This is a genomic window from Clostridium sp. 2218st1_F5_2218SCRN_220325 (genome assembly GCF_039062665.1).
Lineage (GTDB): Bacteria > Bacillota > Clostridia > Peptostreptococcales > Peptostreptococcaceae > Intestinibacter.
The window spans coordinates 1-57,671 of the sequence record NZ_JBCLNH010000018.1 but is presented as its reverse complement, the minus strand read 5'-3'; the positions used below and the strand labels follow the sequence as shown (position 1 = coordinate 57,671).

Genomic DNA, 57,671 nt, shown 5'->3' with positions numbered 1-57,671 from the left:
CTAGATATGATATCAAATCTTATCTGTAGAGAATTAATTAATGCAACTTATAATCAAGATATCAATCTATTTAAGGAAAAACAAAGTTATCAAAAAGGAATTTATTTAGTTGCAGATTTTATAAATCATAATTATAATAAAGAAATAAAAATAGAAGAAATGGCACAGTTAGCAGGGTTATCTAAAAATTACTTTGGCTCTGCTTTTAAAAAGGCGCTCGGAGAAACGCCACATTCTTACTTAATAAAGATAAGAATATCAAAGGCCAAAGTACTACTAGAAACAACAGACTATTCTTTAAGAGATATAGCTAAAGAAATTGGATTTAAAAAAGCAAGCTCATTTACATCTCAATTTAAAGCATCAACAGGTATAATACCTTCTAAATATAGAGAAAAAAGCAAAAAACACTATTAAATTCTATTCACTTGACAGAAGTTTAAATAAGCAAAATTAGTTAGGGAGGTAAGTATGGCATATGGACAGAAATTATTTTTTAGATATGTACGGTTTGGATGCACAAGATTTAATAGATTTAAATATAAATTGGGTTGATTTATATAACATACTACAAGATTATAAAAAATCTATTGATATTTGTGATGCTAGATTAACTTATGTTGCAAATGTGTTGAGGCAACATCCAAAGGTGCATTCTGTAAAAACGAGGGTTAAAGATCCAAAAAGGTTATTACAAAAATTAGTCAGAAAAACTCCTGACAGAAGAGAAAAATACGGTGATAATTTTAATTTTAGTATCCAAAACTATAAAGATGAAATTACCGATTTAATGGGAATACGTGTTATACATCTTTTTAAAGAAGACTGGGAAGAAATCCATAAATTTATAACAGAAAGATGGGAAGTAATAGAGATAGTAGCGAATATAAGAGAGGGTGACAATGTAGCCCCATTTGAAGAAAAATCTATTCCTGTAAGGTCTAGAATATCAGGATATAGGTCAGTTCACTATTTAATTAAATACGGTACAAAATACGATTCATCTATAATCGAAATACAAGTAAGAACTATTTTTGAAGAAGGATATGGAGAAATAGATCATCAACTCAGATATAGCCATGACTATGATATTCCCGACCTTTTAGCACAAAACTTAATGTTGCTCAACAGGATAGCCGGGAGTTCAGACGAGATGGCATCTCTTATAAATAAGTTGAATCAAAGTTTTAGTGAAATAGAAGCTAAATACAATAAAAAACTAAAGCATAAAAATGATATGCTCAGAGATTTGCGTAAAAAAATATATGAAAATGACTCTTTAAAACAAGAAGAAAGAGAAACAATAGTAAATGATATAGATAATGTAATTTTAGGGGACAGAGGAAAACACTTAAGGAGGAAATAAATGAGTAATAGAAAAATATTGTTCTTTGATATTGATGGAACATTAATTTCAGAGTCTAGTGGGGAGATACCAGAAAGTACAAAAACTGCTCTAAAGAGAGCTCAAGAAAATGGCCATATAACAATTATAAATACAGGGAGAACAAGAGCCTTAATTGAGCCAAGACTTCAAGATATGGGCTTTGATGGATATATTTGTGGATGTGGAACTTATATAGAAATCGGTGGAAAAGTTTTATATTATAAAACTATCGATAAAAATAAATACACTGATATTTTAAATATCTTAAAAGATAATGAAGCAGATGTCATTATTGAAGGAACAGAAAATATATATATGGATTTGGAAACAGAAAATCCAGAAAAACAAAATAAAATTAAATTATTTATGGATAGAGGATTTCCAATAAAATCTTTAAAAAGTGAAGATATGTCTTTTGATAAATTTTGCTTTACATTAGAAAATGAAGACAAGAGAGATAATATTGTAGAATACTTAGAAAATGAGGACTTCGACTATATAGATAGAGGAGCCAATTTCTTTGAAGTTGTTCCAAAAGGTCATTCAAAAGCAAGTGGAATGCAGTTTTTATTAGATTATTTTAATTTAGAAAAAGAAGATAGCTATGCTTTTGGAGATAGCTATAACGATACTGCTATGTTTGAATATTGTCCAAATGGAGTTTTGATGGCAAATGGAAAACAGGATTTATCAAAAATCGTGAGCTTTATAACAAAAGATGTAGATGAAGATGGAATAGAATATGCTCTACAACATTTTAATATAGTTTAGATGAAGATACCGCAAATACAAGGTTTGATTTTGCGGTATTTTTTAATTTAAATAAAAAATTAGATATAAAGGTTAGAAAATAAGATTAATATATAAATACTTATTTATATTAAGGATAAAAATATGTCATATGATACAATTTAAATTAAGAGGTTTTCTGCAAAGGAGGGGTTTTTGTGGATAATATTAGTACAGGGATAAAAGGTTTTGACGATATAATGGGAGGATTGTATCCTGGAGATAATGTTGTATGGCAAGTCGAGGATATAAATAACTATAAATATGTCGCAAATGCTTTTGCTAAAAAGGCAATAGATGACGGTAAAAAAGTAAACTATATAAAGTTTGGAAAGATGGAGCCGATAATAGACGATATAGATTCTATAAATTTATTTGAACTTGATTTAGATAAGGGGTTTGAAGAATTTACAATGTCGGTTAGAAATATAATAAAAACTCAAAGTGAAAATGCAGTATATGTATTTGACAGTCTTACATATATTCAAAGAGGATGGTATTCTGATTTGATGACAGTTAACTTTTTTAAAGTTACATGTCCATATCTATATAAAATAGGAGCAGTTGCATATTTTTCTATAAAAAGAAATTCATATACTTATGACACAATAGCTAAAATAAGAGAGACAACGCAAGTTTTAATGGATATATATAATGTAGAAGGAAATTTCTATATACATCCTTTAAAAGTAGAAGATAGATATACTCCAATTTTATTCTTTCCACATAAAGTGGAAGGAGACAAGGTTACAACAATAACATCAAGCGGTGAAGCATCAAAATTATTTTCTCATTTTGACTGGAGAAATAAAAGATTAGGTTATTGGAGAATAAACTTCAACAAAGCAAAAGCAGCTCTAACACAAGATAAATTAACTCAAGATAAAATGAAACAAAATTTAATAGATATATTAGTAGGAAAAGATGCAAAGATAAATAAAATGTGCAATCAATATTTTACTTTAGCCGATATGGTCCAAATTGCATCTAGGGAAATAGGTACGGGATTTATAGGTGGAAAGAGCATAGGAATGCTTATGGCAACTGCTATTATATCTAAATCAGAAGAAACAAAAGACGAATTTAAAGATATATTAGAGCCACATGATTCATTTTATATTGGAACAGATGTATTTTATTCTTATATAGTTGAAAATGGATTATGGGATTTGAGAATGAAACAAAAGACAGATGAAGGGTATTTTAAATACGCAAAAGAATTACAAGATGGAATGAAAAGTGGAAAGTTTTCAGAGATGATAAGAGAACAATTTATGCATTTATTAGAATATTACGGTCAATGTCCTATAATTGTAAGATCAAGTTCTCTATTAGAAGACAATTTTGGAAATGCATTTGCAGGAAAATACGATAGCGTATTTTGCATAAACCAAGGAAATCCAAGTGAGAGATTAAAAGCATTTGAAGATGCTATAAGAACTGTATATGCGAGCACTATGAATGATGATGCACTTAATTATAGAAAAAATCGAGGTTTAGATAAACGAGATGAACAGATGGCTATACTTGTTCAGAGGGTTTCTGGAGATTATTATGGAGAGTACTTCTTCCCTCATATAGCAGGTGTTGCAAATTCATCAAATTTATATGTTTGGAACAAGAAAATTGATATGGATGCAGGAATGTTAAGATTAGTATTCGGTCTTGGGACTAGAGCAGTAGATAGAGTAAACAACGACTATGTAAGAATAGTTGCCCTAGATGACCCTACAAGACTTCCTGCTATGACTATGAAAGACCCACGAAAATTTTCACAACATTATGTAGATGTCTTAAATTTAAATAAAAATAAATTAGAGACAATAAAGATAAATGATGCAGTAAAAAGCAATTTAAAAACACAAAGCAATTTATTTGGTTCAAAAGACAAAGAAACAGAAGAAAGACTTCAAAGAGTTGGAGTAGATACATCTAACATACCATTTATATTGAATTTTGAAAGATTATTGAGAAGTACAAAGTTTCCAGAAGCTATGAAAAAAATATTAAAAGTTGTATCTTCAAAATACAATTATCCAGTCGATATTGAATATACAGCCAACTTTGACAGACAAGGTAATTTTAAAATTAATATTGTTCAATGTAGACCGCTCCAAACAAGAGGACTTGGAAAGACTGTCGAATTACCTAAATTAGAAGATAAAAATTCTTGTTTATTTTCATCAAAAGGAAACTTTATGGGTGGAAATGTGAGACTTGCAATAGATTATATAGTATTTATATCATCTGAAGAATATATAAAATTGCCAGAAGTAGAGAAATATAATATTGCTAGACAAGTCGGTATAATAAACAAAAAGCTAAAAGGAAAAAATGCAATGCTTATGGGGCCAGGTAGATGGGGAAGTAGCAATCCAGCACTTGGCGTTCCTGTTAAATTCACAGAATTATGTAATATGTCTGTTATGTGTGAAATAGCGTACAGCAATAAAGATTTAATGCCAGAGTTGTCGTATGGAAGTCACTTTTTCCAAGACTTAGTTGAGACAGGTATATTTTATGTTGCGTTATTTGATAATAAGAGTGATGTAGTATTTAATGAAAGTAAACTTAAAAATAAAGAAAATATAGTAAAACAAATAGTACAAGATTCAAATATAAATCAAGAAGTGATAAAAGTATATGACACGAAAGGTCTTCAAATCTATTCAGATATAAAAGAGCAAATCGTGACTTGTTCATAAATATTAAACACAAAGGACCCCCTAAGTTACACAAAACTTAGGGGGTGAAACTTTATTATAAGGATATGGTATTTTATTTAATACTAGTTTATGCACATAAACTAAATATAAGTTAAATTAATCAATAGTATGACTTATCTATAATTATATACTAATAAATAATATAAATATGTTGTTGTGCCAACGATGTATAAATTAAATATCAATATGGAGCAATTTATACTAATATTTATATATTCATAGAAAGTATTTCAAATTTATTTTTATTGTATTTTATAAGACCTTCTTTTTGCATATTGCTGAGTTCGTGAGAAAGAGCACTTCTATTTACACATAAAAATTTTGCAAGCTCTTCGCGATTATAAGGTATGGTAAATCTATCACTATTGTGTTTTTGCTTTTCTAATAATAAATATGCAATAATTTTTTGTCTTAGTTTATAATGAGATATTATCTTTATCTTATGATATTTTCTCATATTTTCATTAGCAATAAACTTAAGTACATCTTCTAATATTAAAAATCGATATTCCTCTGATATAAACCCCTTTTGAAAAATTACATCTTGATTAAATATAAATACTTCAGAATCAGTCAATGCATAGATTGAAAATGGGCTAATTTTTTCATATGTACAAGTAATTTCGAGTCCAAAAGAATAAGATGGTTCAAGTTTATTTACTAAACTTTCATCTCCAGTAGAGTAGAAATTAGATACTGCTAATTTCCCACTTAGAATTATCCCGATATAATCTATGTATTCGCCTTCATCTATCAGTAAAGCACCTTTCTCAAAAAACTTTACACTACCTCTTAGTAAAGGTATTATTTCTCTTAAAGTCTCTTCACTTAAATTGTGAAAAGGTCTTGACTGAGCTAAAGCCTTTAAAATCTTATCCATAAAAAATCCCCCCAAATTTAAATAGATATTTATATGTATTAAATAAATTATAATTTAAATACATATAGAAAATCAATTGAAGTAAATAACAATAATAAGTTTAATTAAGTAGTATTTTGATATAATATGTAGATGAAAAAGAATTAGTTTAAGGAGAATAAAATGAAAAAATTTGATGAATTTAATTTAGATAAGGAGATTTTAAAATCATTAAATATCTTAAATTACAATACACCTACAGAAGTGCAAGATAAAGTAATACCTAAATTAATAGATAAAAATAATATTTTAGTTAAATCTAAAACAGGAACAGGAAAGAGTGCATCATTTGCAATACCTATATGTAATCAAATAAAATCACTAGAAAAAGATTTAAAAGCATTAGTAATTGTACCTACTAGAGAATTAGCTCTACAAGTAAAAGAAGAAATTGAAAATATAGGACGAATAAAAAGAATAAAATGCAGTGCAATTTTAGGAAAAGACTCATTTAATAATCAAGTATTAGAATTAAAACAAGGTGTTAATGTTATAGTAGCGACACCCGGGAGAATGATAGATCATATAACAAAGGGCAGTGTAGACTTAAGTAAATTAGAGTATTTTGTTATAGATGAAGTAGATAAAATGTTTACAAAAGGATTCAAAACAGATATCGATACAATTATGAAAAATATAGACAAAAATGTATGTAAAGCATTTTTCTCAGCAACAGTAGAAGATGACTTAAAAAATATATGTGATGAATATATGAAAGAATATGATTATATCGAAATAAAAGAATCTATAAATAAACTACAAAATAAAATACTTCAACAATATATACAAGTTGATATAAAAAACAGCTCAAAATATAAATATTTAGAATCGTTATTATATAAATTTAAGCCAGATACTGCGATTATATTTGCAAATACAAAAAAACAAGCCCAAAATCTATATGAAAAAATGAAAGAAAGTGGATTTTTAGTAGAACATATTAGTGGAGATATATCACAAGAGAGAAGATTTTACATAATAGATTCTTTCAAAAAACATGAATTTAATATATTAATAAGTAGTGATATTATATCTAGAGGTATTCATATAGATGATGTATCTTTAGTTGTAAATTACGATATTCCAGTAGATAAAGAAGTTTATGTCCATAGAATTGGAAGAACAGGAAGGGCTGGAAAAGACGGAGTAGCAGTTAGTTTAGTATCAGAGCAAGATTATAAATACTTCGAAGAAATTAAAGATTATATAAAACAAGAAATTGACTTAATAGAAGTTGAGCATGATGAAAAAGATAAAGCAGATTATAAAATAAAAGTAAACGAATTAAAAGAAGGTAGTAGTTTAAGTACTAATTCTGATGAAGATAAGTTTGGTGGAGAAATTACAAAAATTCATATAAACATAGGAAAGAAGAAAAAAATAAGAATTGGCGATATAGTAGGAGCTTTAAACAATATAGAAAATATAGAAAATAGCGACTTAGGCGTTATAAAAATATATGATAATTACTCAACAGTAGATATATTAAATAAAAAAGGCAAAGATTTCTTAAATAACAATAGTGAAATAATAGTTAAAAATAAAAAAGCTAAAATAAGAGAAGAAAAATAATAAAAAGGTGTTTTAAATAACACCTTTTTATGCTAAAAGAGAACCTTTAATATAAGCATATTTTAATGTTTTTTGTTTTGGAGTATCATAAAGAGCCATAATTTTTACTTGGCTTTGAGGAAAATCATCTTCAAAAATTGTAAATAATGAATTTAAGTTATTATACATTTTATAGATATCATTTTTGTTTATTTTCATTTTTATAGATGAAATCATATCTTCGGTAGATATTTTAGTAGAGGACTCAAGTTTGCTTTTTATTTTATAAATTGAATCTTCGTATTCGATATAATAAGTATTATCTATAAATAAATATGGGAAAATAGATTTTTCAAATTCATCAAATTTATTTTCTTTTATATTTGTTATCTTATATAAGATAGTTAGTTTATTTGGATCTAAATTAAATTTTTTAGTCAATGAATTTATTAGTATAGGGTTTATTTCTTGAAAATTTATATACATAAAAACCTCCAGAGTAATTAATATATTGAAATATATTTATTATTTTTTACAAGTAGAGGTAAGTTATTCATAAATTTATTTAAATTAAAAAGAGCTGGTATGGTTTCTCATATCAGCTCTTATAATTTAGGTATTTGGTATTTATTATTAAATAATTATTTATTAGTATTAGAGCATTTTTCTTCCCAGAAAGTAGCACCTTTTATTCCTAAATTTATAGGATCAAATGTTATCTCTGTAGTTGGAATTCCTGCTTTAAGTTGTCGTTCATAATCTTTGAAGCATTTCATAACTGGGTTAGATAGTATTAATATAGCTATTATATTTAACCAAGCCATCATACCAACTCCAATATCACCCATTGTCCAAGCTAATTCGGCAGATTTAACAGCACCAAATGCTATCATACCTAAGAAAACAAAGACCAATAAATATTGAGCGATTTTAGAACTTTTACCGCCAGTAATCTTCTTAATTATATAAGTTAAATTAACTTCTGCAATATAATAATAAGCCATTAATGTAGTGAATACAAAGAAGAATAGGGCTATAGTTACAAATGCACCACCGAATCCAGGAATTAAAGTATTTATACCAGCGATAGTATATTGAGGTCCTATTTGCTCTGTTGTAAATGATTGACCTGCATTATATACAACTTGTTTTGTAGTTTCATTAAAAGTTGTATAACAGTTTGTCATAAGAATCATAAAGCCAGTTGCTGAGCAAACAAATAATGTATCTACATATACTGAAAATGCTTGTACAAATCCTTGGACTGCTGGATGGTTGACTTCAGCTGCGGAAGATGCTTGTGGACCAGTACCTTGACCAGCTTCATTTGAATAAACTCCACGTTTAACTCCCCACGCTACAGTAGAACCTACTATAGCTCCAAAAGGCGCTTGTAAACCAAATGCCCCCTTAAATATTTGAGCTAAAACATGTGGTAGTTGATTGATATTAACTATTATAATTATCAATGCCATCAAAATATATAGACCTCCCATAAAAGGAACTATAAACTCAGCAGCAGAACCGATTCTTTTTATACCACCAAGGACAACTATTCCTGTTAAAACAACTAATATAACTGCAGTAACAGTTGTATTTATATTAAATGAGCTTTTGACTGCATCAGCTATAGAGTTTGATTGAACTCCTGGCAATAATACACCTATCGCTATTACTGTAACTATTGCAAATAATAGACCATATGCCTTTGCAAATGTTGTTTCACCAAAGCCTTTTTCTATGTAATATGCGGGACCTCCACGGTATTGCCCTTCGTGCTGTTCTTTATAAAGTTGTCCTAGTGTAGACTCTGCAAATGCTGAACCTGCACCTAAAAATGCAATTGCCCACATCCAAAATAGAGCACCGGGACCACCCCAAGCTATTGCAGTTGCAACACCGGCAATATTACCAGTACCTATACGACCTGCTAATGCAGTACAAAAACCTTGAAAAGAAGAAATCCCTTCATCAGATTTTTCTCCACTAAGAAGCAATTTTACCATAACCTTGATATTTCTAACCTGAGAGAATCTTGTTCTTAGAGAAAAATATATTCCTGATAGCAAACATAAATATACTAACCACTGACTCCAGACAACATTGTAAATAGATGTTACTAAGTCTTTCATAAAAACCCCTCCTAAATATAATTTTTGAAATTAGAAAAAAGAAAATAAGTAAACTTACCATTTAAAACTAAAAAATAAATACCTTCTAATATACCTAAATTTAAAAATATATAAGAAGAGAAAAAGAGATATACTATTTTAAATAAAATAGAAAACATGGTGTACAAACTTATATACTTTTGAAGAAAAATTCGTTTTGAAATGATAAATAAACTTGAAAAATAATATACCTATAAATAAATAGTAGCTAAAATTATATAATATGTCTAAATATAAAAGTTTTTTGATATAAAAAATAATTTATATTAAAGACGTAAAAAAGAAATAATTTTTGTTAAACATATTAAGTGTGATTAGGAAAGCGCTATGTATATAATTTTGAATTACATTTAATTAAAAATTATAAATTGTATTATTTTAAGTAAATGATATAATAATAATCTAGTAACTTAATATGGAGAATTAAAAATAAATACATAAAATGAATGTAAAATAGGAGGAACAAATGGAAGATTTAATAAAATCTATAGATAAAATAGTAGAAGGACAAGTTTTTAAAATAGTTATAAGTAATAAGAAAAATAAGGAAGAAAAGTATAATAAAATAAATATAAATCTAAAAGAAAATAAAACGAAACAATATTATCAAGTTGAAAAATACACTGATAAACAGGTTTTTCATGAAAATATAGAAATCGAAGACTTAAACGACTATCTTTTAGATTATATGGAAAATAGCTACAAACAATTGACTGCTTGGAGTGAAAATAATACTTTTGATTTAAAGATATCTAAAAAGGGTAAAGTATTCTTAGGCAAGAAAAACGCCAACAATTCTAACTTAGTAAATAAAGATCACAACAAAAAGAAAAATTATATATTAGAAGAAGGTATGATAATAGAACCTTTAATAGATTTAGGTGTCTTTACAAAAGAAGGTAAAGTTGTTAAATCTAAATATGATAAATATAAACAAATAAATAGATTTGTAGAAATTATAGATGATGAAATAAAGAAAAACGACTATAAAGAACTTACTATATTAGATTTTGGATGTGGTAAATCTTACTTAACATTTATACTTTACTATTATTTTGTTGAAATTAAAAAAATAAATGTTAAAATGATAGGTCTAGACTTAAAAGAAGATGTAATTAAAAAATGTAATGAAGTAGCTAAATGTTATAAATACGATAATTTACATTTTGAATTAGGTGATATAAACGGATACAAATATAACAATAAAGTGGACATGGTTATAACTTTACATGCATGTGATACAGCTACAGATTATGCACTTTACAATGCAATAAAATGGAATGCTAAAATGATATTCTCAGTACCATGTTGTCAACATGAATTAAATCATCAAATGAAACCAGAAAATTTAAATATACTTACTAGATATGGAATAGTTCAAGAAAGAGTAGCAGCATTAATGACAGATGCAGTTAGAGGAAATTTACTTGAGGCAGTAGGATATAAAACACAGCTTTTAGAGTTTATAGATATATCTCATTCGCCCAAAAATATCTTAATAAGAGCAAGTAAAGGAAATGTTTCAAAACAAAAAATAGAGAAATCTTTAGACGAAGTAAATAAATTGATGAATGAATTTAATTTTAATCCAACTTTATACAATTTATTAAAAAATGATGAACTTATATAGAACTGATAGTCAATTACTTAATATCTTATAAATTTGTAATAATTTAAGTGTTATAATAAATCAATATAGCGTAAAAACTAACTGAAATTAGATAAGTTTTAACGAAAAACTTATTGAAAGGGGGAACATAATGAAGTATTTAAAACTAATATTCAATAGAGTTTTTGTATTTGGTCTTATGATTTTAATACAGGTCGTATATATGTTGCTTATGTTAAATAAATTTAGCCACTATTCACAAGTGTGGAGCGTTATATGTATGATACTTAGTATATTAGTAGTTCTTTTTATAGTAAATAAAGAAGATAACCCAGCATACAAAATAGCATGGATTATTCCGATTTTATTGTTTCCTATCTTTGGAGGATTATTATATCTATTTTTAGGTAATAAAAAACCTACAAGAAAGATGAGAGGAAAATTAGAAAAAGAACACGATAGAAATCATTGTATAAGAGTTCAAGATAAAAATGTAATAAAAGAAATTGAAGAACAAGATTTAAGAGTAGCTGGTCAAGTAAGGTATTTATCAAATCATATGGGATTTCCTATATATGAAAATACCAGTGCAGTTTACTATAAAAGTGGAGAAGAAAACTTTAAAGATATAGTAAAAGAATTAAAAGCTGCAAAACACTACATCTTCATGGAATACTTTATAATCGATGAAGGCGAAATGTGGAATACAATATTAGATATTTTAGAAGAAAAGGCAAAGGAAGGCTTAGATGTAAGATTAATTTACGATGATATGGGATGTGTATCTAACCTACCTTATAAATACGATAAAATACTAGAAGCTAGAGGGATTAAATGTATGGCCTTTAATCCATTTATTCCGTTTATTTCTCTTGCTATGAATAACAGAGACCATAGAAAGATAATGGTTATTGATGGTCATACTGGATTTACAGGAGGAATAAATTTAGCAGATGAATATATAAACAAAAAAGAGAGATTTGGTTATTGGAAAGACACTGGAATAATGTTAAAAGGTGAAGGTGTTTGGAATTTAACTACAATGTTCTTATATATGTGGAATTCATTTAGACCTACTGATGACGATTATAATAAATTTAGACCACATGTTCATCTAAATCAATTAGTAAAACATGATGGATATATTCAGCCATATGGTGATTCACCATTAGATGAAGAAGTCGTAGGAGAAAATGTATATTTAAACCTTATAAATAATGCGAAAAAATACGTATATATATTTACTCCATACCTTATAATCGACAACGAGATGATGACGGCACTTTGCTTAGCATCTAAAAGAGGAATTGATGTTAAGATTGTGACACCTGGTATACCGGACAAAAAGACAGTATTTAAACTTACTAGATCTTATTATCATCAACTAATCGAAAATGGAGTAGAGATTTACGAATATACACCAGGATTTTTACATGCAAAAGTAGTAGTATCTGATGATGAAGTAGCGACTGTCGGTACTATAAACTTCGACTATAGAAGTTTATATCTTCATTTTGAATGTGGAGTATTTTTATATAAATCAAAATGTATTCAAGATATAAAAGAAGATGCATTAGAAACAATTGCAAAAAGTAGAAAAATAGAAAATACAAATGTATTTGCAAGTGGAAAAATAGATACTTTATTTAGAGCTGTTCTTAGAGTATTTGCACCATTATTATAAATATTATAAAAATTTTAATTACCATCACATTTATCTGTGGTGGTAATTTTTTTGTGATAATGCTATTATTTTCATATATCATAAATTTATTGTGGACAAATAGTAGGTGGATTTGTTGCATAAAAAACTCAAGGGGTGAAATATATGAATGAAAAATTAGTTCAAATATTAAAAGAAGCTAGACATGACCCAAAATTAAAGCAAAAATTAATTGATACTAAATCTGCTAAAGACCCAATGCAGGCATTTTGTGAAGTTGCGACAGAAGCTGGATATGAAATGACAGTTGGAGAGTTGTTTCAAATAGGAGAAGAGTATGCATCAAATTTATTAAAAAGTTGCAATGGGGGAGCTGTTTACCCAATTGACGATTGGGGAGATTGGTATGAAGATTTTTTTGCATCATTGAAATAAATTTAAGAATAAACCGCCTTGTTCAAGGTGGTTTATTTAGTTTATATATCTGATATAATAAATGTAAAATATAGGGGATGTAATTTAAAAATATTTAATATAAAGGGGTATATATTATGTATGGAAAAAATAAATACAGTATAGTACTAGCTAATCCAGCAAATAATATAACAGTTTTTGTCTTAGATAATATAAAGTCAAAAGACTATAAAAACGTTGCAAAAGATATATTAGAAAATACTGATTATAAAGCAGAACAAGTTGGATTTGTAAAACAACCTACAATAGGCGGAGATATAAAACTCGAGATGATGGGGGGAGAGTTTTGTGGAAATGCGTCTAGAAGTATAGGGATGATATTTGCAAGAAATAATAAAATAAAAAGGGGTAATGTTCTTGTTGAAATAAATAGCGACAAAATACTAAATGTATATGTTGATTTAGATAAAGAAACAGCAGAAATAGAGATGCCTATACCAAAGAATATAGAGAAAATATATGTAGACGAAATGGGCGAATTTCCTATAGTGATAATTGAAGGAATAAATCATATCATAGCAGAAAATATAGATGCGACAGAAGAAAATTTTTTAAAATTTAAAAATGCTGTCTATAATAATTATGATGTTGAGGCATTTGGGGTTATGTTTTTAGACAAATTAAAAAATTATATAACTCCAGTTGTATATGTAAAAGCTACAGAAACGACTTTTTTTGAAAGTAGTTGTGGAAGTGGGACATTGGCGACAGTAGCTTATTTAGAACAAAATTTACAAAATGGAAGTCGTAAATACAGTATAAATCAACCAGGTGGGATAATAGAATCTGAGATAAATAAAGAAAATGGAATTATAAAAAAGATAACAATAGGTGGAGTTGTAAAATTAAGTCAAGTAATAAATCTAGAACTATAGCCCAAATGACCATTAATGTATATAATAAAAATACTATGATATACTTAAAATAAATAGTAAATAAATTTAAGGAGGTTTACAATGGCTGGAATTTTAAATAGATTTAAAGATATAATGTCTTCAAATATTAATGCATTATTAGATAAGGTTGAAGACCCAAATAAAATGATAGATCAATACCTTAGAAATTTAGAAAGTGACTTAGGAAAAGTAAAAGCAGAAACAGCAGCAGTAATGGCTGAAGAAACTAGAGCAAAAAGAGAATTAAATGAATGTAATGAATCTATAGATAAAATGCAAAATTATGCACAAAAGGCTTTATTAGCAGGTAATGAAGCTGATGCAAGAACATTTTTAGAAAAGAAAGAAGAATTAAATACAAAATTGACTTCACTTCAACAAACTTATGATATAGCTAGAGAAAATGCGACAAAAATGAGAGAGATGCATGATAAACTAGTAAAAGATATAGCATCATTAAATGCAAAAAGAGATGAGTTAAAAGCCAAAATGGCAATAGCACAGACACAAGAAAAATTAAATAAATTGGGTTCAAGTGTAAATGGAGCTATGGGGAATATGTCTAAATTTGATGAGATGGAAGCTAAGATAAATAAAAAATTAGATACTGCAAATGCAATGGCAGAACTAAATTCATCTAAAAAAGAAGAAAATATAGACGATTTAATGGCTAAGTATGATGAGCCAACAAGTAGCTCAAATTCAGCAATAGATGACGAGCTTGCTAAATTAAAAACTAAATTAGGATTAGATAAATAATAAAAGTTAATTAACTATACTGGAAAGGGAATATGATGGATACTGCAAAAACATATTATTGCCAAAACTGTGGGGCAGTTATGGAATTTGATGCATCTTCGCAAAATTTGAAATGCCCAAGTTGTGGCAATGAAGTTAAAATAGAACATGATGACAGTAAAATTGTAGAGCATAAACTAACTCGACATGCGATGGATTCAATAAAAGCAGAGGAAAAACAATCTACTAGTATGCAGTGTGAAGGATGTGGAGCCCTTGTAGAAGTTGATGCAACGAGTACAGCTACGACATGTCCTTATTGCGGTGCTAATTATGTTTTGGCAAAAAAACAACTTGATGCACTAATTCCAGATGGAGTTGTACCGTTTAGAATTAATAAATTACAGACGGGAGAGATATACCACAAGTGGATAAAAAGTAGGTGGCTTGCTCCAAATACATTAAAAACTCTATATCAATCAGATAAAGTTCAAGGTATATATATACCATTTTGGACATTTGATGCAGATGTAAAAGCACATTATCACGCTATGGGTGGAAAAAACTATGAAGTTACATACAAAGACGATAATGGAGAAACACATACAGAAATTAGAACGAGATGGTATCCTACTTCGGGTTATGTGCATAATTTTTTTGACGATGTACTTGTAAGAGCATCCGATAAATTAAAACTGAGTTTAGTAAACTCACTTGTATATAATACTCAAAACATATCTTCATTTTCTCCAGATTATATGTCTGGATATTGTTCAGAAATATATACAATAGATTTAGAAGATGCACATATACAAGCAAAGAAAAAAATGCAAAATGAAATGCGACATTTGTGTGAGAGAGATGTACTTAGAAAATTTGATAGAGTAAGTAGTTTGAATATGAGTTCAAACTATGATAGAGAAACGTATAAACATATTTTAGTGCCGATATATTCATCTGCATATTACTATAAAGGAAAAGAATATCATATTTTAATAAATGGTCAATCTGGGGTAATATCAGGGGAATATCCAAAGAGTGTATTTAAAATAACTGCAATAGTTGTAGTAATAATTATTATATTAATATTAGCTTTATATTATGTAAATTCATAAAAAATAGGAGGAACGATATGGGTTTTTTCAGCAATCAACTGTCAAACGTAGTAGAGTGGGAACAGTTTAGAGATGATATGATTTTTTGGAAATGGGATAATAAAGAAATCAAAAAAGGAAGTAAATTAATTATTAGACCAGGCCAAGATGCAATATTTATGTTTAATGGGAAAATAGAAGGTATATTCAAAGACGAAGGAAGCTTTGATATTGAATCACAAATAGTACCTTTTTTATCTACATTAAAAGGATTTAAATTTGGATTTAATAGTGGGATGAGAGCAGAAGTATTATTTGTAAATACTAAAGAATTAACTGTTAAATGGGGAACAAAAAATGCAATAAATATACCAGCTCCAAATCTACCAGGTGGTATGCCTATTAAATCATTTGGTACGTTTTGCTGTAAAGTAGAAGATTATGGACTGCTTATAGATAAAATAGCAGGGATTAAAAAACAATTTACAATAGATGACGTAAAAGAGCGTATAATGTCTATGTTAGATCAAACTCTTATGAGATGGATAGTAAGAGAAGGAAAAGATATATTCAATCTTCAAGCTAATGCTTATGAAATATCAAAAGGAATACAAAGTGATTTAGATATGGAAATGCAAAAGATAGGAATTGGAATAACTAATTTTGCAATATCTAGCGTATCTTATCCAAAAGAAATACAAGAAATGGCTACAAAAGCAGCATCACAAAGTATGGTAAACGATATGGATAAATACACTAAGATTGCAATGGCAGATTCAATTGGTAAAAACTCAGGAGGGCATGGCTCAAATATAGCAGCAGATATGGCTGGTATGCAAGTTGGAATGATGATGGGACAACAAATGGCTAATCAAATGGCGCAAAATCAACAACAAAACAATCAACAATCATATAATCAGCCACAACAGCCATCTCAACCACAACAAAATGCAAATCCTCAAGGAGGCAATGTAGCTAAATTCTGTCCAAACTGTGGAACTCCAAATAGTGCTGGGTCTAATTTCTGTCCAAATTGTGGAACAAAGTTAATATTATAAATTATATAACTTTGGACCGTATAAATAAAATAAATTAAGGGGCTGTCGCACTTTTTCTTAATGTGACATCCCCTTCTTTATAAAAAAAATCATATTTATCTTTCAGTAACATTGATAGCGCCTATAGCAGCAGGCAAACCAAAGCCCATTGTTCCAAGCCCACCAGATGTTATTAATTGTTTATTTTTATTCATTTCTAAAAATTGTGTAGTCCACATTTGATGTTGACCAACATCTGTTACAAATATTCCATCAGTAAACACTTTGTTTAGATTTTCAAATATAGATTGAGGAGAGATAAATCCTTCTACAGAGCTTGGAGCAGTTACTGGATGTTTTTTGTCCCAAGTTTTTATCTCATCAACCCATTGTTTTGTATTAAGCTATATGTATTATTTTTGCATTTGGCGCAAATTCGGAAATCTTTCCTGTAACTCTATCGTTAAATCTTGTACCAATTGAAAATAATACATCACATTCATTGACAGCTCTATTAGCGGCATAACTACCATGCATACCTACATTACCTATGAAAAGTGGGTGAGAAGTAGGTATTGCACCCTTACCCATTATAGTTGTGATAACTGGTACATTTGTTATATCCACAAGCTTTTCTAATTCTTCATTAGCACGAGATATATTTACACCACCGCCAATTAAAAATAAAGGTTTTTTAGCGCCTTTTAGCATTTCTAATGCTTTTTTAATTTGACCAATATGAACACCAGTGCTCGGTTTGTAGCCTCTTATATCTACTGATTTTGGATATTCAGAAGGACCAAATTCACTTACGATATTACTAGGTAAATCAACTACAACAGGACCTGGTTTTCCTGTTCTTGCTATATAAAATGCCTCTTTTATAACTCTACCCAAATCTTCTCTTTTTCTAATTGTTGTAGAGTATTTACATATAGTTCTTGTAATTCCTACTATGTCAACTTCTTGGAATGCATCATTTCCTATTACTGAAGTTGCAACTTGTCCTGTAAAACATACTAGAGGTATTCCGTCATAATTTGCATCAGCTATGCCTGTAACTAGATTAGTTGCCCCTGGTCCGCTTGTAACTAAGCAAATGCCTACTTTTCCAGTTGAACGTGCATATCCCTCTGCAGCATGTATAAGACCTTGTTCGTGTCTCGGTAATATTAGCTCTATATCTTTTTCATGATATAATGCGTCAAAAATATCCTTATCATATCCTCCTGGATAAGCAAATATTTTATCAACGCCTTCTTCGATTAAAGAATTAATTATTAATTGTGATCCTGTAATTTCCATATTGCCCCCCTATGATTTAAATGTATTAAAAAATTATATTTAAAAAGCCCCAAGCTAATAAATTAGCTTAGGGCGAATTAGTTAATCCGTGTTACCACCTAAATTCAAAGAAATTTCTTTGCACTTACTCGATACAAAATATATCGTTTCATTTTAACGGTTGAAAACCGGTGAAGCCTACTTAAAAAGTTGTTCAGTTCACAGCTCAAAGGCTACTTCAATTTTAGACGCATGAAAGTTTACACCAGCCACTTTCTCTCTGTGTTTTATCTAAAATCTACTACTCATTATCACAGCTTTTTATATTGTTTTATGTATGTTATATAATATAGTACAATTATTTTACTATTTATTTATATAAAATGTCAATTAAGCTCTTGCCAAAAATTACAAGTATTCAAAAAACACAGAAAAATAACGTTTCATACATAATATTTATCCACTAATTGTTAAAATTTCTAAATATTATATAAATATATATTAATAAAGATATAAACAAAATATAAATATGTATTATAATAGAGGTTGAAATTATTTTTTTAGGTTTAAAATTTTAACAGGAGGAAATAAATGGAAATAGTTGTAATAGGATGTGGTAAGGTTGGTAAAACTTTAGTCGAACATCTAGCTATGGAAGGTCATAACGTCGTCGTTATAGATACGAATCAAAAAAATGTTGAGGAAATAGTAAACAGTTATGACGTTATGGGAATATGCGGAAATGGGGCTATTCATGATATCCAAATGGAAGCTGGTGTAAATAAGGCAGATCTATTTATATCGGTTACATCATCTGATGAAGTTAACTTAATTTCATGTTTAATTGCAAGAAAAATAGGAGCGAAGAATCTAATTGCAAGGGTTAGAAATCCTGATTATGCTTCACAAATATCATTTATGAGAGATGGATTAGGAATTAGTTTAATGATTAATCCAGAAAAAGCAGCAGCAGATGAAATTGCTCGTATATTAAGATTCCCATCTGCACTTAAAGTTGATACTTTTGCGAAAGGTCTTGTCGATTTGGCAGAAATAAAAGTAAGACCAGGTAGTAAATTAGTAGGAGTATCTTTAAGTGATTTAAATAGAAAATTTAAGACAAGCGTCTTAGTTTGTGCGCTTCAAAGACAACAAAATGTCTATATACCAGATGGTAGATTTTCTTTAGAAGAAGGAGATAAGATACACATAACAGCATCTCATAAAGATTTAGAAAAATTTATGATTTCAGCTGGTATTTATGAAAGAAAAATTAAATCTGCAATGATAATCGGTGGTAGTAGAATAGCATTTTACCTTGCTAAACAATTAGCCGAGATAGGTATAAAAGTAAAAATCATAGATAATGATGAAAAAATCTGTGAAAAATTAAGTGCACTTTTACCGAAAGCAGAAGTTGTATATGCAGATGGTACAGACCAAGATATTTTATTAGAAGAAGGAATTCAACATATGGATGCATGTGTATCTATGACTGGTATAGATGAAGAGAATGTAATAATATCTCTATATGCATCAAAATGTAACGTGCCAAAAGTAATTACTAAGGTAAATAGATTATCTATAATAAATATGTTGGAATCAATCGGTATAGAAAGTGTTATTTCTCCAAAAGATATAACAGCCAATCAAATTGTTAGATATGTTAGAGCAAAGGCTAATAAAGGCGATTGTGGAATAGAGACACTTTACAAAATCGTAGACAAAAAGGTCGAAGCTATAGAATTTATAGCAAAAGAAGGAGTTAGTTTCTTAGGTGTACCGCTTAAAAACTTAAAAACAAAAGATAATCTACTTGTTGCAGGTATAATGAGAGGAAATAAACTTATTGTGCCAAGTGGTGATGATTTTATTCAAGCCGGAGATAGCGTAATAATAGTAACAACAAAATCTTTCTTAACTAGCCTTGAAGACATATTGGCATAGGAGGTTGTAGTTTATGAATAGAAAGATGATTTGTAGGATTTTAGGAAATATACTTATATTTGAAGCAATTATATTATTATTGCCTTTTTTAGTATCTATTATTTATAAAGAAAATGATACAGCAATTTATTTTGTTATAACTAGTATGATCTCATTAGCAATTGGATATATTTTAGCCAATTTAAAAACTGATAATAAACATATATATGCTAAAGAAGGATTTATAATAGTAGCACTTAGTTGGATTATTGTTTCATTAATAGGTGCATTACCTTTTTATATAAGTGGTGAAATACCAAATTATGTTGATGCATTTTTTGAAACTGTTTCAGGATTTACAACAACAGGTTCGAGTATACTAAATAATATTGAAGGATTATCAAAAGGTATGCTATTTTGGAGATGTTTCACACACTGGATAGGTGGAATGGGAGTACTTGTATTTGTATTAGCATTTTTACCAAAGTCAGAAGGACAAAATATGTTCCTTATGAAAGCTGAGGTACCAGGTCCAGTAGTAGGTAAATTAGTTTCTAAAGTACAGATGACAGCCAGAATACTATACGGTATATATGCATTTTTAACATTATTAGAAGTTATATTCTTATTATTAGGACATATGCCTTTATTTGATAGTATAGTTCATGCATTTTCGACAGCAGGTACAGGTGGATATGCTATAAAAAATACGAGTATAGCGTATTACAATAGTTATTATATCGATATGGTAATAACAGTATTTATGCTGTTATTTGGTATAAACTTTAACTTATATTATTTATTAATATTGAAAAATATAAAACAAGCATTTAAAAGTGAAGAACTTAGATGGTATATATTAATAATAGTAGTATTTACAGGAATAATTACAATCAATACATTAGGTGTGTATGGAAGTGTAGCTCAATCATTTAGATACTCAATATTCCAAGTTGCATCTATAATAACTACTACTGGTTTTGCAACTACTGATTTTGGAATGTGGCCTATGTTATCACAAATTTTAATATTACTTCTAATGGTAGTTGGAGCTTGTGCAGGTTCTACAGGTGGAGGTATGAAGATATCTCGTATTATGATACTTATAAAATCTGCGAAGTCGAGCGTTAAAAAGATGGTCAGCCTAAGAAGTGTAAGTACAATAAATGTTGAAGGAAAACCAGTAGATAAGCAAGTACTTGACTTTGCTTACTCATACTTTGTTGTATATGCATTGATATTCTTTGCATCAGTATTATTATTATCATTTGAAAACTTAGATATAGTTACGACACTTACTGCACCACTTACTTGTCTAGGTAATGTTGGACCAGGATTTGGTGATTTGATAGGGCCTGTTGGAAACTTTGCATTACTATCTAATTTTTCTAAGATAGTATTGAGCTTTGACATGTTAGCGGGACGTTTAGAATTATTCCCAATGATATTACTTTGCTATAGTATAAAAGATTTTATAAGCAACTCAATTAAAGAAACTGTAAAAAGATAATATAAATTTTAAAATGCTATTCTCTAAATTATAGATGATAAAACAGAGAATAGCATTTTTATTATAAAAAATAATGAAAAATTTCTTATAAAATGTGCAAAAAAGTAAGAATTAATACAAAGTTTTACATAAAATGAAAAAAAATAAAAAAATAATACAATAAATAAATGATATATATGACAAAAAATATTATAATTAAAGTAGTATAAACTTTATGAAACATAATTATTGTTTCGTGTTATCTATGAGGGGAGTAATTAGTATGAAAAATGAAAATAATGTTGAACTTGTTTCACCTATAGGGGAAACTTGTAAAAGGGTTGATTTAAGAAAGGCTATGGTGCCTATTTGTGATGAGAAATTATCACCATTTGCATCATATGTAGGGGATACACATAAATTAAATAAACCTAAAAAAAATACAACAAAGGTGGAGGCAGACTTTTTACTAGAGAAAGGACATATTGGGGAAATTGAAAAGGCAATTTTATTTACAATAAATCGTCTAGTATTTGCAACATCATTACAGATTACTTATTATCTGAAAAAAAGTGGTTATCAAATAGAGTCAAAAACAGTGGCTAGAAAGCTGACAAGGCTAAAAGAAAAGAGCTTTGTAAGACAGATAGAGTTTGTGTCTGAAAATAGTATTAGTTCGTATAAAGCGTATTATTTAGGATATCATGGGACTGGTCTATTAAGAGCGTTAGACGTAAAAACGTATTCTCAAGGATATGTAAGTGAAATAAAGACATTTAAAATTAAATCTATCTTGGCATCTAATCAATTATTGACTCAAGTTATGAATGATGATTTAGAGTTTGAAGTATCTAAGGTTATAGTAAATGATAATATTAGAGGATGCATAGTTAGACCTCAGTCAATTTTAAAATTTAAGGATCATACTTTTTTAGTTGAAGTAGTTAGAAAGACTCCAGATTGGAAGGAGAAACTAAATCAAAAACTATCGAGATATGATGTAGTCTTAGAAAACTACCAAAATCTAAATGTAGAATTTAAAACAAAACCAACACTTATAATACAAGGTGAGTCTTATGAGCATATGTTTGAAATAATGAAACTATATGAAGAAAATAATTATGAACATATAGATATAATATTTACTTTTGATAGAATATTATTATATCAATTGGAAAATGCATTCTTTGTTATAAGTAAAGACACACATAAAAAAGGTATTTTATCGTTTTTATTTAGAGGGAGAAAGAAGTAGAAAAAAGTAGAAATAGGTAGAAATAAGTAAAAAAATGAATTTTTTTATCTAAAAATCGGGGAAATTGTTATAAATACAAAAATTCAAATATAGTTCATGTAAAATTTACATTAAATTCATATTGGAACTGTATTATTTAAGTATAGAAAGACTAGCTTAATAATTTACTTAAATACCCAGATAATGATAGATTCCCTCACACTCTTTTATCTATCATTATCAATTTGAGCCCTGTACCCTCGTTAATCAGGGCTTTTTTTTTTTACAGATTTTTAATTAAATAAATTTCTCATTTTTTTCAAATAACTTTAAAAAGGTAAAAAATTCTTATATAATATAAGTATTAATGAGAATTTTATATTTTTTTGTAGATTCATGTATATTTTTAGTATATATTAAAATAATTTGATTTGGAGAGGTGAGATTGTGGAAAGAACATTGATATGTGGAATTTTACTATTTGGAGTATTATTTTTATTAAATACAAAACTTGCTAAAATTTCAAGTAAAAAAATGCCTTTTAAGCTAGGTGTTTTCTTTTCTATTTTAACTCTGCTGTTCTTGGCAGTTGGGGGGATAAATGACCAATTTGGAACTATGTCATTTGTAACTTTTGTTCTTACAATAGGATGCTTTTTCTTAAGTTTTATTCAAGGTATGATAAAAATGTTTAATGGAAAAGGCGATGTAGTTTTAATGTTTTGTCTTTTAGTAATAATATTATGTGAATGCTATATTAAAGTGGATCCATATGGTTCCATTTTATATACAATATTTAAAAAGAACATAGATATACAACAGATAGAAATATACGCTATTATAGGATTTATAATATTTTTATCAACAAAAATATTCGCTGGTATTTTCTTTAAAAAGGACTTAGCTTTTTTAAATAAAAAGAAATTCCAAGTGAAAGATGGAAAAGGGAAATAACTTTATTAAAAGTTTTATACATAAACTAAAAAAGCACTAGTCTAAAAAAGACAGTGCTTTTTATATATTACAATATATTTTATTTAAGAGAAAATACAATAATTATACTTTTTACGTTAATTTAAGCGATATTAAGAATATCATACTTGAATATTATTGGTTTACAAGTATTATATATCTTGTTATTCCAGCCAAATTGAAGAAAAAAGTTAACTTCTAAATCCTTTTCTGTTTTTGATGAATCTATTGCAATTAATGCTTTTGTTATGGTTTTATTAGTATATCCTAGATTCTTTAATGCTTCTGTAATCTCGTTGTCCATATTTTGCATTATAGCCAAAGTATCATCATAATTCTCATCAAATAATGATTTTAAATTAGATATTAAGTGTATAGAACATTGGGTTTGTTCATATAAGAAGTTTATTGAATGAAGGTAGCCCTTATCTCTACTTATTATATAATACTCAATATTTTTTTTAGTATTAGATCCGATTAATAGTCCTAAACAACTTACCAATTGAAAATCAAGACAATTTTTGCCACCAGATTCTATATGTATATTTTTTATAGTGGCTTTTGTTTCTATAGTTTTTATTAAATTGTTATGAAAATTGTGGACAATAGTCTTATCTGTTGTAAAAAGTATTATTAAATCATTTTCATCTAAATAATTAGCTCCTTTTAGTGAACGTATATTTACGTTCTCTGTATCTACTAAAAAAATCTTTTGCATTTTTAATCTCCCTTATTAATTTTTAAAATAATGAGCTCATCTATTTAGAATTATTTACAAAAAAAATTTTTATATACCATATTTTAAAATCTATAGAAAAATTTATTTCTTAAATTTAGAATAATATTAAGAAATAATTTTTATTAAGATGAAGGGGGCAAAGGGTCAAAATTAAAAGTAATTTTGACTTTATAGAATTATGAATGAAAATAAAGATAAGGCGATAGATTTTGATAAAAAATTAAAAGAAAAATTAGGGAGAGACTTAAAACAAGAAATAGATAATGGTGAGTATGATAAACTAATAGACTATATTCTAAAGACTTATAATGAAGGGCTAAATGTGTTTTATGAGGAGGGTATTAAAGAATTTTTTGATAAATTTGCTAAAACAAATGATAAAAATTTAAGCTCTATAATAGGAATACTAGATTCACAAAGAGAAACAATAACAAATTTAAATAAAAAAATACAAAATCAAGAAAAGCGAATTGCTAAATTAGAAAAAGAAATAGAATTAATTAAAAAGAAATAAAATTAATTTTGAAAAAAATAGATAATAAATTGCAAATTATTTCAAAATGTGCTACATTACAGATATAAGTTAATAAAGATGAATTTAAAATATTCTTCAGGGCAGGGTGCAATTCCCGACCGGCGGTATAGCCCGCGAGCTACGATTGTAGTTGATTTGGTGAGATTCCAAAGCCGACAGTAAAGTCTGGATGAGAGAAGATAAAAAATGATAAAAACAAATTTAAGTTAGTTTTAGTATCATTTTAATTATTGAACGTATAGCCCTGATTATATCAGGGCTTTTTTGATTGTAAAAAAATGGTTATAAAATATGCTGATGTAAATTCATTATAGAGAAAGAAGGAATTCTTATGAAATTTGACTCAAAATCTCAAGAAGATAATTACTATATGAAAAAGGCTTTAGAGCTTGCGAAATTGGGAATTGGTGCAGTAAATCCAAATCCATTAGTAGGATGCATTATAGTTAAAAATAATAAAATAATTGGACAAGGATATCATATGGAATATGGTCAAGCACATGCGGAAGTAAATGCAATAAATAGTGCTAAGGAAGATATAAAAGATTCTACAGTGTATGTTACATTAGAACCTTGTTCACATTTTGGCAAAACACCTCCATGTGCAGATAATTTAATAAGGCATAAGGTTAAAAGAGTTGTAATTTGTAATACAGATCCCAATCCACTAGTAGCAGGAGGCGGAATAAAAAAATTACGAGAATCTGGAATTGAAGTTACAACAGGGATTTTAAAAGAAGAAGGTCTAAAGTTAAATGAGGTATTTTTTCACTACATAAAAAACAATAAACCATTAGTTATTTCAAAAACTGCTGTTAGTATGGATGGAAAAATAGCGACTAAACATATGGAATCTAAGTGGATTTCAAACGAAAAATCTAGACAAATGACGCATGAATTTAGAAATAAATATATGGCTATTATGGTAGGTATAAATACAGTTTTAAAAGATAACCCGAGTTTGACAACTAGGATAGAAAATCAAAAAACTAGAAATCCGATAAGAATAGTAATCGATACTAATTTAAAAATTCCTATGGACTTAAACTTAGTAAAAGATAAAAAAGCAAAAACAATAATTTTTACATGCAAAAACGACTTAAGCAAGATAGACTTACTCAAAGAAAACAATGTAGATGTATATATTTCACCAAAAGATGAATCAGGAGTAGATTTAAATTTTGTAATAAAAAAATTGGGTGAATTAAAAATAGATTCAGTATTAGTCGAAGGTGGAGCGACTTTAAATGACAGTTTATTTAGAAAAAATTTAGTTGATAAAGTTAAAATATTTATGGCTCCGAAGATAATAGGAGGAAAGGATGCACCTAGTTTTGTATCTGGAATGGGAATTGAGAGTTTGAGTGATGCAACAAACTTACATATTACAAATACAACAATGATAGATAATGATATTTTGATAGAGGCAGATGTAATTAAATAAATTTGATTACAGAGAGGAGGTATTATGTTTACTGGAATTGTCGAAGAAGTCGGAATAGTTAAAAATATTACGGCGAGTGGTAAAAGTGGGAAGATAAGAATTTGTGCAAATAAAGTTTTAGAAGATGTAAATCTAGGTGATTCTATAGCGGTTAATGGAGTATGCTTAACAGTTTGTGAAGTATTTCAAAATGAATTTGTAGCAGATGTGATGATGGAAACTGTAAGAGCGACAAATTTAAGCACATTAACAAGAAATTCAAAAGTAAATCTGGAAAGAGCTATGAGCTTATCATCGAGATTTGGAGGACATATAGTTACAGGTCACGTGGATACAACAGGAACAATAATAGATTTTAAAAAAGAAGAAAATGCAGTTTGGATTAGTATAAAATCTGATGAAAGCTTTTTAGATTATGTCGTTTATAAAGGCTCAATAACTATAGATGGCGTAAGTCTTACGGTAGCTTTTGTAGATAAAAAAATCCTAAAAGTATCAATAATACCTCACACAAAAGAAAGTACAACGCTTTTAGAAAAAAAGGTAGGAGACTTAGTAAATTTAGAAAGTGATATTATTGGTAAGTATGTAAAGAGATTTATGATAAATTTTAATGAAGGTGAAAAAGAAAAAAATAAAAGTAATATAGATTTAGATTTTCTAATGAAAAATGGATTTTAATAATATAGGGGTGATTTTATGAGAAGATTTAATACAGTATTAGAAGCGATAGAAGATTTAAAGCAAGGAAAAATGATAATTGTTGTAGATGATGAAGACAGAGAAAATGAAGGCGATTTACTTATGGCTGCTGATAAAGTTACACCAGAGGCGATAAACTTTATGACTAAATACGGTAGAGGGCTTATATGTATGCCTGCCTTAAAAGAAAAATTTGATCAAATAAATCTACCACTTATGGTCAGAAATAACACAGATTCTTTTAAAACAGCATTTACTATTTCTATAGATGGAACAAATACAACAACAGGAATCTCAGCATTTGATAGATGCGAGACAATAAGACAGTTTGTAAATAAAGATGCAAAAGAATCAGATTTTAATACACCTGGTCATATGTTTCCATTAGTAGCAAAAGACGGTGGTGTTCTTGTTAGAAATGGACATACAGAGGCTGCAGTAGACTTAGCAAAAATTGCAGGATTTTCACCAGTAGGCGTTATATGTGAAATTTTAAAAGAAGATGGAACAATGGCTAGAGTAGATGATTTAATGAAATTTAAAGACGAGCATGATTTAAAAATAATAACTATAGCTGATTTAATCAAATATAGAAAAATTACAGAGATAACAGCAGAGAGAGTTAGTAGCGCAAAATTACCGACAAGTTATGGAATATTTGAAATAATCGGATATAGAGATAAATACAACGGTGAAGAACATGTAGCCCTTAAATATGGAGATTTAGACAGTGAAGATGTATTAGTTAGAGTACATTCAGAGTGTTTAACTGGGGATGCTTTTCACTCAATAAAATGTGATTGTGGAAAACAACTAAACTCTGCTATGGAGGCAATTGCTAAAAATGGAAGCGGACTTGTAATCTACCTTAGACAAGAGGGACGAGGAATCGGTCTTATAAATAAAATTAGAGCTTATCATATGCAAGATAAGGGATACGATACAATAGAGGCAAATTTAGTTTTAGGATTTGAAAATGATTTGAGAGATTTTAATATGGCTGCTCAAATATTAAAAGATTTAGGAATACATAGTGTAAGACTTTTAAGTAATAACCCAGATAAACTAGGTCAACTAGAGGAATATGGAATAAAAATAAATGAAAGAGTCTCAACAGAAGAAGAAATAACAAAATACAATATAGATTATTTAAGAACAAAACGAGATAAAATGGGGCATATGCTAGATATAGGATAAGAATATATGCTTATTATTAATATAAATTCAATTTAAATATCTCAGAATATGAAATATAGATTTAGATTAAATAGAGTATGTAATTATAAAGTAAAAATAATTTTAAAATATATAAATCAGTAAAATTGGGAGGAAAATAATATGATATATGAAGGAAAATTAAATGGAAGTGGATTAAAAATAGGTATAGTAGCAGCTCGTTTCAATGAGTTTATAGTATCTAAATTAGTATCAGGAGCACAAGATTGCCTATATCGCCACAATGTAGCAAAAGAAGATATCGAATTAGCATGGGTTCCAGGTGCATTTGAAATACCACTTGTTGCACAAGCAATGGCGAGAACTAAAAAATACGATGCAGTCATATGCTTAGGTTGTGTTATAAGAGGGGCAACTTCTCACTATGATTATGTTTGTAATGAAGTATCAAAAGGAATAGCAAAGGTGTCTTTAGATGAAAATATGCCAGTAATGTTTGGTGTAGTTACAACAGAAAACATAGAACAAGCTATTGAAAGAGCAGGAACAAAAGCAGGAAACAAGGGATATGATTGTGCTATGGGAGCATTAGAAATGGTATCTCTATTAAAAGGAATAAAATAAACAAATTTTTATAATATATTATAAAATTTATAAATTAAAACTAGCCTAATGAGATTAATAAAATTTCTCGTTAGGTTATTTTTTTAAAAATAAGAATATTGTTCTTTTTATATATTAGTATTAAAATATAATTATAAAATGGGGGAAAAACCTTAATATGAGAGGCGAATAATATATGGATTCAAAAAAAATAAATTGTTTAAAGGGTGATGATGAAATAGATAATATAGAATTTATTGTTGCTACAGATTTGCACTATATCTCTCCAAAGGCAGACCCTGAAGGAGAATTAATAGAAATCTGTAAAACAAAAGGCGATTTAAAGCAAATGAGATATGCCTCTGAAATAATAGATGTACTTATAGACGAAGTTATCAAGTATAAGCCAAACGGGGGGCTAATTATATGTGGAGATTTAACATATAATGGTGAAATGGTAAGTCATATCGATCTTATGAAAAAAATACAAAAAATAATAGATAATAAAATAAACATATATGTTATACCTGGTAATCACGACATAAAAAATTATAATGCATATAAATATAAAGCATCACAAAAAGTACCGATAAAATCTGTTTTTCCAGAAATGTTTAAACAAATATATTTTAACTGTGGTTATGAAAACGCAAAAGATTTAGATGAAAATTCTCTTAGTTATGTAACTGAAATATCAGAAGATTTATGGCTTGTAATGCTTGATACTAATTTCTATCAAAATAACAATTGGAAAAACCCAGTTGCGATAAAAGGTATATTGAGTGATAGTACATATGAGTGGCTAGAGAAAAATTTAAAAGAAGCTAAAGAAAAGAATAAAAAAGTAATAACAGTTACACATCACAGCTTAGTAGACCATAATGATTTAATGAATAAAGGATATACATTAGAAAATAATCAGAGGCTTATAGAATTATATGCTAAATATGATGTTATCTTAAATTTAAGTGGACATCTTCATATACAACATATAAAACCAGGTTATAGCAAAACTACTAAGAAGAGAAAAATATACGATGTAGCTACAAGTTCATTAGTTGTATGTAGAAATCAATATGCCACTTTAAAATACAAGCCCAAAAAAGAAATATATTATAAAACAAGAGTAGTTGATGTTTCTAGATGGGCATTTAAAAAAGGTATCTTAGATAATAATCTGCTTCATTTCAATTATTATTCCTATAATTACGCATATACTCAAACGTATAAAAAAATATATTTTGAATTATTGAGAAGAAATTTAAGTGAATATGAAGCTAAAATGATGTCTAGCACATTGTCAAAACTAAATCCAGCCTTTTTCAGCGGTACAGTAGTTGAAATTTATAGAATAATTGAAGTAAGCGATAATTATAAAATCTGGTCTTTAGTCAGTGATATTTTTTATCATAAATATATAGATAGTATTATGAAAGAGAAAAAATATGACCATAATACACTTAGGCTATCTCTTAGAGAAGATGATGGGTCTTTTGGAGAAGTTATTTGGAATAAAGATAAAGGATGAGGATATGGATAATAGCTTAATACTTACGATTATTGATTTAATAGGAAAAAGTAAAACAAATACATTAATAGAAAAGGGATTTTTGAATGAATCACTAAATTTATCACAAGAAGATATACAAAAATGTATATCTAAATATAAAGAAATAGATGAAAACTTTGAAGTACCTAGCTTAGACAAAATAAAAACAACAATCGAAAATTCTATAAATACTTTATCTGAATCGTATAAGCTTGGTATAAAGTCGACTAATATTTTTAATGATGATTTTCCAACCAAATTAAAAAATATAAAAGATAGATCACTATTGATTTTTTATAAAGGAAATTTAGAATGTCTTTATGAAAAAAACTCAATAGCCATAATAGGCACGAGAAATCCAACAGAACAGGGAAAACAAGTAGCAGAAGATTTAGCAAAGTCTTATGCTAAAGAAGGTTTTGTAATTGTATCTGGGCTTGCAAGTGGATGTGATACTTTTGCACATATAGGCTGCTTAAAGTCAAAAGGCAAGACTATTGCTACATTGCCATGTGGACTAGATAAATGCTATCCAAATGAAAATAAAGATTTAGCAGATGAAATAATAAAAACAGGTGGATGTTTAATTAGTGAATACAAGATAAACACAAATCCTTCAAAAAATAAATTTATACAGAGAGATAGGCTACAAGCTGCACTTAGTTTAGGGATTGTAGTTGTAGAGTGTGCTGTAGAATGTGGAACTATGCATACTGTCAATTTTGCTAAAAAATACAACAAACAAATTGCTGTTTCAACTCACAAAGAGATAAAAAACGATATCGAAACAGTTAAGGGAAACTTATATCTTCTAGAAAATAAAGATGTAATTGACCTTAAAAATAAAAAAGACTATAAAAAATATAAAGATATATTATTAAAATAAAAGATAGATATAAAGAGAGACAGAAAAGTTTTCTAAATGCTTTTCTGTCTCTTTTAATAAGTAAGTTTAATAATATATCTAGTTATATTAATGTATTTTACTGCGCTAAAATTGATTTTATAAAGTTGCCTATATATATTCCTGGAAGGCTTAAAAAGAACCAAGTAATAGATGCTTTTAAGCAAATTTGTCCTAAAAAATTAAATTTCTCTAATGAATAGTCCCAAACATTTAAATGAAGAAAAATATTTACTATTATTCCAGTGATTAATTCAATTCCGGTAATTAATAAACAAGATATGATCATTTGTAATACTAAAGATATTTTAAATGGAAATTCATTTAGAGAAGATATTAAAACAAAGCAAAGTCCACCAACTAAAAACATTGATATATGAGAATAACCTCTATATGATATTTCAATCAAGACATATACAATTCCACCGATTAAAAATAAAACTAGATATTCACGCCAGATATTTAAATTTAACAAGTTTTCCACCACCTAATTCAAATTACTAAAAATACTTAAACTTATAGATATTAACAGTGTATATTTTTCGCATAAAGGTAAGTTTATATTCTTAGAAAAAATTTCAAAAGTAATAATTGGTATAAAGTTTTATATCAATTGAAAAATGGAAAACGATATCGAATATTCATAAGTTACATTAAAGATTGTTAAAATGATGACTATGGATAACGTCGATAAATATAATTAAAAATAAAGTTACTGTATAAAATCAAATCAAAATTAGAAAATATATAAGAAAAATTACAATAAGCATATATTTAAAGTAAAAAATAGATTTAAATTAATTAGAAAATAAAATACCAATATACAATATATGGTAATAAATGGCTTGACATCTAATAATCCAAGATAATATAATTAACCTAATGAACTAATATATGGAAAAATGTTAAAAAAATATCATTATAAATATATTTTTAATAAAATTGGGGTATATTTTAAAAATATATTTTACAAATCAATAATAAGCTTTATGAAAATGTTTTTATGGGTGAAATGTATACAACATACATCAAAAATTTAATAAGAAATGGAGTGAAACGAAATGTCGACTTGTAAATGCAAGAATAATCAAACTGATGATCTAAAAGAGTTAAATAAAATCTTAGAGGCATATGGTAAAAAAGAGGGGTATTTAATAACAATTTTACAAAAGGCTCAAGATGCATATGGTTACATATCAATAGATGTGATGAATAGAATCTCAGAATTTACAGGAATTAAGGTGGCTAAGATATATGGAGTTGCAACATTTTATGCTCAATTTAGATTACAACCTATAGGAAAATATTTAATTATGCTTTGTCAAGGAACTGCATGTCATGTAAATGGTTCTGAAATGATATCTCAAGTAATAAGCGAACAATTAAATATAAAAGATGGAGAAACAACAGAAGATGGTTTATTTACTTTAAATCAAGTTTCATGTTTAGGATGTTGTTCACTTGCTCCTGTTATGATGATTAAAACTGAAGATAATGATGAAACATATGGAAATTTAACAAAAGATTCAGTTATAGAAATATTAAATCAAATCAAAGAAAAAGAAGAAAAATCTGAAGGGGAAATAATAGCTTAATAATCAAAAGGAGAAGTATCGATGAGGATAGTAGTAGGTCAAGGGAGCTGCGGGATAGCAACAGGTGCAAAAAAAGTAGCTAACAGGTTTGAAGAAATATTAGGGGAAAAGAATATAGATATAAATGTAGATATTACAGGATGTATAGGGACATGCTTTTTAGAGCCGATAGTAGATATTTATGAAGATGCAAAAGATGAACCAACAAGATATGTAAAAGTTAAGCCAGAAGATGTAGTTGAAATTATTGAAAGTCATATTGAAGGTGGAAAAGCTGTAGAGTCTAAGGAGATTTCTGAGGAAAATAAAAAGCTAATGGAAAAACAAAAGAGAATAGTACTTAGAAATTGTGGATGTATAAATCCTGAAGAAATCGATGAATACATAGCAAGAGATGGATATAAAGCGACTAAAAAAGTTTTGACTAGTATGACAGATGAAGAAGTTATAGATGTGATTAAGATATCTGGGCTTCGTGGACGTGGAGGGGCAGGTTTCCCAACATGGTTTAAGTGGAATGCAGCAAGACAAAACAAAGCAGAACAAAAATACATTGTATGTAATGCTGATGAGGGAGACCCAGGAGCATTCATGGATAGGGCAGTTCTTGAGGGAGACCCACATTCACTTCTTGAAGGGATGACAATCGGTGGATATGCAATGGGTGCAAATGAAGGTGTAATTTATGTTCGTGCTGAATATCCTCTAGCAATAAAGAGATTAAAAATAGCCATAGCACAAGCAAAAGAAAGAGGGTATTTAGGAAAAAATATATTTGGAAGTGGATTTGACTTTGATATTAGAATTAAAGAAGGTGCAGGAGCATTTGTATGTGGTGAAGAAACTGCACTTATAGCATCATTAGAAGGCGAAAGAGGAATGCCAAGACTTAAACCGCCATTTCCAGCACAAAAAGGGTATTGGCAAAAACCTACTAATATAAATAATGTTGAAACTTATGCTAATGTGGCATGGATAATACTAAATGGAGGGGAAACTTTTGGCTCACTGGGAACAAAAACGAGCAACGGGACAAAAGTATTTGCACTAGCAGGTAAAATCAAAAAAGGCGGTCTTATTGAAGTACCAATGGGATTATCATTAAGAGAAGTAATATATGATATCGGTGGTGGTATCAAAGAAGACAAAGAATTTAAAGCTGTTCAAATGGGTGGACCATCAGGAGGATGTATTCCAGCTAGCTTAATAGATACGCCGGTAGATTATGAAAATATAAATAAAACAGGAGCTATAGTAGGTTCTGGTGGAATGATAGTTATGGATGAAACGACTTGCATGGTCGATATGGCTAGATATTTCTTAGATTTCACAAGAAAAGAATCTTGTGGTAAATGTAACTATTGCAGAATAGGCACAAAGAGAATGCTTGAAATATTAGAAAGAATAACAAATGGTCAAGGCAAAGATGGGGATATAGAATTATTAGAAGAATTAGCATATAAGGTTAAAGATGGTGCTATGTGTGGTTTAGGACAGACAGCTCCAAATCCAGTTATAACAACATTAAAATACTTCAGACATGAATATGAAGATCATATATACAACAAGAGATGTACTGCTAAAGCATGTAAATCATTAATAAGCTATGACATAGTTGAAGATAGTTGTAGAGGATGTGGGGCATGTAAGAGAAAATGTCCAGTATCAGCTATTATCGGGAACAAAAAAGAAGCTCATATAATAGATAAAAATATCTGTATTAAATGTGGTAAATGTATGGAAACATGTAAATTTGATGCAATTGAAATAAATTAGAAAGGTTAGAAAGATGAATAAAATAAGATTAAATATAGATGACAGAGAAGTTTTAGGTCTTCCAGGACAGACTATTTTGGAAGTTGCAAAAGAAAATAACATATTTATTCCTACACTTTGTTATGATGAGAGAGCTGAGATATATGGTTCATGTGGAATTTGTGTAGTTGAAGTAGAAGGTAGCCCAAAATTATTTAAAGCATGTGCAACTGAAATAGCACAAAATATGATAATAAAAACTGATACAGAGAGAGTCAGAGAATCTAGAAAAACAAATTTAGAATTATTACTATCAAATCACAATGGAGATTGTAAGGCTCCTTGTTCTCTAGGATGTCCAGCAAATACTGATTGCCAAGGATATGTAGGGCTAATTGCTAATGGACTTCACAAGGCAGCTTTAAAATTAGTAAAAGATAAGATACCTCTACCAGCATCAATAGGAAGAGTCTGTCCACACCCTTGTGAATCAGACTGTAGAAGGGGATTAGTTGAAGAATCAATATCAATAAAAGAATTAAAGAGATTTGTTGGAGATAGAGATTTAAACTCAGATGATCCATATATACCAGAAATATCAAAACCAACAGGTAAGAGCGTTGCAATAATAGGTGGCGGACCTGCAGGTTTATCAGCGAGTTATTTCCTTGCACAAAAAGGGCATGATGTTACTATAATAGATGCAATGCCTAAATTAGGGGGAATGCTTCGTTATGGAATACCTGAATACAGATTGCCAAAAGAAATACTACAAAAGGAAATAGATTTAATAGCTAAAATGGGTGTTAAGATGCAAACTAACACAAAAGTTGGTGTAGATTTATCATTTGAAGCTATAAAAAATAAATATGATGCAGTACTTATAACAATTGGTGCATGGTCATCAATAGGACTAAACTGCAAAGGTTCTGACATACCTGGTGTTATGGGTGGTATAGACTTCCTTGAAAAAATCGCGAAAAGCAAAACTATAAATTTAGGTGAAAGTGTTGCTGTAGTCGGCGGTGGTAATGTTGCAATGGATGCATGTAGAACTGCTGTCAGAATGGGTGCAAAAAAAGTCTACAACATATATAGAAGAACAATAAAAGAAATGCCAGCAGATGAGATGGAAATAAGAGAAGCACAAGAAGAAGGGGTTAGATTTGAAAATTTAACTAATCCAATCGGCATAATTCCTGGTGAAGATGGCAGAGTAAGTAAAATAGAACTTCAAGTTATGAAACTTGGCGAACCTGACGAGAGAGGCAGAAGAAGACCAGTTCCTGTTGAAGGTCAAACAAAAGTTTTAGATGTAGATACAGTTATAATAGCAATAGGTCAACAAGTAGATTCTAAGTTATTTGATGGAATTGAGAAAACAAGAAAAAATTCATTAGTATATGACCCATCTACTTATATGACTGCAACTAAAGGTGTATTTGCATGTGGGGATTGTGGTAATGATAAAGTTTCTATAGCAGTAGAATCAATAGCAGATGCAAAAAAAGCGGCAGAGTCTATAGATGCATATTTATATGGTAAAGAATTAAAATATAAAAAGCCTTATGTCCATGAAAGACATGATTTAACAGAATTATCTTTTGAAGATAGAGAAAGAAAATATAGACCTAAAATTAAAGAATATGGTCCAAAAGAAAGAAAAGAGCACTTCCTTGAGATAACTGAGGGGCTTACTGAGAAACAAGCTAAAGATGAAGCTAGAAGATGTTTAGAATGTGGATGTCAAAAGTTCCACGAATGTAAATTAATAGATTATGCTAATATTTATGATGTTGAGCCAGAAAGATTAGAAGGTGAAAAAGTAGTTTTACCAATAGAAGACAGCCATCCATACATATTAAGAGATATGAATAAATGTATCTTATGTGGATTATGTGTAAGAACATGTGATGAAGTTATGGGTGTTGGTGCATTAGGTCTTGTTTCAAGAGGTTTTGATACAGAGGTTAAGCCAGCTTTAGAACAAGGTCTAGAAGAAACATCTTGTATATCTTGTGGTCAATGTGTGTCAGTTTGTCCAACAGGTGCACTACAAGAAAAAACTAACTTAAAGAAAAATGTACCTCTTCAAAAAGAAACTACTGTCACTACATGTTCATATTGCTCAGTTGGATGCAAAATAGAATTAAAGACATATGGAAATCTTCTTATAAAATCAGAACCAAATAAAGAAGGTCATGTAAATGAAGGATTGATATGCGGTAGAGGGAAGTGGGCATTTGACAGTGCAATAGATGACGACAGACTTAAAAAACCATATATTAAAATAAACGGAAAATTAGAAGAATGTAAATATAGAGATGCACTTACTATAATAGCTAAAAAAGTAGAAGTTATAAGAAGTAAATTTGGCAAAGATGCAGTAGCTATATCTATATCTGATAGATATACCAATGAAGAAGCTTATGCGATTAAAAAATTAGCAGATCAATTAAATGTAAAAACACTGTGCTTTAATCATAGAAAAAGCGGACTTGAAAAAGTATTGGGAGTTAATGCATCTCCAAACAGCATGGATGAATTACTGGCAACAGATGTTATATTAGCTATAGGATTTAAACCAGAAAACAATCCTATACTTGGTATAAAATTAAAGAAAGCTGCTAAAAATGGAGCAAAATTACTATTTATAAATCCAAGTGAATATAAAATATCAAACTATGGATTTGATGCAAAAACTGTATATACAAGTAACGAAATATCAAAAATAAAAGAAATAGCAAAAGCTTTAATAGATATGGGTAAAACTTCTGATATAGAAGGCTTTGATGCATTTAAATCATCACTTGAAAATATAGAAGTATCGGATGAAATAAGAGAAATTGCACAGATATATGCAGATGCCAAAAAAGCTATGATAGTATTCCAACAAAATATGGTTAGTACAGATATAGCTAGTTTAATAGGGGAAATAGCTATTCTTTCAGGTCATATAGGCTCTCCAAGAGATGGTATATTACAAGTTAAACCTAAGTGTAACTCTCAAGGATTAATAGATCTTGGAGTAACAGATGGCAGAGAAGCATTAAATAGTGTAAAAGGTCTATTATGTTTTGGAGAAGACCCAGATGTCGATTTATCATCACTAGAATTCTTGATGGTATCTGATACTCATATGACAAAAACTGCACTAAGTGCAGATGTTGTCCTTCCTGCGACAAGTTTTGCTAGTACATTTGGTACATTTACTAATACAGAAAGAAGACTACAGAGAGTAAGCCCAGCTATGAGAGAAAATGTAGAAGTTCCTAACTGGAAGATACCAACAATACTTTCAAAAATATATGAAAAAGATTTTGGATTTAAATGTATAGATGATATAAGATTAGAATTAAATGATGTCAATGAATTGTATAGAGAGGGAAATGTCGGACAATTACTAGGTGGTATATTAAAACCAAATAAACCAAAATTTGTATACATACCAGATGGATTGATGGTAACACCTTTAAAATCAACAGATAATTTAATGAATAAAATCAATGAAGAAATATTTAAAGGCTTGATATAGCAAACAAATATTGACTTTATGGAAATTATGTACAATAATAAATATGTGAGTTGATTTTTTAGGAGAATTTGAAAGCCTAGGAAAATCTTCCTTGAAACATATCAAATTTATTATTAGTTTGATGTGGTGTAAAAAAGCCCTAAAATGCAATATCTTTATATAAAATAACATTACTTAGATTTTTTATCTAAGTAATGTTATTTTTTTTCAGAAAAATACTTGACCTTGACGTTACGTAAATTTATATAATCTAACTATAATCAATAAATCAAAATTTTAAGGAGGAAAATATATGGAGTATTCTATAAAGGATTTAAGTGAAATAGCAGGTATAACTACTAGAACTTTGAGATACTATGATGAAATAGATATTTTAAAACCAGCGAAAATATCAGATTCAGGATATAGAATTTATAGTGATAATGAAGTTGATTTACTTCAACAAATACTTTTTTATAAAGAATTGGGATTAGACCTAAAAACTATAAAAGATATTTTATCATCACCATCATTTGATATATTAGAAGCCTTATATAATCATAAAGAAAATCTGCTTAAAAAAAGACAGATGATCGATTTATTGATAAATAATGTAGAAAAGACAATTAAAAGTAAAGAGAGGGGTTATAAAATGGAAAATAAAGATAAGTTTGAAGGATTTAAAAAAGAATTAATTGATAAAAATGAAGAAATATACGGAAGTGAAATAAGAAAAAAATATGGAGAAAATACAATAGATAAATCTAATGCAAAAATAATGGGTATGACTCAAGAAGACTATAATAACTTTAAACAACTAGAAAAAGAAATAATAGATACATTGAATTTAGCTATGGATGAAGGAGATTCTAAAGGAAAATTGGCTATGAAGGCATGTGAACTTCACAAAAAATGGCTTAGTTATACATGGAACTTTTACTCTAAAGAAGCACATAGAAATTTAGGTGAAATATATACTCAAGATGAAAGATTTAAAAAGTATTATGACGATAATAGAAAAGGAATGGCAGAGTTTTTAAGAGATGCCTTAATTGAATTTACAAATAAATAAACTTTACAAATAAATATTATTAATCAAAAAATAGCACCCTACAATTTAGGGTGTTTTTTTAATTCTAAGGAAATTATACATTATTGGGTTTGTAGATAATGTATAATTTCCAACCTATTAACTAAAGCAACGGACGAAGTCGTTGACGCCATGAATGTAGTGAATTTTTACATTTTTTACAATTTATGGTCTAATGTATACAATGTATATGTTATAATATAAACTAGATTAAGTTTCAGCATTGTGTAAGGGGGCACATAATTTAATATGGAGATATCAGTATTATTAATTTCAATTTTAGTTTTAACAATTATAAATATATTTTTTGTACAGTGTAGATATTCTCTATCTAAAATAAATAATAATGATCTACAAGAAATTGAGAGTAAAAGTAATTTAGCATTAAACAGATGTAAAAAAATTAAAGCAAAAGAAAAAGAATTTTTATCAGTATGCCAATTTTCAATAATAGTTTGTATTATGAGCATAGGATTAATTCTATATAAAATATGTCAATTTATACTTATAGAATACAAAATTACAAATTATACTTTAGAAGACATTGTATTTATATTAATTTTATTAGGAGCAAGTGTGTTAGAAGCTATAATAGGCTTTTATATTCCAAGAGGGTTATCAATAAAAAATCCTAAAAAGATACTTCTTAGAAATTCGATATTTTTAACAATTATTTATGCATTTATAAGACCATTTTCAGTAATTATAGATTTTATATCATACAAAATATGCAGAATTTTTCAGGGAGACGATTTTGATATTTTACAAGAAAATTCATCTAAGCAAGATAGTTTTTCAGTAATTACAAAAGATAACGAAAATTATAAATATGGTATATATAAAAAAGGATTTGTGGATAATATATTTAGTTTTGAGGAAAAACAAATAAGAGAAGTTTTAGTTCCGAGAACAGATATGATATGCATAAATTTAGATGATGATGAGGACTATATATTTAATTTAATAAGAGAAGAAGGATACACTAGATATCCTGTTTGTGGAAAAGATAAAGATGATTTATTAGGTTTTATACATATTAGAGATTTGTATAATCAAAAATTAATTGAAAATAAAATTGATTTAACTAAAATATTGAGAAAAATAACTTATGTATCTGAAAGTGAGCTGACAAGTAGAGTACTAGAAAAGCTTAGAAAAGATAGAGTTCAAATGGCTGTTGTAGTAGATGAATATGGTGGAACATCTGGCATTATAACGGTAGAAGATATACTAGAAGAAATTGTCGGTGAAATACAAGATGAATTTGATGAAAATGAAGAACTAGATATTGATAAATTAGATGATGGATCTTATATTGTACAGGGAACAGCTACTATTACTGAGATTAATAAAGAATTAGGAATAGAAATCGAAAAAAATGGATTTGACAGTATTGGCGGTTGGATGTTTTTTATGCTAGGAATGGATATCAAAGTCGACCAAAGTGTAAATTTTTCGGGATATAAATTTAAAGTATTAGAGTTAGATAAATTTAGAGTTGTTAGTGTAAAAATAGATAAAATTGATAAAACTAATAAAAATGATACAGAAAATAGTGAACGAAATTAAAATAAAATAAAATTTTTAATAAAATTATAAAAAACTATAATTAAATTATTCAGGGGTATCGTTTTCTTGAGGGTGTATAAAATAAAATAACCCTATATAAAATATAAGATAGGATATGTACAATAAAAAAATTAAAAGAATAGACTGAAAATACTCAATATTACAAAATTAAAAAATACCATTGCACAAAAAATAAAATATTATATAATGATATTGAAAATGTTTTCTGAACAGGAAAACCTTTATATAAAAAATATTTTATATGGAAACTTAAAATAAAAATTAATTTAAGAGGGTATTATTTGAAAATTATATAAGAATGATTTATAAGGGCTTATATAATAAATATTTAAAGATAACAGTAAGTGGGGAAAAGCTTATTATGTTATTATAGTCAAATATTTTAGAGAAAGACGGTGCAAGAAATGTTAAAAGTAAATCTTGAAGATGTAAAAAAAGCAGAAAAAGTATTAGAATATATAGTTAAGGAAACACCATTACAAGAAAGCAAAGAACTTAGTGTTAAGCTTAATGCAAACGTTTATTATAAATGTGAAAATCTACAAAAAACAGGTTCATTCAAAATAAGAGGGGCTTGCAATAAAATAGCAAATTTAACAGATGAAGAAAAAGCTAAAGGCGTAATAGCTTCTAGTGCAGGAAATCACGCTCAAGGTGTTGCATTAGGTGCAAAAATGACTGGAATAAAATCTACTATAGTTATGCCAGAAACAGCTCCACTTGCAAAAGTAACAGCAACTAAATCATATGGTGCAGAAGTTGTATTAAATGGATTAGTTTATGATGATGCATATGCAAAAGCTGTTGAAATACAAAAAGAAACAGGAGCTACTTTCCTTCATCCATTCGATGATGAATATGTAATAGCAGGACAAGGAACAATAGGTCTTGAAATATTTAAACAATTAGATGGAAATGTTGATACAATATTATGTCCAATTGGTGGAGGTGGAATAATATCTGGTGTAGCTGTAGCTGCAAAAGGATTAAACCCAAATGTAAAAATAATAGGTGTTCAAACAGATAATATACCATCAATGAAAGTATCAAAAGAAAATGGAAAAGTAACTACTGCATTTAATGGAGCTACTATAGCTGATGGTATAGCAGTAAAAACTCCAGGAAGTTTAACTTTCGATATAATAAATGAACTAGTAGATGAAATAATAACAGTATCAGAAGAAGAAATAGCACAAGGAATATTATTCTTAATGGAACATCAAAAAGTTGTTGCAGAAGGAGCAGGGGCAGTAACTACAGCAGCTTTATTATCAGGAAAATATCAACCAAAACAAGATGAAAACGTAGTATGCGTAATATCTGGGGGAAATGTAGACGTAAATACTTTATATAGAGTAATAGGAGTAGGACTTGCATCACAAGGTAGACGTTATTCATTTAGCGCTACTATGACTGATAAACCAGGAGGATTCTTAGAATTAATAAGTATAATAAGCAAATCTAATGCTAATATACTTAGTGCTAACCAAACAAGATTATCTTCAGGTGGAGTAATCGGTAAGCAAGTTGCAGAATTTATACTTGAAACATTTGACCATGAACATATAGCAAAATTAAAAGCTGAGATGAATGCAGCTGGATTTGAAATACAAGATTTATAAAAAGCATTAACTATAAATAAAAAGCAGTCATAAAATATTTTATGACTGCTTTTTATTGTGAAAAAATCATTTTTGTAAGTAGAAAAAAATATATATATTTAAGAACATTTAAAATAAAGATTTGTTTATTTATTAAGATTTATTTATTCATAAAAAATACATTTTAATTAGACAATAATTCTATATATTTCATATAGTAATATATCTTTAAAAAAGGAGGCTATATTATGTGTGGTATTGTAGGATGGTCTAACCTCAAAAATAATATAAGAGATTACTCCGATATAATGGATGAAATGATTGATACACTAAAGTTAAGAGGTCCAGATTCGGCTGGATTAAAGACTTATAACCATGCACTTATGGGTCATAGAAGACTTATAATAGTAGACCCAACAGGTGGGATGCAACCAATGACAAAAATAATTAATAATAAAGAATATACTATTTGTTATAATGGAGAACTTTATAATACAGAAGAAGTTAGAGCGGATTTAATTTCTAAAGGATACAAATTTGATTCATATAGTGATACGGAAGTTTTATTGACATCTTATATAGAATATGGGCAAAAATGTGCAGATTATCTTAATGGAATTTTTGCATTTGGAATATGTGATGAATACAATCAAGAATTATTTTTATGTAGAGATCAATTAGGAATAAAGCCACTTTTTTATTCCTATATAGATGGAAATTTGATATTTGCTTCAGAAATAAAGGCGTTATTAAAACACCCATATATTGATTCTATAGTAGATAGGGATGGACTGATTGAGCTTATATCTTTGGGACCGGCGCGTACATTAAATGGAGCAATATTTAAAGATATAAAAGAAATTCCACCAGCACATTATTTACTATTTAATAAAAGAGGTATTAACTTAAATGAATATTGGAAATTAGAGACTATGGAGCATGAAGATGATATAGATACAACCAAGAAAAAAGTAAGAGAGATGCTAGTTGAAATCATTGAAAATCAATTAGTAAGCGATGTTCCTGTCTGCACTTTTTTATCAGGTGGACTTGACTCAAGCGTGATTTCATCAGTTGCCTTTGATAAATTTAAAAAAGATGGATTAGGGGTATTAAACACATTTTCTATTGATTATAAAGATAATGAAAAATATTTCAAAAAGAATTTATATGAGCCAAATTCTGACCCTGAATATGTAAAAAGAATGGTAGAATTTTTGGGTAGTAATCATCACAATATAGTATTAAATAATATCGACTTAGCACATGCTTTAGATGATGCAACTAAAGCAGCTGATTTGCCAGGAATGGCTGATGTAGATTCATCACTGTATTTATTTGCAAAAGAAGTAAGAAAATATGCGACTGTAGCTTTATCAGGAGAATGTGCAGATGAAGTTTTTGGAGGGTATCCTTGGTTTACAAGAGAATACGACTCTATAGAGATATTTCCTTGGGCAAATTCAATAGAATATAGAAAAAACATTTTAAAACCAAGTCTAAAAGACCTACCTATTGAAGAATATGTAAAACAAACTTGTAGAGACAGCATAAATAAAATAGATAAATTACCAAAAGAAAGTCATGATGATAGAATTATTAGAGAACTTACTTATCTCAATATAAAATATCAAATGTTAACTTTAATAAATAGAAAAGACAGAATGACAATGTCTAATTCATTAGAAGGAAGAGTACCATATGCAGATAAAAGATTAGTACAATATGCTTTTAATTTTCCAAAAGATATAAAATTACTACATGGAAGAGAAAAGGGATTGCTTCGTGAAGCTGTACGAGGTATAGTTCCAGATGAGATTATAGATAGAAAGAAAAGTCCATATCCAAAGACACATAATCCAGAATATACAAGAGAAGTAAGTAATATGCTTAAAAAAATATTAGAAGACAGATCGTCTCCAATACATCAAATTATTGATTATGATTTTGTATCAAATATAGTTGATACTGGGGGCAAATCTTTCAAAGAACCTTGGTACGGTCAATTAATGACAGGTCCTCAAGTTATAGCATATTTAATCCAATTAAATAACTGGATGAAGTTTTATAATGTAAAATTAGATATATAAAATACAAAATGAAGTAGGATATATTAAAAATATTTTTATATATCCTACTTTTATAATTTCTAACTTATTATTTAAAGCAACGGCAGAAGTCGACTGCTCATGAACGCAGTAAATTTTATATATTAAATTAATTATAATTCATAGAGCTCATAAAATGGTCTAATTTGAATTTTGGATATATTGGTTTAGCTTTTAATACTTTGCTTTCAACTTTGAAATATTCATATTGTTCAGAGCCTTCCACACAGTATTTATTTATTGATAAATCAAACATATCTTCTTTAGTTCCAAAATTCATGTAATCTAAATATTTTTCTTTTATATCAGGATTTTTAACAACTAAATCTCTAAATTTTCTTTCTACTATTTGTAACTCGCTTATCAAGTCTTTAGTTTGTTCTTCTATTGAAGTATTAATATAATCAGTATCTCTAGAGCTGTTAGTTAAATCACTCATAATTTTATATTGAATAGTTTTTATTTTTCTATTTAATACTCTAGATAAAAAGAATAAAGCCCCTAATTCTTTTTCAATTTCATGTTCCCCATTCATTAAAAGTCTTACTGATTTTAAATCTTCTTTATTGAATATTGTTAATTGAGTACCTTTGTCAAAAACGAGTTTTAATGGAAATTTTAAATCATCTTTTGTTATTTCGCCTTTTAAGATTCCATCTTCAACTACCATTATTCTAGAACCTTGGTAAATAGCAAAATTTTGTCCATAATTATAATATAAAGTTTTTGTAGGAACTTTTTCTCCAAATTCAAATGATCTAACATTTCGAGTCGTTCTTACAACATCTCCATGTTCAATAATAGGATAATAAAAACATTCAAATTTAAATTTATCCATAGTTATCCCCCCTGTAAAATAAAAATAATTAAATATGTACATAATTAATTATAGCTATAAAAATAGAATTTTGCATAAAAATTTAGAATTAAAAATAAAAAACAAAAAAATACAAAATCTTTTAAAAGCATTTAAAATATAGAAAAAATAATGGTTTAAAAATAATAATCTTTTATAAAGTAAGTATAATAATATTGACAAAACAAAAAAGGTTGATATAATAAATAGTTGAATAAGGAAACTATTTATAAAAGAAAAAATTGAAAGAGTAAATTTAAGTTAAGGGAGATGAAAAAATTGTGTGATAATATAGAAATAAATAAAGAGCTTTTCGATGTTATAATGCGATTAAAAAGACAATCACATGGAAATATTAAATTAAAAGATTTATATGCAGGGGAGTTTATGGCATTAAGAATTATCTACAAATTAAAAATGGATGAAGATAAAGATTCCCTAGGAGTTAAAACATCTGATATAAGTAATTGCATGTTTATGAAAAAACCTGCAACTTCAAAAATGCTAAATAACTTAGAAGATAAAGGATACATAATTAGACTATCTGATAAAAAAGATAGAAGAATTACTTATATTGATTTAACACAAAAAGGTATTGATTTACTTGAAAAACACCATAAAGAAATGGTTGATTACACAAATTTAGTAATAAGTAAATTAGGTAAAGAAGATACAGAAACACTTGTATACTTACTTAATAAATTAAGCGACATAATGGAAGATCTAAATAAAAATTAATATTATTAAATAAAATTCTAAAGGCATAGAATTGAAATTTTATTGATATATATTAAACTAAATTATAATTTTTAATAAATTATAAAATTAAAATCATTTTAAGAAAGGATTGGCTATGACAAAATTATTTAAGTATTTGAAACAGTCTTGGGTAGCTATTTTAACAATATTAATATTATTAGCATTACAGGCTACTACAGAATTATCATTACCAACATATACTTCAAATATAGTAAACGTTGGTATACAACAATCAGGTATAGAAAATGCCACTATAAAAGCTATCAGAGAAAGTGAGATGGATAAGTTAACAACTTTCATGAGTGATAGCGATAAAAACAAAGTCCTAGATAACTACAAATTAATTAATAAGGACAGTTTAAGTGAAGATGAATTTAACAAATATAAAGATGATTATCCAGCTATAAAAGATGAATCTTTATATATATTAAATACAAAAAATAAAGAAACTATAGAAAAACTTAGTGATATATTAGCAAAACCAATGTTACTAGTTTACAATATAGAAAACAGTTCAGAAGGAAATAAACTTTCAGACTCTATGACGTCTAAGTTAGCGCCAAGTGCTAACCAAACAAACATGGATCCAAGCCAAATGGCGAAGTTTATGGATAAAGATGGGGAATTTGATATATTTGCATATATAAATGCAATGCCTAACGATGCAAAAGAAGATATATTATCTCAAATAGATAAACAATTTGTTAATCTACCAGAGACAATGTTAGACCAAGGAGCAATAACATTTGTTAAAGCTGAATATAAAGCAATGGGTGTTGATTTAGACAGTCTTCAAATGAATTATATATTTATGACTGGGCTAAAAATGATAGGTTTAACAGTAATAAGTGTAATATGCTCTGTAACAGTTGGATTTATGGCGGCTAGAGTAGCAGCTACATTAGGTAAAAACTTACGTGCTATGACATTCAAAAAAGTTATGAATTTCTCTAAAAAAGAAATTAGTGAGTTTTCAACTGCATCACTTATAACTCGTAGTACAAATGATATACAACAAATACAACAGATGATGGTTATGATGCTTAGAATGGTATTCTTCGCACCATTTATGGCTATCGGAGGGATTATAAAAGCACTAAGTACAAATCTTTCAATGAGTTGGATTATAGCTCTTGGAGTAGTATGTGTATTTGGTATAGTTTTAGTAATGTTTACTGTTGTAATGCCTAGATTCAAAAAACTACAAAATCTTGTAGATAGATTAAACTTAGTAACAAGAGAAATACTTACAGGACTTGGAGTTATTCGTGCATTCAGCAACGAAAAATTTGAAGAAGATAGATTTGACGTAGCAAATAAAGATTTAACAAAAGTAAATATGTTTGTAAATAGAATGATGTCATGTATGATGCCAGCTATGATGCTTATAATGAACTTAATTTCTATATTAATAGTTTGGGTTGGTGCCAAAAATATAGATTTAGGAAATATGCAAGTTGGGGATATGATGGCGTTTATCCAATATACTATGCAAATAGTAATGTCATTCTTAATGATATCAATGATATCAGTTATGATGCCTAGAGCAGCAGTATCTGCAAATCGTATAGATGAGGTATTAACAACTGATATATCAATAAAAGAAGTTGAAAATGTTGAAAAATTTGATGATGATAAAAAAGGTTTAGTAGAGTTTAAAAATGTATCATTTAAATACCCTGATGCTGATGAAAAAATACTTCACGATATTTCATTTATAGCAAAACCAGGCCAAACAACAGCCTTTATAGGAAGTACAGGTAGTGGTAAATCAACTCTAATAAACTTAATACCTAGATTCTACGATGTAACTGAAGGTGAAATAAAAGTAGATGGAATAAACATAAAAAATGCTTCAATACACGATTTAAGAGAAAAAATAGGTTATGTACCTCAAAAAGGTGTATTATTCAGTGGAACAATAGAATCTAACATAAAATACGGAAATAAAAATGCAGGTGAAGATTTAGTAGAAACTGCATCAAGAGTAGCTCAAGCTACAGAATTTATAGACTCTAAACCAGATAGATATGAAACTCCAATATCACAAGGTGGTTCAAATGTATCAGGTGGTCAAAAACAAAGATTATCTATTGCAAGAGCAATTGCTAAAGAACCAGAAATATATATATTTGACGATAGTTTCTCTGCACTTGACTTCAAGACTGATGCAAAACTACGTAAAGCATTAAAAGAAGAAACAGGAGATGCGACTGTTTTAATAGTAGCTCAAAGAATAAGTACTATACTTCATGCTGAGCAAATAGTAGTTCTAGATGAAGGTAAAGTTGTTGGAATAGGAAATCATAAACAACTTCTAAAGAATTGTGAAGTATATAAAGAAATTGCTTTATCACAACTTTCAAAGGAGGAGCTAGAAAATGAGTAATGATAATAGAAGAGGACCTGGACGTGGACCTATGGGACATGGCCGTGGAATGATGCCTGGCGAAAAAGCAAAAGACTTTAAAGGTACTATGAAAAAATTAATGTCTTATTTGGGTAAATATACTTATGCTATTATAGCAGTATTTATATTTGCTATAGGTAGTGTTGCATTCTCAGTAATAGGGCCTAAAGTTTTGGGAAAAGCGACAACAGAGATATTTAATGGATTAATAGGTAAAATCTCTGGTGGAGATGGAATAAACTTTGACAGAATAAAAATAATCTTATTAACTTTAGTAGGTTTATATTTAGTAAGTGCGATACTTTCTTTTATACAAGGCTTTATAATGAGTGGTATATCTCAAAAATTAGCGTATAACTTGAGAGATGAGCTTTCTAAAAAAATAAATAGATTGCCAATGAGTTATTTTGATAAAACTACAAATGGTGAAGTATTATCTAGATTTACAAATGATATAGACACTTTAGCACAAAGTTTAAATCAAAGTTTAACTCAAATAATAACAGCAGTAACTACTTTAGTTGGTGTATTTATAATGATGCTTACAATAAGTGGTGTTATGACGGTTGCAGCACTTGTAATAATACCAATTGGGATGTTTGTAATATCAATGATAATAAAAAGATCTCAAAAATTCTTCGCACAACAACAAGCATTTTTAGGAAATGTAAATGGTCAAGTAGAAGAATTATATGGTGGTCACTTAGTTGTTCAAGCATTTAACGGTCAAGGTGATGCTATAGAAAAATTTGATGTAACTAACGAAAAATTATATCAATCAGCTTGGAAATCACAATTCTTATCAGGTTTAATGCAACCTTTAATGAGTTTTGTTGGTAACTTAGGATATGTATTAATATCAATATTAGGAGGATTTTTAGTAATTAAAAATTATATCGAAGTTGGGGATATACAATCATTTATCCAATATGTAAGACAATTTAATCAACCATTAAATCAAATTGCACAGATATCAAATCAATTACAATCAACAGCAGCATCTGCAGAGAGAATATTTGAATTCTTAGCAGAAGAAGAGGAACCAATTACAGAAAATGATTCTGTTAAGGTTAGTAGACATGATGGAGAAGTAGTATTTGACCATGTTAGATTTGGATATGATGAAAATAAAGTAATAATAAAAGACTTTAATGCTAAGGTTAAACCAGGTCAAAAAATAGCTATAGTAGGTCCAACAGGAGCTGGTAAGACTACTATAATTAAATTACTTATGAGGTTCTATGATGTGAATAGTGGTGCAATATATGTAGATGGTAAAAATATAAAAGACTACAATAGACAAGAACTTAGAACTCATTTCGGTATGGTTTTACAAGATACATGGTTATTTAGTGGTTCTATAAAAGACAATATAAAATACGGAAAATTAGATGCTACAGATGAGCAAGTAAAACAAGCTGCTAAAGCAGCTCACGTAGATCACTTCATAAAAACTCTACCATCAGGATATGATATGGTATTAAATGAAGAAGCAAGTAATGTTTCACAAGGTCAGAAACAATTACTTACAATAGCTCGTGCAATACTTGCGGACCCAGAAATACTAATATTAGACGAAGCTACAAGTTCAGTTGATACAAGAACAGAAGTATTAATTCAAAAAGCGATGGATAATCTAATGGAAAACAGAACAAGTTTCATAATAGCACATAGATTATCTACAATAAGAAATGCAGACTTAATATTAGTTATGAAAGATGGAGATATAATAGAACAAGGAACACATGAAGAGTTATTAGCTCAAGATGGATTCTATACTAACTTATATAACTCTCAATTTGACAATGACGAGGACCAAGAACAAGCTGTATAATATTAAAAAGGGGATATTGCCTAATAGGTGAATATCCTCTTTTTTAATTCTAAGGAAATTATATTTATCATATTAAGGAGAGAAAATGAGAATATTGATAGATGGAGATGGATGTCCAGTAATAGATGAATGTATAAAAATATCAAATAAATTTAAATTAGAATCTATAATATTTTGCGATACATCGCATTATTTTGATAATAAAAACGTAAAGGTAGTTGTGATATCAAAAGGTGTTGATGCTGTTGATTTTGCTATTTTGAAAAACTTACAAAATGGAGATATAGTAATTACACAAGATTATGGTCTTGCATCATTAGTACTAAGCAGAAATTCATATGCAATAAACCAAAATGGCATGGTTTATACAGACGAAAATATAGAAGAACTATTATTTTCAAGATATATATCTAAAAAAATGAGAAATAGTGGAGCTAGATTAAAAGGACCTAAGAAAAGAGATAAATATCAAAATACAGTTTTTGAGCAAAATCTTGAAAAATTAATTTTAGAGAAGATAACAAAATAAAAACTTTAAATTATATTTATTAATCAAATATGCTTGTAAAAATAATACACTTACTGCTATCATTAAGGTATTATTAATTGTTGTTAAATTATAATATTAAATGGGAGAAATTTGTATGACGAAAAATTTTAAAGATATCGATAGTATAATATTTGACTTAGACGGAACACTATGGGATTCAAGAAAAGAAGTTGCAGATTCTTGGAGTGAAATAATAAAACAATATGATTATAAAAGGCAAGATGTAAGTTTTCAAGAAATAAATGATTTAATGGGAAAAACTATAGATGAAATAGAAGATATATTATTCCCAGATATACCTAAAGAAAAAAGAACAGAAATACTAGCTGAAGCTTGTAAACATGAAAATGAATATCTAGCTAAATACGGAGCAAGATTATTTGATAATTTAGAAGATACTCTTGAAAATCTTTCTAAAAAATATAGATTATTTATAGTAAGTAACTGTCAAACAGGTTATATTGAGGCATTTTTAAATTATTATAATTTAGATAAGTACTTTGAAGATTATGAACATCCTAAAAAGCCTGAAACTGTAAAATCTGACAATATCAAATTAATAGCAAAAAGAAATAATTTAAAAAATCCAGTTTATGTAGGCGATACTCAAGGAGATGCAAATGCAACAAAAGAAGCTGGACTAGAATTTATATATGCTAGTTATGGTTTTGGAAATGTAGAAGAATATAAATACAAAATTGAAAAAATAGAAGATTTACTTGATTTAGTATAAACATAAATTTAAAATAAAAACTCCTATTAATAAATTTTTATTGATAGGAGTTTTACTTATATAAGATATTATTTATCTAATTCAACTAATCTTCTTGGTATTTGATATTTTATATCGCTTTCAATTTTTTCAAGTGTTTTAGAGTTTTTTGGATCGACAAACATACATGTATATCCATCATTACCTATTCTACCAGTTCTACCGATTCTGTGGATATAATCTTCACTAGTCTCTGGAATATCATAGTTGTATATATGTGTAATTCCTGTTATATCTAGACCTCTAGAAGCAACATCTGTAGCTATTAGATATTGTAAGTCAGCTTTTCTAAATGATTTTATAATTCTCTCACGTTTTGCTTGTGGGATATCACTATGTAGTTTTTCACAATTATATCCTTTTACTGCAAGAGCCTCATCTAGTGCATCAACTCTTCTTTTTGTTCTACAGAATATTATAGCCATAAATGGATTATCTTCATCTAAAACTTTACATAAGGCTTCTTGTTTATGTCTATCTGTAGTTTCAACAACTTCTTGTTTTATAGTATCTAAAGTTATTTCTTTAGATTTGATAGTTACCTCAACTGGGTCTTTCATATATCTATAAGCTAGTTTCTTAACTTGTGAATCAAGTGTTGCAGAGAAACAAAGTGTTTGACGTTTTTTATTAGTTTCTTTTATGATTGCCTCGATTTCGTTTTTGAACCCCATAAGTATCATTTGGTCAGCTTCATCAAGCACAAGAGTATTTAATTTGCTTAAATCGATTGATTTTCTGTCTAAATGGTCTAAAAGACGTCCAGGAGTAGCTATAACTAATTGTATATTTCTTTTTAGCTTGTTAAGTTGTGATTTTATATCTTTACCACCATAAGCAGCTAATATATTTATATTTTTATCTTTATTTAATTTTTCTGCTTCATTATATATTTGTATAGCAAGCTCTCTAGTAGGGGCTAAGATAAGTGCTTGTATATTTTCATTTTTAGCAGATATAGAATCAAAAACAGGTATTAAGAAAGCAAGAGTTTTTCCTGTACCAGTTTGAGATTGAGCAAGTATATCTTTATTATTTTTTATAAGAAGTATACTTTCTTCTTGGATAGGTGTTGGTGTCTTTATCCCATTTTTCTTAAGTGTATCTATTAATTCATCGCTTATTTTTAAATCTTTAAAATTCATAATCATACCTCTTTCAAATAAATCTACCTTAACAATATAACATAATAACTTATTAAATTATATATATTATAACCATATAACGCTAAAAATTAGGATAGTATTTCTAAACTAATAAAAAATTAATATAAACACAAATTTATAAATACTAAATTTGAAAAGTAGCTAATCTAAACTTTTTGATTAGAGGATGTGCTTCAATACATTGAAAATACTAGGTTTTATTTTAATGCATAAATAAACATAATAAAAAACAAAAAAATCATTGAAAAAAATTAAAAAAAATTGTATAATTTTAAGTTTGCAAAAGTGAGGTATACATATCGGATTTTATTATATATAATATAAATATAGATAATTAGAAAAACGAAATATATAGTTAAAATCACACTAGACTACAAAGTGATATTTAATAAAATTAATAATTTTTCTAATTAAAACTATTACAATAAATAATAATCAATTTCCTCGTTGGAAGGAGAAAGGTGGTAACAAAATGAGTAGTCGGCAGATGATAGAAAAGATAGGATTTATATTGTTTGGGACAATAATACTATCTTTTGGATTTTACAATTTTTATTTTTTAAATCATATTACAGAAGGTGGAGCATTAGGATTTTTATTACTTCTAAAAAATCTATTTGGAATACATCCATCAATGGCGAGTATAATAATTGATTTTAGTTTATTATTAATTGGATATAAGATTTTTGGAAAAGAATTTTTCTTATATTCATTATTCGCATCTTTTGCATTTTCAGTAACATATGGAATATTTGAAAATATAGGCCCAATATTACCTTCAATAAACAACAGCTTAATTAATGCAATATTAGGTGGTATATTTGTGGGAGTTGGATGCGGAATAATAGTCAATACAGGGTGTTCATCAGGAGGAGATGATGCATTAGCATTAGTAATCGCAAAGACAACATCTTTAAGTGTGACTAAAGTTTATATTTTAATGGATGGAGTAATACTTTTATTATCTCTAAGTTATCTATCAGCAGACGCTATTTTCTATTCAATGATTGCATCTACTCTTAGTGGAAAGATAATCGATCTATTTTTGGCACATACAAAAGGCACATTACGACTTATTACAGCATAGTTCGTCTTAAAAATTTAATATAAAAATAAAACACCTATGCTATTAGTTATAGGTGTTTTTGTGTTTGTTTATGATTTTATATTTAAATAACATAGATTAAATTAGGTTTAGGGTTTTAAATGCTTTATATAATCCATCTTTTTCAACATCATCTGTAACTATATCGGCCATCTCTTTTATTTTTTGACCGCCACTTCCCATAGCAACACCTATATTACAATGTTCTAACATAGGTATGTCCACATTAGCATCTCCAAATGCTATAGTATCTTTTATATCAGCACCAAGGTAGTCAAGTAGACTTGATATGGCACTAGCTTTATTAATATTTTTTACACCTAAATCTCCAAAAAGTGCAATTTCACCTTTTCCACCCCAAGTACCAGGATTTAAATCTGGAAATTCATCTATAGAATCTAAATGATCTTGGTAGCTATTAAGTATAAAACTAACTTTATTTACATCATCTCTATACAATTCACCGTCAAATAGCATATCTGGAAATGCCTCTCTAACAGTAAGTGAATTAGAAAGATTGCCTTTTCTATTGCTATATTCCTGAATTACTGGTTGGCCTACAGTTTCAAAGTTTTCACTAGCATAAAGACCGCTATTACTTTCTAAGTAGAACTCTAATTTTTTATTATGTAGCCAATCTACTATATGTTTACATTGTTCATATGTTATTGTATTATGCATAACTACATTATTATTGTCTTCTACATAACTTCCATTGCCGCCAATCATACCATCAAGACCTATATCCCATAATTCTTGATATACTTCAGATTTACTACGACCAGTACATATATATACTTTATGCCCATTATTTCTCGCTATTTTAATAGCCTCAACTGCTGATTGTGGAATATTATTGTCATAATCGACTAAAGTACCATCAACATCTATAAACAAAATTTTACTCATTTTAACTTGATTCCTTTCATCTTAATATTAAATTCAACATTAGCAAAATATTGAATATTAAATTCTATCTTCATGAGATTACTCTTATTTAAATATATATTATCTTTTAGATAGATTCAGTCGATATATGTTATAATTATATAACAATATTCCAAAATTAGGGAAAAGAGGTGGATTACGTGTCAATTCAAATTCCTATAAATAGTGATTTATCAGAAAATGTAGAGTATAACAATCCTAATTTTCCTGCATATATAAAGCCAGGTATACTGTCATTATATATGGACTATAAAGCTGTTAGCCATTGGCATGATGATTTAGAGTTTATTGTTATACTTGAAGGGAAAATGTCATATGAGATAAATGGAGAGAGAATTGAAATATCACAGGGAGAAGGACTTTTTATAAACAGTAGACAACTTCATAATGGTTTTTCAGATGAAAAACAAGAATGTAAGTTTATCTGTATAGTATTGCATCCGAGTATCTTATGTGCAAATGAATGGTTTGAAAATAAATATATAAAATCACTTTTATATAAGAATGAACTAGAATATATCATATTAAAAGAAGAAGTAAGTTGGCAAAAAAGAATATTAGATCTACTAATAGATATGTATCAATCTGTAGATGATGAATTGATTTACTTTAAAGTCCAACAATCATTTTTTGAAATATGTGAAATAATATTTAGAAATAAAGATATATGTGTAAATAGTCATAATTTCAATTCATTAAAACTAAATACATTAAAAGATATGATAGGGTTTATCCAGAAAAACTATAATAAAAAAATTGCATTAATTGATATAGCTAGTTCGGGAAATTGTTGTAAAAGTAAATGTTCAGCAATTTTTAAAGAGCTTTTAAAACAATCTCCAAATCAATATTTAATAGACTATAGACTTGATAGAAGTAGAAATCTATTATTAAGTACCGACAAAACGATTTTAGAAATAGCTATAGAAGTTGGATTTAATAGTTCGAGTTATTACTGTGAGGCATTTAGGAAAAAATACAGTACAAGTCCAACTCAATACAGGAAGAAACTAATTGAAACACAAAATATTAATTTACAATAAATATTTAAGTCCCATAAAAAAACAAAATGACTACAAAGTAGACATAAAACACAAATAATATAAGAAAATGCTTGAAATTTCAATGAAAATAACGAATGAATTTACCCCTAAACAACAAGGATTTTTTGATGATTTAAAGAAATTATAGTTTAGAAACTAATGAAAAGGGGATGTTATTTATGGGTTTATTTAAAACAAAATCAGATGAAAATTGGAAAATAAATTATATTAAAGAATTTAATGAGATGAGAGCAGAATATGAAAAGAAAATATTAGCTAAGCAAAATGAAATAGACGAATTAAAAAAACAAATAGATGAATTAAAATCTGTTAAAAGTAATTTAAAACCTAAAGAAAAACAAATAAGAGATAGCGATATAGCATCTATAAAAGAGCTTAGAACAGAAGGTCTTAGCTATAGAGAGATTTCACAAAAAACATGTTGGAGCAAAGCTACAGTTTGTAGAGTATTAAATGGTTTTTACGATTAGATTTTCTTGTATACTCACGATTATAATATGCTATAATTAATAGATAGTATTATGAAGCGTGGGTGATAAAATTTGGATAAAAAAAGTATTAGTATAAGGGAAAGAGAATATATATTAGATTGTTTTTTAATATTAATTGTTTTACAAATTGCTAGAATAATTATAAAAAACGTATTATTGAGTGTACTTAGTTTTACAGCTATAAATTTAAATATAGCAAATATAATATCGATTATGATAGTGGGCATAAGTGTTTTTCTCTTTTTAAGAGGAAGTAGTTTATTTAATCCAGCGGGATATAGATTGACACAAATGGCCAATAAATATGAAAATAAAAAGATAAGAATAATATTATTTAGTATTATGTTAGTAGGTTTGGCTTTGACAATTTTACTAAAAACAGATTATGTATTTACTGAAATACTTATGATGTGTTTGGCAACAATAGCTATACCAGTATATGAAGAATTATTATTTAGACAGTATTTATGGAATTACGTAAATGGATTTGTAGAAAATCAAAAGACAACATGGATCGTTATATCAATAATATCTGTGTTATTTATATTAGGATATTGGGATATCATAAGTCAAAATCTACAAGTTATAAGTAGTGATAAATTTGCAATAGACGTAGTAACATCTAAAATGGGGTTAGGTATATTAATCGCAGTGGCAACAGGTTTTATGAAATATAAATATAAAGATATATACTTATGTATATTTGTACATATTATAATAAGTTGTATTTTTCTTTAAAAATATATAATTTATGTAAGGCTCTTAGAATAATCTCTAAGAGTCTTTTAATATAAAAAATATTAAAAAAATTAGTGTTTTTAATAACTTAAAAAATTTATATAAATTATAATT

The 57,671-nt window shown here is 28.0% G+C and carries 47 protein-coding genes, 1 pseudogene, 1 riboswitch and 1 other annotated feature (1 of these 50 running past the window's edge); of the genes and pseudogenes, 39 read left to right on the top strand and 9 right to left on the bottom strand.

Going from position 1 to position 57,671, the window contains the following annotated elements:
• From ABCM86_RS10950 to ABCM86_RS10935, 4 genes are all read left to right on the top strand, one after another.
• Positions 1-417, top strand: partial view of an AraC family transcriptional regulator gene (locus ABCM86_RS10950; protein WP_343003997.1) — the end only. Its footprint begins 453 nt before the window's first position; only the last 417 of its 870 coding nucleotides appear in the window; its start codon lies beyond the left edge, outside the window; the stop codon is at positions 415-417.
• A 61-nt stretch (positions 418-478) separates the two neighbouring features.
• Positions 479-1,366, top strand: coding sequence for a RelA/SpoT domain-containing protein (locus ABCM86_RS10945; RefSeq protein WP_195930683.1), 888 nt, complete (start codon positions 479-481; stop codon positions 1,364-1,366).
• Positions 1,367-2,158 carry a Cof-type HAD-IIB family hydrolase gene (locus ABCM86_RS10940; RefSeq protein WP_295733221.1) on the top strand — a complete coding sequence of 264 codons (792 nt, stop codon included), beginning with the start codon at positions 1,367-1,369 and terminating at the stop codon, positions 2,156-2,158.
• A gap of 176 nt (positions 2,159-2,334) precedes the next feature.
• On the top strand, positions 2,335-4,881 hold the full coding sequence (locus tag ABCM86_RS10935; protein WP_295733219.1) for a PEP/pyruvate-binding domain-containing protein: 2,547 nt from the start codon (positions 2,335-2,337) through the stop codon (positions 4,879-4,881).
• Between the two features lie 229 nt (positions 4,882-5,110).
• Here the strand turns inward: ABCM86_RS10935 and ABCM86_RS10930 are convergent, their stop codons facing one another.
• Entirely contained in the window at positions 5,111-5,782 is a 672-nt protein-coding gene (locus ABCM86_RS10930) for a Crp/Fnr family transcriptional regulator (RefSeq protein WP_295576128.1), read from the bottom strand.
• A 162-nt stretch (positions 5,783-5,944) separates the two neighbouring features.
• Between ABCM86_RS10930 and ABCM86_RS10925 the strand changes: the two genes are divergently transcribed.
• Complete coding sequence (locus tag ABCM86_RS10925) at positions 5,945-7,393, top strand: DEAD/DEAH box helicase (RefSeq protein WP_343003995.1); 1,449 nt, start codon at positions 5,945-5,947, stop codon at positions 7,391-7,393.
• Positions 7,394-7,420: 27 nt separating this feature from the next.
• On the opposite strand, the gene ABCM86_RS10920 is transcribed toward ABCM86_RS10925, so the two are convergent.
• Together ABCM86_RS10920 and ABCM86_RS10915 are read right to left on the bottom strand one after the other, a co-directional pair.
• The gene (locus ABCM86_RS10920) at positions 7,421-7,858 is read right to left on the bottom strand and encodes a hypothetical protein (RefSeq protein ID WP_295576126.1); all 438 of its coding nucleotides are present in this window, start codon (positions 7,856-7,858) and stop codon (positions 7,421-7,423) included.
• A gap of 155 nt (positions 7,859-8,013) precedes the next feature.
• Positions 8,014-9,504: an alanine/glycine:cation symporter family protein gene (locus tag ABCM86_RS10915; RefSeq protein ID WP_295675391.1), complete on the bottom strand. Its 1,491-nt coding sequence runs from the start codon at positions 9,502-9,504 to the stop codon at positions 8,014-8,016.
• Between the two features lie 505 nt (positions 9,505-10,009).
• Here ABCM86_RS10915 and ABCM86_RS10910 point away from each other — a divergent pair.
• The 7 genes from ABCM86_RS10910 (at position 10,010) to ABCM86_RS10880 (ending at position 17,075) form a co-directional block, all read left to right on the top strand.
• A complete protein-coding gene (locus tag ABCM86_RS10910) occupies positions 10,010-11,173 on the top strand; it encodes an SAM-dependent methyltransferase (RefSeq protein ID WP_343003994.1) in 1,164 nt (387 codons plus the stop codon).
• 130 nt (positions 11,174-11,303) lie between these two features.
• Positions 11,304-12,836: a cardiolipin synthase gene (cls, locus tag ABCM86_RS10905; RefSeq protein WP_295675389.1), complete on the top strand. Its 1,533-nt coding sequence runs from the start codon at positions 11,304-11,306 to the stop codon at positions 12,834-12,836.
• A 144-nt stretch (positions 12,837-12,980) separates the two neighbouring features.
• Positions 12,981-13,250: a Nif11-like leader peptide family natural product precursor gene (locus ABCM86_RS10900; RefSeq protein ID WP_195930935.1), complete on the top strand. Its 270-nt coding sequence runs from the start codon at positions 12,981-12,983 to the stop codon at positions 13,248-13,250.
• A gap of 116 nt (positions 13,251-13,366) precedes the next feature.
• The gene (locus tag ABCM86_RS10895) at positions 13,367-14,164 is read left to right on the top strand and encodes a hypothetical protein (protein ID WP_195930936.1); all 798 of its coding nucleotides are present in this window, start codon (positions 13,367-13,369) and stop codon (positions 14,162-14,164) included.
• 81 nt (positions 14,165-14,245) lie between these two features.
• Positions 14,246-14,944, top strand: a complete 699-nt coding sequence (locus ABCM86_RS10890) for a PspA/IM30 family protein (protein WP_295576122.1) — start codon at positions 14,246-14,248, stop codon at positions 14,942-14,944.
• A gap of 35 nt (positions 14,945-14,979) precedes the next feature.
• Positions 14,980-16,038: a hypothetical protein gene (locus ABCM86_RS10885; RefSeq protein ID WP_343003993.1), complete on the top strand. Its 1,059-nt coding sequence runs from the start codon at positions 14,980-14,982 to the stop codon at positions 16,036-16,038.
• A 17-nt stretch (positions 16,039-16,055) separates the two neighbouring features.
• A complete protein-coding gene (locus tag ABCM86_RS10880) occupies positions 16,056-17,075 on the top strand; it encodes an SPFH domain-containing protein (RefSeq protein ID WP_295733208.1) in 1,020 nt (339 codons plus the stop codon).
• Between the two features lie 116 nt (positions 17,076-17,191).
• On the opposite strand, the pseudogene ABCM86_RS10875 reads toward ABCM86_RS10880, so the two are convergent.
• Positions 17,192-18,359 (bottom strand): annotated as a pseudogene (locus ABCM86_RS10875) (thiamine pyrophosphate-binding protein); the annotation flags it as partial.
• A gap of 65 nt (positions 18,360-18,424) precedes the next feature.
• Positions 18,425-18,662, bottom strand: a binding site (T-box leader).
• A 267-nt stretch (positions 18,663-18,929) separates the two neighbouring features.
• Here ABCM86_RS10875 and trkA point away from each other — a divergent pair.
• The 4 genes from trkA to ABCM86_RS10855 all read left to right on the top strand — a co-directional run bounded on the left by trkA (position 18,930) and on the right by ABCM86_RS10855 (position 23,941).
• Entirely contained in the window at positions 18,930-20,285 is a 1,356-nt protein-coding gene (gene trkA, locus ABCM86_RS10870; protein WP_295576043.1) for a Trk system potassium transporter TrkA, read from the top strand.
• A 13-nt stretch (positions 20,286-20,298) separates the two neighbouring features.
• The gene (locus ABCM86_RS10865; protein WP_295675380.1) at positions 20,299-21,774 is read left to right on the top strand and encodes a TrkH family potassium uptake protein; all 1,476 of its coding nucleotides are present in this window, start codon (positions 20,299-20,301) and stop codon (positions 21,772-21,774) included.
• A gap of 262 nt (positions 21,775-22,036) precedes the next feature.
• A complete protein-coding gene (locus ABCM86_RS10860; RefSeq protein ID WP_295576047.1) occupies positions 22,037-23,008 on the top strand; it encodes a replication-relaxation family protein in 972 nt (323 codons plus the stop codon).
• A gap of 426 nt (positions 23,009-23,434) precedes the next feature.
• Complete coding sequence (locus tag ABCM86_RS10855; protein WP_195931826.1) at positions 23,435-23,941, top strand: hypothetical protein; 507 nt, start codon at positions 23,435-23,437, stop codon at positions 23,939-23,941.
• A 121-nt stretch (positions 23,942-24,062) separates the two neighbouring features.
• Here ABCM86_RS10855 and ABCM86_RS10850 read toward each other — a convergent pair whose 3' ends face one another.
• Positions 24,063-24,677, bottom strand: coding sequence for a PIN domain-containing protein (locus ABCM86_RS10850; RefSeq protein WP_195931827.1), 615 nt, complete (start codon positions 24,675-24,677; stop codon positions 24,063-24,065).
• A 199-nt stretch (positions 24,678-24,876) separates the two neighbouring features.
• Here ABCM86_RS10850 and ABCM86_RS10845 point away from each other — a divergent pair, with 199 nt between their 5' ends.
• The 7 genes from ABCM86_RS10845 (at position 24,877) to dprA (ending at position 31,593) form a co-directional block, all read left to right on the top strand.
• A complete protein-coding gene (locus ABCM86_RS10845; RefSeq protein ID WP_195931464.1) occupies positions 24,877-25,212 on the top strand; it encodes a hypothetical protein in 336 nt (111 codons plus the stop codon).
• Between the two features lie 88 nt (positions 25,213-25,300).
• Positions 25,301-25,418: riboswitch (FMN riboswitch) on the top strand.
• 146 nt (positions 25,419-25,564) lie between these two features.
• Positions 25,565-26,677 (top strand): bifunctional diaminohydroxyphosphoribosylaminopyrimidine deaminase/5-amino-6-(5-phosphoribosylamino)uracil reductase RibD, encoded by a 1,113-nt coding sequence (ribD, locus tag ABCM86_RS10840; protein ID WP_195931465.1) that lies wholly within the window; start codon positions 25,565-25,567, stop codon positions 26,675-26,677.
• Positions 26,678-26,701: 24 nt separating this feature from the next.
• On the top strand, positions 26,702-27,358 hold the full coding sequence (locus tag ABCM86_RS10835) for a riboflavin synthase (protein WP_295576052.1): 657 nt from the start codon (positions 26,702-26,704) through the stop codon (positions 27,356-27,358).
• Positions 27,359-27,376: 18 nt separating this feature from the next.
• Positions 27,377-28,576 (top strand): bifunctional 3,4-dihydroxy-2-butanone-4-phosphate synthase/GTP cyclohydrolase II, encoded by a 1,200-nt coding sequence (locus ABCM86_RS10830; RefSeq protein ID WP_195931467.1) that lies wholly within the window; start codon positions 27,377-27,379, stop codon positions 28,574-28,576.
• A 141-nt stretch (positions 28,577-28,717) separates the two neighbouring features.
• Positions 28,718-29,179, top strand: coding sequence for a 6,7-dimethyl-8-ribityllumazine synthase (ribE, locus tag ABCM86_RS10825; protein WP_195931468.1), 462 nt, complete (start codon positions 28,718-28,720; stop codon positions 29,177-29,179).
• A 175-nt stretch (positions 29,180-29,354) separates the two neighbouring features.
• Positions 29,355-30,686, top strand: coding sequence for a metallophosphoesterase (locus ABCM86_RS10820; RefSeq protein ID WP_195931469.1), 1,332 nt, complete (start codon positions 29,355-29,357; stop codon positions 30,684-30,686).
• A 4-nt stretch (positions 30,687-30,690) separates the two neighbouring features.
• Positions 30,691-31,593, top strand: coding sequence for a DNA-processing protein DprA (dprA, locus tag ABCM86_RS10815; protein WP_195931470.1), 903 nt, complete (start codon positions 30,691-30,693; stop codon positions 31,591-31,593).
• A gap of 97 nt (positions 31,594-31,690) precedes the next feature.
• Here dprA and ABCM86_RS10810 read toward each other — a convergent pair whose 3' ends face one another.
• On the bottom strand, positions 31,691-32,086 hold the full coding sequence (locus ABCM86_RS10810) for a hypothetical protein (RefSeq protein ID WP_195931471.1): 396 nt from the start codon (positions 32,084-32,086) through the stop codon (positions 31,691-31,693).
• A gap of 586 nt (positions 32,087-32,672) precedes the next feature.
• Between ABCM86_RS10810 and nuoE the strand changes: the two genes are divergently transcribed.
• The 7 genes from nuoE (at position 32,673) to asnB (ending at position 44,846) form a co-directional block, all read left to right on the top strand.
• Positions 32,673-33,206: an NADH-quinone oxidoreductase subunit NuoE gene (gene nuoE, locus ABCM86_RS10805; RefSeq protein ID WP_195930875.1), complete on the top strand. Its 534-nt coding sequence runs from the start codon at positions 32,673-32,675 to the stop codon at positions 33,204-33,206.
• 21 nt (positions 33,207-33,227) lie between these two features.
• Positions 33,228-34,982 (top strand): NADH-quinone oxidoreductase subunit NuoF, encoded by a 1,755-nt coding sequence (locus ABCM86_RS10800; RefSeq protein ID WP_343003991.1) that lies wholly within the window; start codon positions 33,228-33,230, stop codon positions 34,980-34,982.
• A 13-nt stretch (positions 34,983-34,995) separates the two neighbouring features.
• Positions 34,996-38,496 carry an FAD-dependent oxidoreductase gene (locus tag ABCM86_RS10795; RefSeq protein ID WP_343003990.1) on the top strand — a complete coding sequence of 1,167 codons (3,501 nt, stop codon included), beginning with the start codon at positions 34,996-34,998 and terminating at the stop codon, positions 38,494-38,496.
• 292 nt (positions 38,497-38,788) lie between these two features.
• Positions 38,789-39,547 carry a MerR family transcriptional regulator gene (locus ABCM86_RS10790; protein ID WP_307994023.1) on the top strand — a complete coding sequence of 253 codons (759 nt, stop codon included), beginning with the start codon at positions 38,789-38,791 and terminating at the stop codon, positions 39,545-39,547.
• Positions 39,548-39,814: 267 nt separating this feature from the next.
• Positions 39,815-41,134, top strand: a complete 1,320-nt coding sequence (locus tag ABCM86_RS10785; protein ID WP_343003989.1) for a hemolysin family protein — start codon at positions 39,815-39,817, stop codon at positions 41,132-41,134.
• Positions 41,135-41,559: 425 nt separating this feature from the next.
• Positions 41,560-42,777, top strand: a complete 1,218-nt coding sequence (ilvA, locus tag ABCM86_RS10780; protein WP_295675351.1) for a threonine ammonia-lyase — start codon at positions 41,560-41,562, stop codon at positions 42,775-42,777.
• 227 nt (positions 42,778-43,004) lie between these two features.
• Positions 43,005-44,846 (top strand): asparagine synthase (glutamine-hydrolyzing), encoded by a 1,842-nt coding sequence (gene asnB, locus ABCM86_RS10775; RefSeq protein WP_343003987.1) that lies wholly within the window; start codon positions 43,005-43,007, stop codon positions 44,844-44,846.
• Positions 44,847-44,973: 127 nt separating this feature from the next.
• On the opposite strand, the gene ABCM86_RS10770 is transcribed toward asnB, so the two are convergent.
• Positions 44,974-45,702 (bottom strand): hypothetical protein, encoded by a 729-nt coding sequence (locus tag ABCM86_RS10770; protein ID WP_295675347.1) that lies wholly within the window; start codon positions 45,700-45,702, stop codon positions 44,974-44,976.
• 288 nt (positions 45,703-45,990) lie between these two features.
• Between ABCM86_RS10770 and ABCM86_RS10765 the strand changes: the two genes are divergently transcribed.
• The 5 genes from ABCM86_RS10765 to ABCM86_RS10745 all read left to right on the top strand — a co-directional run bounded on the left by ABCM86_RS10765 (position 45,991) and on the right by ABCM86_RS10745 (position 52,006).
• Positions 45,991-46,458: a MarR family transcriptional regulator gene (locus tag ABCM86_RS10765; protein WP_343003986.1), complete on the top strand. Its 468-nt coding sequence runs from the start codon at positions 45,991-45,993 to the stop codon at positions 46,456-46,458.
• 115 nt (positions 46,459-46,573) lie between these two features.
• Entirely contained in the window at positions 46,574-48,868 is a 2,295-nt protein-coding gene (locus ABCM86_RS10760) for an ABC transporter ATP-binding protein (protein ID WP_343003985.1), read from the top strand.
• A complete protein-coding gene (locus ABCM86_RS10755) occupies positions 48,861-50,723 on the top strand; it encodes an ABC transporter ATP-binding protein (RefSeq protein WP_343003984.1) in 1,863 nt (620 codons plus the stop codon). Before ABCM86_RS10760 ends, ABCM86_RS10755 begins: the two co-directional genes overlap by 8 nt.
• An 85-nt stretch (positions 50,724-50,808) precedes the next feature.
• Entirely contained in the window at positions 50,809-51,252 is a 444-nt protein-coding gene (locus ABCM86_RS10750; RefSeq protein ID WP_295675341.1) for a YaiI/YqxD family protein, read from the top strand.
• 115 nt (positions 51,253-51,367) lie between these two features.
• On the top strand, positions 51,368-52,006 hold the full coding sequence (locus ABCM86_RS10745) for an HAD family hydrolase (RefSeq protein ID WP_243269595.1): 639 nt from the start codon (positions 51,368-51,370) through the stop codon (positions 52,004-52,006).
• 68 nt (positions 52,007-52,074) lie between these two features.
• On the opposite strand, the gene ABCM86_RS10740 is transcribed toward ABCM86_RS10745, so the two are convergent.
• Entirely contained in the window at positions 52,075-53,190 is a 1,116-nt protein-coding gene (locus ABCM86_RS10740; protein WP_195930966.1) for a DEAD/DEAH box helicase, read from the bottom strand.
• A 493-nt stretch (positions 53,191-53,683) separates the two neighbouring features.
• Here ABCM86_RS10740 and ABCM86_RS10735 point away from each other — a divergent pair, with 493 nt between their 5' ends.
• The gene (locus ABCM86_RS10735) at positions 53,684-54,298 is read left to right on the top strand and encodes a YitT family protein (protein WP_343003983.1); all 615 of its coding nucleotides are present in this window, start codon (positions 53,684-53,686) and stop codon (positions 54,296-54,298) included.
• Positions 54,299-54,394: 96 nt separating this feature from the next.
• On the opposite strand, the gene ABCM86_RS10730 is transcribed toward ABCM86_RS10735, so the two are convergent.
• Positions 54,395-55,225 (bottom strand): Cof-type HAD-IIB family hydrolase, encoded by an 831-nt coding sequence (locus ABCM86_RS10730; protein WP_295733183.1) that lies wholly within the window; start codon positions 55,223-55,225, stop codon positions 54,395-54,397.
• Positions 55,226-55,404: 179 nt separating this feature from the next.
• Between ABCM86_RS10730 and ABCM86_RS10725 the strand changes: the two genes are divergently transcribed.
• From ABCM86_RS10725 to ABCM86_RS10715, 3 genes are all read left to right on the top strand, one after another.
• Positions 55,405-56,307 carry an AraC family transcriptional regulator gene (locus ABCM86_RS10725; RefSeq protein WP_343003982.1) on the top strand — a complete coding sequence of 301 codons (903 nt, stop codon included), beginning with the start codon at positions 55,405-55,407 and terminating at the stop codon, positions 56,305-56,307.
• A gap of 179 nt (positions 56,308-56,486) precedes the next feature.
• Positions 56,487-56,798, top strand: coding sequence for a DNA-binding protein (locus ABCM86_RS10720; protein ID WP_195930970.1), 312 nt, complete (start codon positions 56,487-56,489; stop codon positions 56,796-56,798).
• A gap of 72 nt (positions 56,799-56,870) precedes the next feature.
• The gene (locus ABCM86_RS10715) at positions 56,871-57,557 is read left to right on the top strand and encodes a CPBP family glutamic-type intramembrane protease (protein WP_343003981.1); all 687 of its coding nucleotides are present in this window, start codon (positions 56,871-56,873) and stop codon (positions 57,555-57,557) included.
• The last annotated feature ends 114 nt before the right edge of the window (positions 57,558-57,671 follow it).

Excerpts from the sequence above, each read along its gene's own strand:
- ABCM86_RS10945 (WP_195930683.1), top strand. The coding sequence starts at position 479 with ATGGACAGAAATTATTTTTTAGATATGTACGGTTTGGATGCACAAGAT.
- ABCM86_RS10940 (WP_295733221.1), top strand. The coding sequence starts at position 1,367 with ATGAGTAATAGAAAAATATTGTTCTTTGATATTGATGGAACATTAATT.
- ABCM86_RS10930 (WP_295576128.1), bottom strand. The coding sequence starts at position 5,782 with ATGGATAAGATTTTAAAGGCTTTAGCTCAGTCAAGACCTTTTCACAAT.
- ABCM86_RS10925 (WP_343003995.1), top strand. The coding sequence starts at position 5,945 with ATGAAAAAATTTGATGAATTTAATTTAGATAAGGAGATTTTAAAATCA.
- ABCM86_RS10920 (WP_295576126.1), bottom strand. The coding sequence starts at position 7,858 with ATGTATATAAATTTTCAAGAAATAAACCCTATACTAATAAATTCATTG.
- ABCM86_RS10915 (WP_295675391.1), bottom strand. The coding sequence starts at position 9,504 with ATGAAAGACTTAGTAACATCTATTTACAATGTTGTCTGGAGTCAGTGG.
- ABCM86_RS10910 (WP_343003994.1), top strand. The coding sequence starts at position 10,010 with ATGGAAGATTTAATAAAATCTATAGATAAAATAGTAGAAGGACAAGTT.
- cls (WP_295675389.1), top strand. The coding sequence starts at position 11,304 with ATGAAGTATTTAAAACTAATATTCAATAGAGTTTTTGTATTTGGTCTT.
- ABCM86_RS10900 (WP_195930935.1), top strand. The coding sequence starts at position 12,981 with ATGAATGAAAAATTAGTTCAAATATTAAAAGAAGCTAGACATGACCCA.
- ABCM86_RS10895 (WP_195930936.1), top strand. The coding sequence starts at position 13,367 with ATGTATGGAAAAAATAAATACAGTATAGTACTAGCTAATCCAGCAAAT.
- ABCM86_RS10890 (WP_295576122.1), top strand. The coding sequence starts at position 14,246 with ATGGCTGGAATTTTAAATAGATTTAAAGATATAATGTCTTCAAATATT.
- ABCM86_RS10885 (WP_343003993.1), top strand. The coding sequence starts at position 14,980 with ATGGATACTGCAAAAACATATTATTGCCAAAACTGTGGGGCAGTTATG.
- ABCM86_RS10880 (WP_295733208.1), top strand. The coding sequence starts at position 16,056 with ATGGGTTTTTTCAGCAATCAACTGTCAAACGTAGTAGAGTGGGAACAG.
- trkA (WP_295576043.1), top strand. The coding sequence starts at position 18,930 with ATGGAAATAGTTGTAATAGGATGTGGTAAGGTTGGTAAAACTTTAGTC.
- ABCM86_RS10865 (WP_295675380.1), top strand. The coding sequence starts at position 20,299 with ATGAATAGAAAGATGATTTGTAGGATTTTAGGAAATATACTTATATTT.
- ABCM86_RS10860 (WP_295576047.1), top strand. The coding sequence starts at position 22,037 with ATGAAAAATGAAAATAATGTTGAACTTGTTTCACCTATAGGGGAAACT.
- ABCM86_RS10850 (WP_195931827.1), bottom strand. The coding sequence starts at position 24,677 with ATGCAAAAGATTTTTTTAGTAGATACAGAGAACGTAAATATACGTTCA.
- ABCM86_RS10845 (WP_195931464.1), top strand. The coding sequence starts at position 24,877 with ATGAATGAAAATAAAGATAAGGCGATAGATTTTGATAAAAAATTAAAA.
- ribD (WP_195931465.1), top strand. The coding sequence starts at position 25,565 with ATGAAATTTGACTCAAAATCTCAAGAAGATAATTACTATATGAAAAAG.
- ABCM86_RS10835 (WP_295576052.1), top strand. The coding sequence starts at position 26,702 with ATGTTTACTGGAATTGTCGAAGAAGTCGGAATAGTTAAAAATATTACG.
- ABCM86_RS10830 (WP_195931467.1), top strand. The coding sequence starts at position 27,377 with ATGAGAAGATTTAATACAGTATTAGAAGCGATAGAAGATTTAAAGCAA.
- ribE (WP_195931468.1), top strand. The coding sequence starts at position 28,718 with ATGATATATGAAGGAAAATTAAATGGAAGTGGATTAAAAATAGGTATA.
- ABCM86_RS10820 (WP_195931469.1), top strand. The coding sequence starts at position 29,355 with ATGGATTCAAAAAAAATAAATTGTTTAAAGGGTGATGATGAAATAGAT.
- dprA (WP_195931470.1), top strand. The coding sequence starts at position 30,691 with ATGGATAATAGCTTAATACTTACGATTATTGATTTAATAGGAAAAAGT.
- nuoE (WP_195930875.1), top strand. The coding sequence starts at position 32,673 with ATGTCGACTTGTAAATGCAAGAATAATCAAACTGATGATCTAAAAGAG.
- ABCM86_RS10800 (WP_343003991.1), top strand. The coding sequence starts at position 33,228 with ATGAGGATAGTAGTAGGTCAAGGGAGCTGCGGGATAGCAACAGGTGCA.
- ABCM86_RS10795 (WP_343003990.1), top strand. The coding sequence starts at position 34,996 with ATGAATAAAATAAGATTAAATATAGATGACAGAGAAGTTTTAGGTCTT.
- ABCM86_RS10790 (WP_307994023.1), top strand. The coding sequence starts at position 38,789 with ATGGAGTATTCTATAAAGGATTTAAGTGAAATAGCAGGTATAACTACT.
- ABCM86_RS10785 (WP_343003989.1), top strand. The coding sequence starts at position 39,815 with ATGGAGATATCAGTATTATTAATTTCAATTTTAGTTTTAACAATTATA.
- ilvA (WP_295675351.1), top strand. The coding sequence starts at position 41,560 with ATGTTAAAAGTAAATCTTGAAGATGTAAAAAAAGCAGAAAAAGTATTA.
- asnB (WP_343003987.1), top strand. The coding sequence starts at position 43,005 with ATGTGTGGTATTGTAGGATGGTCTAACCTCAAAAATAATATAAGAGAT.
- ABCM86_RS10770 (WP_295675347.1), bottom strand. The coding sequence starts at position 45,702 with ATGGATAAATTTAAATTTGAATGTTTTTATTATCCTATTATTGAACAT.
- ABCM86_RS10765 (WP_343003986.1), top strand. The coding sequence starts at position 45,991 with ATGAAAAAATTGTGTGATAATATAGAAATAAATAAAGAGCTTTTCGAT.
- ABCM86_RS10760 (WP_343003985.1), top strand. The coding sequence starts at position 46,574 with ATGACAAAATTATTTAAGTATTTGAAACAGTCTTGGGTAGCTATTTTA.
- ABCM86_RS10755 (WP_343003984.1), top strand. The coding sequence starts at position 48,861 with ATGAGTAATGATAATAGAAGAGGACCTGGACGTGGACCTATGGGACAT.
- ABCM86_RS10750 (WP_295675341.1), top strand. The coding sequence starts at position 50,809 with ATGAGAATATTGATAGATGGAGATGGATGTCCAGTAATAGATGAATGT.
- ABCM86_RS10745 (WP_243269595.1), top strand. The coding sequence starts at position 51,368 with ATGACGAAAAATTTTAAAGATATCGATAGTATAATATTTGACTTAGAC.
- ABCM86_RS10740 (WP_195930966.1), bottom strand. The coding sequence starts at position 53,190 with ATGAATTTTAAAGATTTAAAAATAAGCGATGAATTAATAGATACACTT.
- ABCM86_RS10735 (WP_343003983.1), top strand. The coding sequence starts at position 53,684 with ATGAGTAGTCGGCAGATGATAGAAAAGATAGGATTTATATTGTTTGGG.
- ABCM86_RS10730 (WP_295733183.1), bottom strand. The coding sequence starts at position 55,225 with ATGAGTAAAATTTTGTTTATAGATGTTGATGGTACTTTAGTCGATTAT.
- ABCM86_RS10720 (WP_195930970.1), top strand. The coding sequence starts at position 56,487 with ATGGGTTTATTTAAAACAAAATCAGATGAAAATTGGAAAATAAATTAT.